The organism is Pseudonocardia lacus (assembly GCF_018531445.1).
GTDB classification, from domain to species: domain Bacteria; phylum Actinomycetota; class Actinomycetes; order Mycobacteriales; family Pseudonocardiaceae; genus Pseudonocardia; species Pseudonocardia lacus.
In genome coordinates, this window is the sequence record NZ_JAHDTH010000035.1 from 1 (window position 1) to 48215 (window position 48215).

Annotated in this window: 50 protein-coding genes and 1 pseudogene; 22 read left to right on the plus strand and 29 right to left on the minus strand. The window is 75.1% G+C overall.

Annotation, left to right across the window (positions count from 1 at the left end):
• From KIK08_RS10315 to KIK08_RS10340, 7 genes and pseudogenes are all read right to left on the minus strand, one after another.
• Positions 1 to 1100 (minus strand): annotated as a pseudogene (locus KIK08_RS10315) (hypothetical protein); the annotation flags it as partial.
• A complete protein-coding gene (locus tag KIK08_RS10320; protein WP_214402829.1) occupies positions 1101 to 1541 on the minus strand; it encodes a hypothetical protein in 441 nt (146 codons plus the stop codon).
• Positions 1542 to 1543: 2 nt separating this feature from the next.
• Entirely contained in the window at positions 1544 to 3121 is a 1578-nt protein-coding gene (locus KIK08_RS10325; protein WP_214402830.1) for an FAD/NAD(P)-binding protein, read from the minus strand.
• Positions 3122 to 3179: 58 nt separating this feature from the next.
• On the minus strand, positions 3180 to 4928 hold the full coding sequence (locus KIK08_RS10330) for a proline--tRNA ligase (RefSeq protein ID WP_214402831.1): 1749 nt from the start codon (positions 4926 to 4928) through the stop codon (positions 3180 to 3182).
• Positions 4929 to 4970: 42 nt separating this feature from the next.
• A complete protein-coding gene (locus KIK08_RS39785) occupies positions 4971 to 5486 on the minus strand; it encodes a cytidine/deoxycytidylate deaminase family protein (protein WP_308257551.1) in 516 nt (171 codons plus the stop codon).
• Positions 5483 to 6157, minus strand: a complete 675-nt coding sequence (locus tag KIK08_RS39790) for a RibD family protein (RefSeq protein ID WP_308257553.1) — start codon at positions 6155 to 6157, stop codon at positions 5483 to 5485. Before KIK08_RS39790 ends, KIK08_RS39785 begins: the two co-directional genes overlap by 4 nt.
• Positions 6158 to 6227: 70 nt before the next feature.
• Positions 6228 to 6656, minus strand: a complete 429-nt coding sequence (locus tag KIK08_RS10340) for a MerR family DNA-binding transcriptional regulator (RefSeq protein ID WP_214402832.1) — start codon at positions 6654 to 6656, stop codon at positions 6228 to 6230.
• 39 nt (positions 6657 to 6695) lie between these two features.
• On the opposite strand from KIK08_RS10340, the gene KIK08_RS10345 reads away from it, so the two are divergent.
• On the plus strand, positions 6696 to 7382 hold the full coding sequence (locus KIK08_RS10345; protein WP_214402833.1) for a class I SAM-dependent methyltransferase: 687 nt from the start codon (positions 6696 to 6698) through the stop codon (positions 7380 to 7382).
• Here the strand turns inward: KIK08_RS10345 and KIK08_RS10350 are convergent.
• On the minus strand, positions 7318 to 8067 hold the full coding sequence (locus KIK08_RS10350; protein WP_308257554.1) for a CDP-alcohol phosphatidyltransferase family protein: 750 nt from the start codon (positions 8065 to 8067) through the stop codon (positions 7318 to 7320). The genes KIK08_RS10345 and KIK08_RS10350 overlap by 65 nt on opposite strands.
• 115 nt (positions 8068 to 8182) lie before the next feature.
• Between KIK08_RS10350 and KIK08_RS10355 the strand changes: the two genes are divergently transcribed.
• From KIK08_RS10355 to KIK08_RS10375, 5 genes are read left to right on the plus strand one after another with little or no spacing between them, the layout of a single operon-like run.
• Positions 8183 to 9157, plus strand: coding sequence for a zinc-dependent alcohol dehydrogenase (locus KIK08_RS10355; protein ID WP_214402834.1), 975 nt, complete (start codon positions 8183 to 8185; stop codon positions 9155 to 9157).
• A 43-nt stretch (positions 9158 to 9200) separates the two neighbouring features.
• Positions 9201 to 9599 (plus strand): 6-pyruvoyl trahydropterin synthase family protein, encoded by a 399-nt coding sequence (locus KIK08_RS10360; protein WP_214402835.1) that lies wholly within the window; start codon positions 9201 to 9203, stop codon positions 9597 to 9599.
• Positions 9596 to 10681 carry a glycosyltransferase family 4 protein gene (locus KIK08_RS10365; protein WP_308257555.1) on the plus strand — a complete coding sequence of 362 codons (1086 nt, stop codon included), beginning with the start codon at positions 9596 to 9598 and terminating at the stop codon, positions 10679 to 10681. Before KIK08_RS10360 ends, KIK08_RS10365 begins: the two co-directional genes overlap by 4 nt.
• On the plus strand, positions 10678 to 11532 hold the full coding sequence (locus KIK08_RS10370; RefSeq protein ID WP_308257556.1) for a methyltransferase domain-containing protein: 855 nt from the start codon (positions 10678 to 10680) through the stop codon (positions 11530 to 11532). Before KIK08_RS10365 ends, KIK08_RS10370 begins: the two co-directional genes overlap by 4 nt.
• On the plus strand, positions 11529 to 12596 hold the full coding sequence (locus KIK08_RS10375; protein WP_214402836.1) for a lysylphosphatidylglycerol synthase transmembrane domain-containing protein: 1068 nt from the start codon (positions 11529 to 11531) through the stop codon (positions 12594 to 12596). The genes KIK08_RS10370 and KIK08_RS10375 overlap by 4 nt, the downstream gene beginning before the upstream one ends.
• 444 nt (positions 12597 to 13040) lie before the next feature.
• Here the strand turns inward: KIK08_RS10375 and ribA are convergent, their stop codons facing one another.
• Positions 13041 to 13760 (minus strand): GTP cyclohydrolase II, encoded by a 720-nt coding sequence (gene ribA, locus KIK08_RS10380; protein ID WP_214402837.1) that lies wholly within the window; start codon positions 13758 to 13760, stop codon positions 13041 to 13043.
• Between the two features lie 42 nt (positions 13761 to 13802).
• Between ribA and KIK08_RS10385 the strand changes: the two genes are divergently transcribed.
• The gene (locus tag KIK08_RS10385) at positions 13803 to 14306 is read left to right on the plus strand and encodes a DUF2231 domain-containing protein (protein WP_214402838.1); all 504 of its coding nucleotides are present in this window, start codon (positions 13803 to 13805) and stop codon (positions 14304 to 14306) included.
• Here the strand turns inward: KIK08_RS10385 and metX are convergent.
• Complete coding sequence (metX, locus tag KIK08_RS10390) at positions 14293 to 15450, minus strand: homoserine O-acetyltransferase MetX (protein WP_214402839.1); 1158 nt, start codon at positions 15448 to 15450, stop codon at positions 14293 to 14295. The genes KIK08_RS10385 and metX overlap by 14 nt on opposite strands.
• A 19-nt stretch (positions 15451 to 15469) precedes the next feature.
• Positions 15470 to 16765: a bifunctional o-acetylhomoserine/o-acetylserine sulfhydrylase gene (locus tag KIK08_RS10395; protein ID WP_214402840.1), complete on the minus strand. Its 1296-nt coding sequence runs from the start codon at positions 16763 to 16765 to the stop codon at positions 15470 to 15472.
• A gap of 217 nt (positions 16766 to 16982) precedes the next feature.
• Here KIK08_RS10395 and yaaA point away from each other — a divergent pair, with 217 nt between their 5' ends.
• The 3 genes from yaaA (at position 16983) to KIK08_RS10410 (ending at position 20721) form a co-directional block, all read left to right on the plus strand.
• Entirely contained in the window at positions 16983 to 17735 is a 753-nt protein-coding gene (gene yaaA / locus KIK08_RS10400; RefSeq protein ID WP_214402841.1) for a peroxide stress protein YaaA, read from the plus strand.
• A 229-nt stretch (positions 17736 to 17964) separates the two neighbouring features.
• Entirely contained in the window at positions 17965 to 18939 is a 975-nt protein-coding gene (locus KIK08_RS10405; protein WP_250556713.1) for a serine protein kinase RIO, read from the plus strand.
• A 387-nt stretch (positions 18940 to 19326) separates the two neighbouring features.
• Complete coding sequence (locus tag KIK08_RS10410; protein ID WP_214402870.1) at positions 19327 to 20721, plus strand: DEAD/DEAH box helicase; 1395 nt, start codon at positions 19327 to 19329, stop codon at positions 20719 to 20721.
• 140 nt (positions 20722 to 20861) lie between these two features.
• Here the strand turns inward: KIK08_RS10410 and KIK08_RS10415 are convergent, their stop codons facing one another.
• The 3 genes from KIK08_RS10415 to KIK08_RS10425 form a co-directional block, all read right to left on the minus strand.
• A complete protein-coding gene (locus KIK08_RS10415) occupies positions 20862 to 21962 on the minus strand; it encodes a cysteine--tRNA ligase (protein ID WP_308257557.1) in 1101 nt (366 codons plus the stop codon).
• A 1-nt stretch (position 21963) separates the two neighbouring features.
• Positions 21964 to 22488, minus strand: coding sequence for a LapA family protein (locus KIK08_RS10420; protein ID WP_308257558.1), 525 nt, complete (start codon positions 22486 to 22488; stop codon positions 21964 to 21966).
• 167 nt (positions 22489 to 22655) lie between these two features.
• On the minus strand, positions 22656 to 23117 hold the full coding sequence (locus KIK08_RS10425) for a GNAT family N-acetyltransferase (protein WP_214402842.1): 462 nt from the start codon (positions 23115 to 23117) through the stop codon (positions 22656 to 22658).
• Positions 23118 to 23201: 84 nt separating this feature from the next.
• Here KIK08_RS10425 and KIK08_RS10430 point away from each other — a divergent pair, with 84 nt between their 5' ends.
• Entirely contained in the window at positions 23202 to 24623 is a 1422-nt protein-coding gene (locus KIK08_RS10430) for a mycothione reductase (protein WP_214402843.1), read from the plus strand.
• A 79-nt stretch (positions 24624 to 24702) separates the two neighbouring features.
• Here KIK08_RS10430 and KIK08_RS10435 read toward each other — a convergent pair whose 3' ends face one another.
• The gene (locus KIK08_RS10435) at positions 24703 to 25527 is read right to left on the minus strand and encodes a lysophospholipid acyltransferase family protein (protein WP_214402844.1); all 825 of its coding nucleotides are present in this window, start codon (positions 25525 to 25527) and stop codon (positions 24703 to 24705) included.
• Between the two features lie 261 nt (positions 25528 to 25788).
• Here KIK08_RS10435 and KIK08_RS10440 point away from each other — a divergent pair, with 261 nt between their 5' ends.
• Positions 25789 to 26532, plus strand: coding sequence for an alpha/beta hydrolase (locus KIK08_RS10440; protein WP_214402845.1), 744 nt, complete (start codon positions 25789 to 25791; stop codon positions 26530 to 26532).
• 57 nt (positions 26533 to 26589) lie between these two features.
• Positions 26590 to 27039, plus strand: a complete 450-nt coding sequence (locus tag KIK08_RS10445) for an SRPBCC family protein (RefSeq protein ID WP_250556714.1) — start codon at positions 26590 to 26592, stop codon at positions 27037 to 27039.
• A 17-nt stretch (positions 27040 to 27056) separates the two neighbouring features.
• Here the strand turns inward: KIK08_RS10445 and KIK08_RS10450 are convergent, their stop codons facing one another.
• From KIK08_RS10450 to KIK08_RS10470, 5 genes are all read right to left on the minus strand, one after another.
• Entirely contained in the window at positions 27057 to 27632 is a 576-nt protein-coding gene (locus tag KIK08_RS10450) for a pyridoxamine 5'-phosphate oxidase family protein (RefSeq protein WP_214402846.1), read from the minus strand.
• Between the two features lie 42 nt (positions 27633 to 27674).
• Positions 27675 to 28532, minus strand: a complete 858-nt coding sequence (map, locus tag KIK08_RS10455) for a type I methionyl aminopeptidase (protein WP_214402847.1) — start codon at positions 28530 to 28532, stop codon at positions 27675 to 27677.
• 64 nt (positions 28533 to 28596) lie between these two features.
• The gene (locus KIK08_RS10460; protein ID WP_214402848.1) at positions 28597 to 28974 is read right to left on the minus strand and encodes a DUF3054 domain-containing protein; all 378 of its coding nucleotides are present in this window, start codon (positions 28972 to 28974) and stop codon (positions 28597 to 28599) included.
• An 81-nt stretch (positions 28975 to 29055) separates the two neighbouring features.
• Positions 29056 to 30879, minus strand: coding sequence for a penicillin-binding transpeptidase domain-containing protein (locus KIK08_RS10465; protein WP_308257559.1), 1824 nt, complete (start codon positions 30877 to 30879; stop codon positions 29056 to 29058).
• Between the two features lie 67 nt (positions 30880 to 30946).
• On the minus strand, positions 30947 to 31711 hold the full coding sequence (locus KIK08_RS10470) for a TetR/AcrR family transcriptional regulator (protein WP_214402849.1): 765 nt from the start codon (positions 31709 to 31711) through the stop codon (positions 30947 to 30949).
• Positions 31712 to 31783: 72 nt separating this feature from the next.
• Here KIK08_RS10470 and KIK08_RS10475 point away from each other — a divergent pair, with 72 nt between their 5' ends.
• Positions 31784 to 32758 (plus strand): ATP-binding cassette domain-containing protein, encoded by a 975-nt coding sequence (locus KIK08_RS10475; RefSeq protein WP_214402850.1) that lies wholly within the window; start codon positions 31784 to 31786, stop codon positions 32756 to 32758.
• Entirely contained in the window at positions 32755 to 33582 is an 828-nt protein-coding gene (locus KIK08_RS10480; RefSeq protein ID WP_250556715.1) for an ABC transporter permease, read from the plus strand. The genes KIK08_RS10475 and KIK08_RS10480 overlap by 4 nt, the downstream gene beginning before the upstream one ends.
• 82 nt (positions 33583 to 33664) lie before the next feature.
• Here KIK08_RS10480 and KIK08_RS10485 read toward each other — a convergent pair whose 3' ends face one another.
• From KIK08_RS10485 to dxr, 4 genes are all read right to left on the minus strand, one after another.
• The gene (locus tag KIK08_RS10485) at positions 33665 to 34498 is read right to left on the minus strand and encodes a GNAT family N-acetyltransferase (RefSeq protein ID WP_214402851.1); all 834 of its coding nucleotides are present in this window, start codon (positions 34496 to 34498) and stop codon (positions 33665 to 33667) included.
• Between the two features lie 145 nt (positions 34499 to 34643).
• Positions 34644 to 35789 carry a flavodoxin-dependent (E)-4-hydroxy-3-methylbut-2-enyl-diphosphate synthase gene (ispG, locus tag KIK08_RS10490; protein WP_214402852.1) on the minus strand — a complete coding sequence of 382 codons (1146 nt, stop codon included), beginning with the start codon at positions 35787 to 35789 and terminating at the stop codon, positions 34644 to 34646.
• A 109-nt stretch (positions 35790 to 35898) separates the two neighbouring features.
• The gene (locus tag KIK08_RS10495) at positions 35899 to 37191 is read right to left on the minus strand and encodes a M50 family metallopeptidase (protein WP_250556716.1); all 1293 of its coding nucleotides are present in this window, start codon (positions 37189 to 37191) and stop codon (positions 35899 to 35901) included.
• Positions 37192 to 37209: 18 nt separating this feature from the next.
• Positions 37210 to 38391 (minus strand): 1-deoxy-D-xylulose-5-phosphate reductoisomerase, encoded by a 1182-nt coding sequence (gene dxr, locus KIK08_RS10500; protein WP_214402854.1) that lies wholly within the window; start codon positions 38389 to 38391, stop codon positions 37210 to 37212.
• Positions 38392 to 38463: 72 nt separating this feature from the next.
• Between dxr and KIK08_RS10505 the strand changes: the two genes are divergently transcribed.
• From KIK08_RS10505 to srmL, 3 genes are all read left to right on the plus strand, one after another.
• A complete protein-coding gene (locus tag KIK08_RS10505) occupies positions 38464 to 38724 on the plus strand; it encodes a DUF2631 domain-containing protein (protein WP_308257560.1) in 261 nt (86 codons plus the stop codon).
• A 7-nt stretch (positions 38725 to 38731) separates the two neighbouring features.
• On the plus strand, positions 38732 to 39703 hold the full coding sequence (ligD, locus tag KIK08_RS10510) for a non-homologous end-joining DNA ligase (protein WP_214402855.1): 972 nt from the start codon (positions 38732 to 38734) through the stop codon (positions 39701 to 39703).
• Between the two features lie 202 nt (positions 39704 to 39905).
• Positions 39906 to 41048 carry a PheS-related mystery ligase SrmL gene (srmL, locus tag KIK08_RS10515; protein ID WP_214402856.1) on the plus strand — a complete coding sequence of 381 codons (1143 nt, stop codon included), beginning with the start codon at positions 39906 to 39908 and terminating at the stop codon, positions 41046 to 41048.
• 18 nt (positions 41049 to 41066) lie between these two features.
• Here srmL and KIK08_RS10520 read toward each other — a convergent pair whose 3' ends face one another.
• The 3 genes from KIK08_RS10520 to KIK08_RS10530 are packed head-to-tail and all read right to left on the minus strand — an operon-like array spanning position 41067 to position 42540.
• Positions 41067 to 41510 carry a hypothetical protein gene (locus KIK08_RS10520; protein WP_214402857.1) on the minus strand — a complete coding sequence of 148 codons (444 nt, stop codon included), beginning with the start codon at positions 41508 to 41510 and terminating at the stop codon, positions 41067 to 41069.
• A 55-nt stretch (positions 41511 to 41565) separates the two neighbouring features.
• Complete coding sequence (gene mug / locus KIK08_RS10525) at positions 41566 to 42120, minus strand: G/U mismatch-specific DNA glycosylase (RefSeq protein WP_214402858.1); 555 nt, start codon at positions 42118 to 42120, stop codon at positions 41566 to 41568.
• A gap of 18 nt (positions 42121 to 42138) precedes the next feature.
• Positions 42139 to 42540, minus strand: coding sequence for a MarR family winged helix-turn-helix transcriptional regulator (locus tag KIK08_RS10530; RefSeq protein WP_214402859.1), 402 nt, complete (start codon positions 42538 to 42540; stop codon positions 42139 to 42141).
• Between the two features lie 28 nt (positions 42541 to 42568).
• Between KIK08_RS10530 and KIK08_RS10535 the strand changes: the two genes are divergently transcribed.
• The 4 genes from KIK08_RS10535 (at position 42569) to KIK08_RS10550 (ending at position 46102) form a co-directional block, all read left to right on the plus strand.
• Positions 42569 to 43024, plus strand: coding sequence for a MarR family winged helix-turn-helix transcriptional regulator (locus KIK08_RS10535; RefSeq protein ID WP_214402860.1), 456 nt, complete (start codon positions 42569 to 42571; stop codon positions 43022 to 43024).
• 71 nt (positions 43025 to 43095) lie between these two features.
• Positions 43096 to 44169 carry an ATP-dependent DNA ligase gene (locus KIK08_RS10540; RefSeq protein ID WP_214402861.1) on the plus strand — a complete coding sequence of 358 codons (1074 nt, stop codon included), beginning with the start codon at positions 43096 to 43098 and terminating at the stop codon, positions 44167 to 44169.
• 77 nt (positions 44170 to 44246) lie between these two features.
• Positions 44247 to 44816 carry a TetR/AcrR family transcriptional regulator gene (locus KIK08_RS10545; RefSeq protein ID WP_214402862.1) on the plus strand — a complete coding sequence of 190 codons (570 nt, stop codon included), beginning with the start codon at positions 44247 to 44249 and terminating at the stop codon, positions 44814 to 44816.
• A complete protein-coding gene (locus KIK08_RS10550) occupies positions 44813 to 46102 on the plus strand; it encodes an FAD-dependent oxidoreductase (RefSeq protein ID WP_214402863.1) in 1290 nt (429 codons plus the stop codon). The genes KIK08_RS10545 and KIK08_RS10550 overlap by 4 nt, the downstream gene beginning before the upstream one ends.
• Before the next feature lie 9 nt (positions 46103 to 46111).
• On the opposite strand, the gene rlmN is transcribed toward KIK08_RS10550, so the two are convergent.
• Both rlmN and KIK08_RS10560 read right to left on the minus strand, forming a co-directional pair.
• A complete protein-coding gene (gene rlmN, locus KIK08_RS10555; protein ID WP_214402864.1) occupies positions 46112 to 47227 on the minus strand; it encodes a dual-specificity RNA methyltransferase RlmN in 1116 nt (371 codons plus the stop codon).
• Positions 47224 to 48215: hypothetical protein (locus KIK08_RS10560; RefSeq protein WP_214402865.1), on the minus strand; the 992-nt coding region annotated here is incomplete at its 5' end. The genes rlmN and KIK08_RS10560, both read right to left, overlap by 4 nt.

The window sequence follows — 48215 nt, forward strand, 5'->3', positions numbered from 1 at the left end:
GGGGTGCTCGGCGCGAGCGGCGGCGCGACCGTCGTCGGGTCCTCGCCGATGTCGCGGCCGATGTCGCGGCCGATGTCGCGGCCGATGTCGCGGCCGATGTCACGGCCGATGACCCGGGCGGGCGCCGGCGCGCCGGCCGGGACCCGCTCGGGCTCCTCCGGTTGCTCGGGTTCCGCCGGCTCCGCGGCGGGTTCGCCGGCGGGCGGGCCGTCGTCGAACCGCGGGCGCTCCGGGAAGTCGCCGTCGCCCGCGTACGCCCCGGTGGCCGGCATCGGCTCCGGCGCGGGCTCGTGGGTGGGCTCGGGCTCCGCGCTCGAACCGCCCCAGTCGGCGGCCTCGTGGACGCCGGGGTGCCCGGTGGGCAGCGGCTCCGGCTCGGGGTCGGGTTTCACGTACCGGGGGCCGGCGTGCGCAGGTTCGAGCGGCTCGGGCGGCGCGAACCCCTCCTCGAACGCCACGACCGGCTGTGCGACCGGCTCGGGGGTCGGCCGGTGCCGCGGCGTCCCGTCGAGCGGGGGCCAGTCGTCGAACGGGCCCTCGTCCGGCGGCGCGATCACCGGTGCCGGCACCGCCGGACCGGGCGCCGCGCCGGGCGCGCCCTCGACGGCCGCCCCGTCCGGGACGAGCACGACACCGCTGCCCGGGACGACGCCCAGCCGCAGGTCGTGCACGCCGCCGACCATGTCCGGGGGCAGCGCCACGCCGGCCAGGGTCAGCGCGACCGGTCGCTCCGGCACCGGCAGCAGCCGGTCGGTCCAGGCGGCGGACTGCACGCCCGACAGTTCGAGGTCCTGCTCCGGGACGACGAGCTCGACCTCCCCGGACAGGAACGTCGCCCACTGGTCGCCGGCCACGGCGAGGGTGCCGAAGCGCAGGTCGCCGCCGGCGTCGCCGCTGAGCCACATGGCCAGCCGGCGGGCCAGCGTGCGCCCCGCCGCCGCGCCGGGCTCGGCGGCCACCCCTTCGCACAGGTCGAGCAGGCGGGCCAGCGCGGCGGCGTCGCCGCTCTGCGCGACGCAGACGATGCCGGGCCAGCGGGCGACGACCGCGTCGGGCGGCCCGGCCGCGACGACCGCGGCCCTACCGGAGTCGAAGTCCACTCAGACCAGCCTCCCGCCGCGGAAGCGCCAGTGGATGAACGGCACCCGCATCGGGCCGACGATCATCAGCCAGACCACCAGCCACGTGGTCCCGAACAGCAGCAGGAACGCCCCGAGCGGCACCGCCGCGCCGTCGATGCCGGGCACCGCGTCCAGCGAGAGCAGCAGCCACACCAGCGCGCCCTCGTTGACGACGGTGATCAGGGCGAGCCCGGTGGGCCAGTCCTTCTCCCAGCGGAACTGCATGATCAGGTGGTAGACGAACTCCCAGAGCACGCCCAGCACGACGGTCGTCAGCAGGATGGTGAACGTCACCGTGTAGCGGTCGCCGAGCGAGCCCGGGAGCGACAGCAGCGGGGTGAGCAGGAGAGTCCACAGCCCGCCGATCACCACCAGCGTGGCGATGCGGGTCTGGATCCGCCCGTTCAGGGTGGGGAGCACGGTCAGATCCTCTTCCCGCGGGCCCACTTCCACCACTGGGACGTGGAGCGCAGCGGCCCCAGCCCCGAGCAGAAGCCGAGCGTCTGAAGGTCGTCGGCGATCTCCTGGGCGGCGATCTGCAGCCCGAGGAAGGTGTCCACGCCGGGGAAGTAGCCGCCGTTGGCCGCGCTGCCCGACAGGTACATCCGCCCGGGCTCGCTGCGGGTGCCGCGCAGCTCGAAGCTGCGCTCGACGTCCATGCGGCCCAGCGGGTTGCGCCCGGCGCCGCCGTGGTCGAGCAGGTCGGCCAGCACGCGGTGCTCGCGGACGTCGGCCTCCAGGCCGGTGCAGTCGATGACCGCGATCACCTGGACCTGGCGCGGGCCCTGGTCGGTCTTGAGCTCCACGTGCACGGTGCCGGACGGGCCGGGGCGCAGGTTGGCGATCTCGCCCTGGAAGGCCTGGTACCAGCCCTGCTGGCGGCCGCGGCGCATCTGCTCCTGCCAATTGCGCCGCTTCGGGGTGTTGGTGCCGCCGAACTGCTTGTACAGATCGGCGCGGTCCTGGCCCTCCAGCCTGCGCACGCGGGCCTTGAGCTGGCCGCCCCACACCGACTTCGGGTAGTTGAAGCCCTGGTAGGCCCACCCGTCGCCGCCGCGGCGGCGCATCCAGATGTGCGGGCCGTGCGAGCCGGTGACGAAGGTGCGGAAGCTGTGCAGGATCTGGGTCTGCAGGCCCAGCCGGTCGCGGTCGTCGATGAGCCGCTGCAGCACCCGGGAGGCCACGATCCCGCCGCCGCGCACGAGCACGGTGCCCGGGGCCGCCTGCAGCCGCTGGTAGATCTGCTCGTGCGGCTCGTAGGCGTTGACGACCGAGCCGTAGTCGCGGGTCTTCTCCCGGTACTCCTGCAGGTCGGGCAGGAACTTCAGGCCCGGGTAGCCGACCGCGATGTGCACGTAGCGGCTGCGGTAGGCGATCCGCCGGGTGTGCGTGGCACCCTCGGGCGGGGTCAGGATCGTGAAGTAGCCCCCGCCGATGCGCCGGCGCACCATCCGGACCTGGCCCTTGACCACGGTCTCCGGGTAGCCGATGCGGTGGTACTCGCGCTCCATCGACTCGAAGGCGTGGCCGGCCTTGGGCGTCCAGTAGTCGTTGAGGAACGGCTCGGTCAGCAGGTGCCACAGCGGCTTGAGCGACTTGGTGGCCCACGCCTCGCGGATGCCGTAGCTGGGGAAGCCCCAGATGTTGTCCGGGCAGGACGCCGAGTCGCTGCGCAGCCGCTCCGTGCGCGGGATCTGCGAGACCCGCGTCAGGTACTCGTAGCTCTCCCACGGGGTGTTCAGCTGGGTGAACACCTTGATCGCCGACGTCGGCACCCCGCAGATGCGCAGGTAGTCGACGGTGACGAACGACCCGATCCCGCCCCCGACGCTCACGAACGGCACGTCGTGCACGGGGATCCCCGCCCGCACGAGCATGTCGTCGGTCCACCAGTCGGTGTCCAGCAGTTCCTGCGTCAGGTCGCCCGGCTGTCCCCCCGACGCCGGAGCCCTGTCGGCCACCGGGCCCCGCCCCGGTAGCTCGATGGTGTCATCGCGCATGATCGTCCTTCCCCCGGCTCACGCCGCGCTCATCCGACCATGCCCGGTCGGGTGACCGCTACCGACCCCCCACGAGTGCGACGAGCTCCCCGACGACGGCGTCGACGGCGACCTCGGTCCGCTCCCCCGAACGGCGGTCCTTGACTTCCACCACGCCGCCGGCCAGCCCCCGGCCGACCACGACGATGGTGGGCACCCCGATCAGCTCCGCGTCGGCGAACTTCACCCCCGGCGAGGCCTTGCGGTCGTCGAGCAGCGTGCGCAGCCCGGCCGCGGACAGCTCGGCGGCGAGCCGCTCGCCGCCCGCCGCGATCTCCTCGGACTTGCCCGCGATGACCACGTGCACGTCGGCGGGGGCCACCTCGCGCGGCCACACCAGGCCCGACGCGTCGTGGTTCTGCTCGGCGATCACCGCGACCAGCCGGGACACCCCGATGCCGTAGGAGCCCATGGTGATCCGCACGGGCTTGCCGTCCGGGCCGAGCGCGTCCAGGCCCATGGCGTCGGCGTACTTGCGCCCGAGCTGGAAGACGTGCCCGATCTCGATGCCGCGGGCGGCCTCCAGGGGGCCGCTGCCGTCGGGGGCGGGGTCGCCCTCGCGGACCTCGGCGGCCTCGATGGTGCCGTCGGGGGTGAAGTCGCGCCCGGCGACCAGGTCGACGACGTGGTGGTCGGGCTTGTCCGCGCCGGTGACCCACGCCGTACCGGTGACGACGCGCGGGTCGACCAGGTAGCGCACGCCGTTGGCGGCCAGCGCCGCCGGCCCGATGTAGCCCTTGACCAGGAACGGGTGGCGGGTGAAGTCGCCCTCGTCGAGCAGCGCGACCTCGGCCGGGTCGAGCGCGGCCTCCAGCCGCTTCATGTCGACCTCGCGGTCGCCCGGGATGCCGATGCCCAGCAGCGTCCACTCGTCCGTGCCCGGCCGGCGGGTCTTGACCAGCACGTTCTTCAGGGTGTCGGCGGCGGTGAAGGTGCGCCCGTCGAGGTTGGCGTTGAGGAAGTCGACCAGGGTGGCGATGGTCGGCGTGTCCGGGGTGTGGTGCGCCTGGGCCTCGGGCAGGCCGTCGAGCGGGCGGGCCTCGGGCGCCGGGGTGGTGACGGCCTCGACGTTGGCCGCGTAGCCACCGGGGCTGCGCACGAACGTGTCCTCACCGGTCTCGGCGATGGCCAGGAACTCCTCCGACGCCGAGCCGCCCATCGCCCCGGAGGTGGCCGCGACGATCACGTACCGCAGCGAGAGCCGGTCGAAGACCTTCACGTAGGCGTCGCGGTGGCGGCGGTAGGACTCGGCCAGCCCCTCGTCGCTGAGGTCGAAGGAGTAGGAGTCCTTCATCACGAACTCGCGCCCGCGCAGGATCCCCGCGCGGGGCCGCGCCTCGTCGCGGTACTTGGTCTGGATCTGGTAGAGCGCGACCGGGTAGTCCTTGTAGGAGCTGTACTCGCCCTTGACCGCGAGGGTGAACAGCTCCTCGTGGGTCGGGCCGAGCAGGTAGTCGTTCTCGCGGCGGTCCTTGAGCCGGAAGATGTTGGGCCCGTACTCCGTCCAGCGCCCGGTGGCCTCGTAGGGCTCGCGCGGCAGCAGCGCCGGGAAGTGGATCTCCTGGGCGCCGATGGCGTCCATCTCCTCGCGCACGACCCGCTCGATCGCCCGCAGCACCTTGAGCCCCAGCGGCAGCCACGAGTAGATCCCCGGGGCGACGCGGCGGACGTAGCCGGCGCGGACCAGCAGCTTGTGGCTGGGTACCTCCGCGTCGGCCGGGTCCTCGCGAAGGGTGCGGAGGAACAGCGACGACATCCGGGTCAACACCCGGGAAAGGGTAGCGACGCACCCGGGCGCCGGTCGCGGCGGTTACCCGCCGCCGCCCTCGTCGCGGACGCGTTCGGTCACCCGGGCCAGCAGGTGGCGGTTCACCTCGCGGACCTGGGCGGCCAGCTCGGGCAGCTCCACCACCTCGACGCCCGCGGCGCGCAGCAGCTCCGCGCCCCGGCCCTCGACGAAGATGGTCGGCTCCCGCCAGGCGAACACCACCCGCCCGATCTGCGCGCCGAGGATGAGGTCGGTGCAGGTCCGCGGCCGGGAGGCGCGCGCGCTGCACGGCTCCAGCGAGCTGTAGATCGTCGTGCCCGCCGGCGCCCGCCACCCCTCGCCCAGCGCGGCCAGCGCGATCTCCTCGGCGTGGTCGTGCGGGTCGTAGGGGCGGGAGTAGCCCTCGGCCAGCACCGCGCCGTCGGCGTCGACGACCAGCGCGCCGACCGAGAACGCCGTGCGCGAGGGGGGCGAGCGGCGCGACAGCGCGACGGTCGCCTCCAGCCACTCGCGGTCGGTGAGCCGCCCGCCCGCGCCGGCCGGGCCCGCGGCGCTCACCGGGTGCCTCCGAGCAGGTAGCGGGCGACGACGACGTCGTCGACGCGGTGGACGTCGGCCAACCTCATCCGGTGGTCGGGACCGTGCGGGAACACACCGGCACCGACGAACCGCGGGGCCCCGGCATTCCCGACGAAGATCGGCGCGACGGCCAACTGCAGCTCGTCGACGAGGTCCGCGGTGAGGAACAGGGTGTGCATCGCCGTGCCGCCCTCCACGAGCAGCGAGCGCACGCCCCGCTCGTGCAGGTCGGCGAGCACGAGCGCGGGGTCGAGCGGGTCGCCCGCCGGCACGGTCGTGGCCACCTCCCGCACACCGTGCGGCGCCTCGACGCCGGCGGGGAGATAGACCAGCTTGGGCTGGTCGCCGGTGGTGAAGAAGCGCGCCGAGGGGTCGAGGTCGCCGGTGGAGCTGATCGTCGCCTTCAGCGGCTGCGCCGGCAGACCCCGCGCCACCCGCTGCGCGACCCGGTCGGGCGAGCGGACGAGCAGCCGCGGGTCGTCGTGGCGGATCGTGCTGGCGCCCACCAGGATCGCGTCGGCCGCGGCGCGCTCGCCGTCGACGCGGTCGAGGTCGGCCGGTCCGGACAGGACCAGCCGCCGCGGCGAGGTGTCGTCGATGCAGCCGTCGACGGACGTCGCGACGGACAGGACGACACGGGGACGGGCCACTCCCCCATCCTTCCCCCCGCGCCGGTCGGTGAGCAGCCCACCGCCCCGGCGCGCCGGTCTGAACGGGGGGTCAGTGCCGGTGGGCCTCGGCCAGGGGAACCCCGGCGAGGCGGGCGTCGACGATCCCGGCGTGGGTGGGGCACTCGCCGAGCTCCTCGTGGGGGCAGGCGAGCGCGTGGGCGAGGGCCGTGCGGGCGGTCCGGGCGCGGGCGATCTGCTCGTCGAGCTCGCCGAGCTTGGCCGCGGCCAGCTCGCGCCACGCGCCGGGCTCGTCGGGCCGGCTGGCCAGGAACGCCGCGATCTCGCGGAGCGTGAAGCCGCAGTCGCGCAGCAGCAGGACCCGACCGACCAGTGGCGCGGCGGACGCCGGGTAGCGCCGCTGCCCGGAGCTGCGGGCCGGGGCGGGCAGCAGCCCGAGCCCCTCCCAGTAGCGCAGCGCGGACGCGGCCACGCCGGTGGCGTGGGCCAGCTCGCCGATGGTCATGAGCTTCTCGGACATCTTGACTTCGAGCGTACGTGAGGTCGTTGGGTAGACGGCATGGTTCCCACGACACTCCGCCGCCGCCTGATCACCGCACTCGTCCGCCAGGCCGGCCACCCGCGCGGCCCCCTCGGCCGCGCCGTCGGGCTGCTCTTCGCCCACCGCGGCTCCAACCGCGAGCGCAACAGGTGGGTGGTGACGCTGCTCGACGTGCGGCCGACCGACCGGGTGCTGGAGGTGGGGTTCGGCCCCGGGATCGCGATCGCCGAGCTGGCCCGCCGCGTCGACCGCGGCCAGGTGCTCGGGGTCGACCACTCGGCGGTGATGGTCCGCCAGGCCACCCGGCGCAACTCCGCCGCCGTCCGGGACGGGCGGGTGGTGCTGCGGCAGGCCGCGGTGGACCGGCTGCCCGATCTCGGCGGGCCCGTCGACGCCGCGCTCGCGGTGAACTCGATCGGCTTCTGGCCCGACCCGGTCCGGCGGCTGGTCGAGCTGCGCGGACTGCTGCGCGAGGGCGGGCGCATCGCGCTGGTCGCCCAACCGCGCCAACCGGGCTCGGACGCGTCCACGACCGCCCGGGCGGGCCGGGAGCTGCGGGAGATGCTGGCCGCGGCCGGCTTCACCGGGTTCCGCACCGAGACGCTGCCGCTCACCCCACCGGTGGCCTGCGTGCTGGCCGTCAACCCGGCGGCGGGCCAGGCCTGCGCAGCAGGTAGACCGTGTCGCGGCCGAACGACCAGATGAGCGTGACGAGCGCGACCGCGGCCGCCGCGGCGGCCACCGGGCGGGGCACGAACGGGGCCGCCACCCCGATCATCACCACGCCCTGGGTGGCGGCGACGACCTTGCGGGCCCGGCTGAACGGCAGCTCGCCCTTGAGCTGGGGCCAGATCGCCATCGCCGCGATGAACACGTAACGGGCCAGCCCGATGGCGAGCACCCACAGCCCCAGCGACCGGCTGGCCAGCACGCTGAGCACCAGCACGAGCAGCGAGTCGAGCTCCATGTCGAAGCGGGCGCCCAGCTCGGAGACCGAGTCGGTGCGCCGGGCCACGTACCCGTCGGCCAGGTCGAGCGCGAGCGCCACCGAGGCGATGACCAGCATCACGATCGTGCGGGTGGGGCGGTCGGGCAGGCCGGCGATCTCGTCGGCGATCTGGTCGGCCACCAGCGCCGTCACCCCGCCGACCAGCGTGGCCCGGGCGAGCGTGACGCGGTTGGCCGACCCCGCCGCCGCGGCGCGACGCGCGGGCGCGCCGATGGCCAGCAGGAAGCCGACGACCGCGGCGAACACGCAGCAGGCCAGCCAGCCCGCGCTGCCCACGCCGACGGTCGCGGTCAGCACGAGCAGCACCACGACCTGCCCGGCCAGCGCGACCAGCAGCTCGGTGTCGAACGCGCGGGTGTCCCGGCGTGGGCGCGTGGCCACAGCGATCTCCCTGTCGTAGCGTGCCGGTCGAGGGAGCAGCCGACCGTGTCGGGTGCCGGTGTTGGTATCAGGGTGATTGTGTCAGGAGGTGGGGGTGGCGCACGACCGCGCTCCGGTGCCCACTCGCGCGTTCTGGGTGGCCGAGCCGGGTGTCGGCGAGATCCGGTCCGCGGAGATCCCCCCACCGGGCGAGGGCGAGGTGCTGGTCAGGACCCTGTACTCGGCGGTGAGCCGGGGCACCGAGGCCACCGTGTTCCGCGGCGGCGTCCCGGAGAGCCAGCGCGCCGGCATGCGCGCCCCGTTCCAGGACGGGGATTTCCCCGCACCCGTGAAGTACGGCTACCTCAACGTCGGTGTCGTCGAGGAGGGGCCGGGCGGGCTGCGGGGGCGCACCGTCTTCTGCCTGCACCCCCACCAGGACCGCTACGTCGTGCCGGCCACCGCCGTGGTGCCGGTCCCCGAGGGCGTGCCCGCCGCCCGCGCCGTGCTCACCGGCACCGTGGAGACCGCCGTGAACGCGCTGTGGGACGCCGCGCCGCGCGTCGGCGACCGGATCGCCGTGGTCGGGGCCGGGATGGTCGGCTGCTGCGTCGCCCGCCTGCTCGCCGCGCTGCCCGGCGCCCGCGTCCAGCTCGTCGACGTCGACACCGGCCGCGCCGACACCGCCGCGGCGCTCGGTGTGGGCTTCCGCACGCCCGACGAGGCCGACGGCGACTGCGACCTCGTGTTGCACACCAGCGGCAGCTCGGCCGGGCTGACCCGGTCGCTGGAGCTGCTGGGTGAGGAAGGCGAAGTCGTCGAACTCAGCTGGTACGGCGACCGTGTGGTCAACGTGCCCCTCGGTGAGTGGTTCCACCCGCGCCGGCTGACCATCCGCAGCAGCCAGGTGGGCACCGTCGCGCCCGCCCGCGCCCGCCGCCGCGACTACGCCGACCGGGTCGCGCTGGCCGCCGGGCTGCTCGCCGACCCCGCCTTCGACGCGCTGATCACCGGCGAGAGCCCGTTCGACGAGCTGCCCGACGTGATGCCCCGGCTCGCGGCCGGGGAGCTCGGGGCACTGTGCCACCGCATCGCCTACCCCGCCGCCTGACCGCCCGCCCGACGCCCCACCCCTACCCAGGAGGCCCGACCCGGTGTTCCGCGTGACCGTCCGCGACCACATCATGATCGCCCACAGCTTCCGCGGCGCCGTCTTCGGACCGGCCCAGCAGTTGCACGGCGCGACCTTCGTGGTCGACGCCACCTTCCACCGCCCGGACCTGGACGACGACAACATCGTCGTCGACATCGGGCTGGCGACCGAGCAGCTCAAGGCCGCGCTGGCCGACCTGAACTACCGCAACCTCGACGACGTCGAGGAGTTCACCGGGACCAACACCTCCACCGAGTTCCTGGCCAAGGTGATCGCCGACCGGCTGGCCGCGGCCGTGGCGGCCGGCTCGCTCGGCCCGGGCGCGAGCGGCCTGACCTCGATCGAGGTCACCCTGCACGAGTCGCACGTGGCGTCGGCGAGCTACCAGCGCGACCTGTGACGGCCGAGGGCCCCGACCTGCACGTCGTCCTGCCCGGCGGCGTGGACGACCCCCGCGCGCCCAGCGGCGGCAACGCCTACGACCGGCGCGTGTGCGAGGAGCTGCCCGCGCACGGCTGGCGGCTGCACCGCCACGTCCTCGCCGGTGCCTGGCCGCGGCCGGGCAGCACCGCCACGGCGGCGCTGGAGCGGGTGCTGGCCGGCCTGCCGGACGGCGCCGTCGTGCTGGTCGACGGCCTGGTCGGGTGCGGGGTCCCGGAGGTCGTGGTGCCCGCGGCGCGGCGGCTGCGCCTCGCCGTGCTCGTCCACCTGCCGCTCGCCGACGAGACCGGGCTGGACGCCGTCGAGGCCGCGGAGCTGGACCGCCGCGAGCGGGAGGTGCTCGACGCCGCGGCCGCGGTCGTGGTGACCGGGCCGTGGGCCGCGCGGCGGCTGGCCGGGCGTGCGGCCGTGCACGTCGTGGAGCCCGGCGTCGACGCCGCCCCCCTCTCCCCGGGCCGCGGCGACGGCTCGGGGCTGCTGTGCCTGGCCTCGGTGACCCGGCGCAAGGCCCAGGACGTGCTGGTGCGGGCGCTCGCCGAGGTGGCCGACCGGACGTTCGACTGTGTGCTGGCCGGCCCCCGGCCCGACCCCGCGTTCGACGCCGAGCTCACCGCGCTGATCGAGCGCGTCGGGCTGACCGGGCGGGTCCGCCTCGTCGGCCCGCTGGCCGGCGCCGAGCTCGACGCCGCCTGGGCGGCCACCGACCTGGCCGTGCTGGTGTCCTGGGCCGAGACCTACGGGATGGTGGTCACCGAGGCGCTCGCCCGCGGCGTGCCGGTGCTGGTCAGCGACGCCGGTGCGCTGCCCGAGACCCTCGGCCGCGCCCCCGACGGCAGCCTGCCCGGTGTCGTCGTCCCGGCCGGGGAGGTGGGCCCGCTCGCCGCGGCGCTGGCGCGCTGGTTCGACCGCGCGGGCTTCCGTGCACAAGTACACGGATCGGCCCGGGAGCGGCGCTGCATACTGAGCGGATGGGCGGACACGGCGCGGCACCTGCACGCGGTGCTGGACGGGATGCGGCGCCGGCCGGTGGCGATCCCGTGACCGACCTGTTCGTCCCCGAGTTCGACCCGGGCTGGCTGGCCGCCAGGGAACCGGCCGACCACGCCGCCCGCGCCACCGCCCTGGCCGAGCGCCTCGCCGCGGCGCTGCCCACCGGCGGCGAGGTCGTCGTCCACGACCTCGGTTCGGGCACCGGCTCGCTGACCCGCTGGCTCGCCCCTCGGCTGCCCGGCCCGCAGCGCTGGGTGCTGCACGACCGCGACCCCCGGCTGCTGGAGCTGGCCCGGCGGCGCTGCGTCGGCATCACCGACGCCGCCGGCACCCCGATCTCCGTGCGCACCACTACCGGCGACCTCGCCGACCTGAGTGCCACCGATCTGGCCGGCGCCTCCGCGATCACAGCCTCCGCGCTGCTCGACGTCCTCACCGCGGCCGAGGTCGAGGCGCTGGCCGCCACCTGCGCCGCGGCCGGCTGCCCCGTCCTGTGGACGCTCTCGGTCACCGGCGAGGTCCGGATCGACCCCGCCGACCCCCTCGACGACGCCGTGACCGCCGCGTTCAACGCCCACCAGCGCCGCCCCGGACCGGGCGGCGCCCTGCTGGGCCCCGACGCCGTCGAGGTCACCGCGCGGGCGCTGCGCCGCCACGGCATGGCCGTCCGCGTCGCCGACACCCCGTGGCGGCTCGACCCGACCGACCACGCCGGCCTGCTCGACGAGTGGCTGCGCGGGCGCGCCGCGGCCGCCGTCGAACAGGAACCCGCGCTCACCGCCGACGCCGGGCGCTGGCTGGCCGACCGGCTCGCCGCCGTCCGCGACGGCCGCCTCACCGCCGTGGTCGCGCACCACGACCTGCTCGCCGAACCGGACCGCTCACCGGAGGTGGCGCCATGAAGCACTCGGTCCCGACCCGACCCACGCCGTGGCTGCGCCTGCTCGTCGGCGTGGGCATCATCGTCGGGCTCATCGCCGTGCTCGGGAAGGACGCCTTCGCCAAGGGGCTGAGCGTGATCGGTCCGGTGTCCATCGCGGCCGCCCTGGGCATCGGGCTGCTCACCACCGTGCTGAGCGCGCTGCGCTGGCAACTGGTGGCCCGCCGCGTCGGGCTGCGGCTGCGGATCCGCGACGCGATCGCCGAGACCTACCGGGCCAGCTTCCTCAACGCCGTGCTGCCCAGCGGCGTGCTCGGCGACGTCGACCGCGCCGTCCGCCACGGCCGCGACTCCGGCGACATGGCCCGCGGCGCCCGCGCGGTGGTCCTGGAGCGCACCGCCGGGCAGGTCGTGCTGATCGCCGTGGCCTGCGTCGTGCTCCCCACCCAGCCCGCGCTCGTCGCCGCCGTGCTCAGCGGCCCCGGCTACCCCCCGGTCGCGGTGGCCCTCGGCGCGGTCGCCGTGCTGATCGCCACCACCGGCGTCGCCGTCGTCATCGCCCGCCACCGCCCCGGCGCCAGCAAGTGGCGCCGCGTCCTGGGCGCCGCCATGGCCGACGCCCGCAAGGGCCTGCTGGCCCGCGACACCTGGCCGGCCCTGTTCGCCCTGTCCCTGGCCTCCCTGGCCGGCTTCCTGATGCTCTTCCTGGTCGCCGCCTACGCCGCCGGCACCACCGCCCCGCTCTGGCAGCTCATCCCGCTGCTGCTGATGGCGCTGCTGGCGATGGCCCTGCCGGTCAACGTCGGCGGCTGGGGCCCCCGCGAAGGCATCGCCGCACTCGGCTTCTGGATGGCCGGCCTGGGCGCTCCCCTCGGCATCACCACCTCGGTCGCCTACGGCGTGCTGGCCCTCATCGCCAGCCTGCCCGGCGGCGTGGTCCTGCTGCTGCGGCGGGCCGCGCGGGCGCGCGCGGAGCGCGAGCTGGAACTGGCCGAGCACCACGGCGGGCCGGCCGTGCCGGTGACGGCGCCGATCCCGGTCGTCCAGCCGGCCCCGCCGGCCCGGCCGGAGTCGCTGCCGCGCTGAGGCCTTGCCTCTTGAGGGGCCTCCGGCGGCGCCTCCGCGGCGGGCGACCTCAGCAGGGGGTGGAGTGGCCGCTCCGCGGCCACCTTCACGCCGAGTGGGGCGTCCTCGCAGCGCCCGGTGGGGCGTCCTCGCAGCGCCCGGTGGGTGCCGCAGCCCGGGCTGGGTCGTCGCAGCCGGCCGGCGGGCTGCGAGCACACCGCTAGGTCTGCGAGGACCCCGAATCACCTGACCAACCGGGCCGGGGAGCCGACGAAGAAGGAAGACGAGGAAGAGGGAGCCGACCCGGCGACCCGAGATGGGTCGCCGGGGGTGCCGGACCGCAGCATCGGAGCTTCACGGGGGAGCGGATGCCGCTGCGGTCGCACCGGGATGGCGCGATCCCCGGAGACGGGGACCGGCCACGAGCACGGGACGCCGCGCGTCGCCGGGTCGGCTCGGGGGTGGCTAGTCGGAGGCCGGGTCGAGTTGGGGCAGCAGGTGGCGCATGCGGTCGCGCTTGGTGCGCAGGTAGTCGAGGTTGACCGGGTCCGCCGGGACGGTCAGCGGGATCCTCTCGGACACTTCGACGCCGTGCCCGCGCAGGGCGGCGACCTTGTCGGGGTTGTTGGTCAGCAGGCGTACCGCGGGGACCCCGAGGTCGGCCAGGATCGCCGCCCCCGCGCCGTACTCGCGGGCGTCGGCGGGGTGGCCGAGGGAGAGGTTGGCGTCCAGGGTGTCCTGGCCGCGGTCCTGCAGGGCGTAGGCCGCGATCTTGGCGCCGAGCCCGATCCCGCGGCCCTCGTGTCCACGCAGGTAGACCAGGACGCCCCGGCCCTCCTCGGTGATCATGTCGAGGGAGCGGCTGAGCTGGGCGCCGCAGTCGCACCGGCGCGAGGCGAAGGCCTCACCGGTCAGGCACTCGGAGTGCAGGCGGGCAAGCGGCGGCTGCTGCTCGTCCGGCCGGCGCTGACCGTTGGTTGAGGGTTCATGGATAACAGTTGAGTGCTCATTTAAATCTCCCAGGACGAGAGCGACGTGGTCGACGTCGAGCACGTCGTCGCGGTAGGCGACGGCGCGGAAGTCGCCGTGAGCTGTGGGGAGCGCGCTGTCGGCGATCCGGGTGATCCGATTTTCGGGTTCGTCCCGGTTACCGACGGTGCGAGCCGTTGGACTGATCGACACCATGTGTGTCTACCCGTCCCTCCGTCGTGTCGCCACAATGCAGCGGTGCTGATCACTGTCGGCGGCCTACCGGCCCACCCCCTGCTCGTGCACGCCGTGGTCGTGCTGCTCCCGCTCGCCGCACTGGGTGCCCTCGCCGTCGCGGTGCGCCCGAAGTGGCGGCGGGGCGGCGGGACCGTGGTCGCCCTCCTCGCGCTCGGCGGCGCCGTCTCGGCCGTCCTCGCCTGGATCGCCGGCAACCAGCTCGCCGAATACCTGCAGGCCCAGGGGCAGGACCCGGGCCCCATCAGCGCGCACGGCGCCCTCGGCCTCAACACGGTCATCGCGGCGTGGCCGTTCGCGGTGCTGGCGATCATCACCGCGGTGGTCGCCCGCCGCGACCCGCGGCCCGGCCGGGGCGCCGCGACGGTGGCGACGGCGACGACGTCCACCGCCACCACCGTGGCCGCCTGGCTGACCGTCCTCGCCGGGATCGCCGCCTGCTACTTCGCCGTGCTGGCCGGCGACTCCGGGTCACGGATGGTGTGGGGCTTCATCACCCAGAGCTGACGGGCTCGGCGAGCAGCTCACCCAGCAGCGCCCCCACCGTCGCGGCCTCGACCAGGAACCCGTCGTGGCCGTACGGCGACTCGACCAGCCGCACCGGGCCGGAGCCGGGGATCCCGTCGGCCAGCTCGGCCTGCTGCTCCACCGGGTACAGCCGGTCGGAGCTGATGCCGGCGACCAGCGTGCGCGCCCGCACCCGGGCCAGCCCGCCGGGCACGCCGCCGCGGCCGCGGCCGACGTCGTGGGAGTTCATCATCTCGGTCAGCCGCACGTAGGACCCGGCGTCGAAGCGGCGCACCAGCTTCGCGGCGTGGTGGTCGAGGTAGGACTCGACGGCGAAGCGCCCGCCCGACCACGGGTCCTCCCCCGGCTGGGCCTTGCGGCCGAACCGGGTCTCCAGCTCGAACGCGCTGCGGTAGCTCAGGTGGGCCATCCGCCGGGCGACGCCCAGCCCCAGGTGCGGACCCTGGCCCGCCGGTGCGTCGTAGTAGTCGCCGCCGCGCCACCCCGCGTCGCCGCGGATCGCCGCCAGCTGCGGGGCCACCCAGCCGATCTGGTCGGCCGTCGTGGCCGCCGGGCAGGCCAGCAGGAACAGCCGGTCCACCCGGTCGGGCTCGGTGGCCGCCCACTCCAGCGCGCGCATCCCGCCCATGGAGCCGCCCACCACGCAGGCCCAGCGCCGCACGCCGAGCTCGTCGGCGAGCGCCGTCTCGGCCGCCACCGAGTCGCGCACGGTGAGGAACGGGAACCGGCTGCCCCACGGGCGGCCGTCCGGCCCGGGTGAGGACGGCCCCGTGCTGCCCTGGCAGCCGCCGACCACGTTCGGGGCGACGACGAACCAGTGGGCCGGGTCGAGCGCGCGCCCGGGGCCGACCAGCGTGTCCCACCAGCCCGCGGTGGCGTGCCCGTCGCCCGCGGGACCGCTGACGTGGCTGTCGCCGGTGAGCGCGTGCAGCACGAGGACCGCGTTCGACGCGTCGGCGTTCAGCTCGCCCCACGTCTCGTAGGCGATCCGGACGTCGGGCAGCTCGCCGCCCGCCTCCAGGCGCAGGGGGCCGGGCAGCCGCAGGAAGCGGCGCCGGCCGGGGTCGTCCCCCTCCCGCCAGGCGCCGCTGGCGGGAGGGAGCTCGGTACCGACTGTGGTCACCTCAGGATCATGTCCCGCGTCAGGCGCCCTTCGCCGCCCGGAACCCGGCGTCCAGGTCGGCCTTGAGGTCCTCGATGCCCTCCAGACCGACGGAGAGCCGGATCAGCCCCGGGCTCACCCCCGTGGCCAGCTGCTCCTCGCCGGAGAGCTGGCTGTGCGTCGTGCTGGCGGGGTGGATCACCAGGCTGCGCACGTCGCCGATGTTGGCCAGGTGGCTGTGCAGCTCCAGCGCGTCGACGAACTTCTTGCCCGCCTCGACGCCACCGGTGATCTCGAAGGCGACCACGGCGCCCGCGCCGCGCGGCAGGTACTTCTGCCCGGCCTCGTACCACTGGCTCGACGGCAGCCCGGCGTAGTGGACCTTCTCCACCTCGTCGCGCTGCTCCAGCCACTCCGCGATGCCCTGGGCGTTCTGCACGTGCCGCTCGATGCGCAGCGACAGCGTCTCGATGCCCTGGATCAGCAGGAAGCTGTTCTGCGGGGAGATCGCCGGGCCGAGGTCGCGCAGCAGCTGCACCCGGATCTTGATCAGGTACGCCAGGTTGCCCAGCGCGTCCCAGTAGTTCAGGCCGTGGTAGCTGGGGTCGGGGGTGGTCAGGCCGGGGAAGCGCTCGGCGTGCTCGCCCCAGTTGAAGTTGCCGGAGTCGACGACGACGCCGCCGATGGCGGTGCCGTGCCCGCCGAGGAACTTCGTCGCCGAGTGCACGACGATGTCGGCGCCGTGCTCGATCGGGCGCAGCAGGTACGGCGTGGGCACCGTGTTGTCCACGACCAGCGGCAGGCCCGCCTCGTGCGCCACGTCGGCGACGGCGCGCAGGTCGAGCACGTTGCCGCGCGGGTTGCCCAGCGTCTCGGCGTAGAACAGCTTGGTGTTGGGCCGGACGGCGGCCCGCCAGGCGTCGAGGTCGTCGGGGTCGTCGACGAACGAGACCTCGATGCCCATCTTCGGGAACGTGTAGTGGAACAGGTTGTACGTGCCGCCGTAGAGCGAGGCGCTGGACACGAAGTGGTCGCCGGCCTCGGCGATGTTGAGGATCGCCAGGGTCTGCGCGGCCTGCCCGGACGCGAACGCCACCGCCCCGATCCCGCCCTCCAGGGCGGCGACGCGCTGCTCGAGCACGTCCTGGGTCGGGTTCATGATCCGCGTGTAGATGTTGCCCAGCTCGGTGAGCCCGAACAGCGCCGCCGCGTGGTCGGTGTCGCGGAACGTGTAGGACGTCGTCTGGTAGATCGGGGTGGCGCGGGCCCCGGTGGTCGGGTCGGCCGTGGCGCCGGCGTGGACCTGCTTGGTCTCGAAGGACCAGGATTCGGACACAGTTGTCTCCTGAAGACGAAGTGGGACGGGGTCAGCGGCCGGGTCGACAGGCCGCGCTCACGACCCTCATGTTGTCCACGTGCAGGCGCCCCACCAGCGGGATCACGCGCAGGGCCACGAGGCGGATCACGTCGGCGACCGTATCCCGCTGGCCCGTCCGGCACAACGGCCCTCGCCCGGGAGGGTCCGTGATCCGCGCGGCTCCTACCCTGGTCCGGTGCTCGTGCTGCTCCCGCCCTCGGAGACCAAGCGGGACGGCGGCGACGGCCCCCCGCTGCGGTTGGAGGCGCTGTCGCACCCCACCCTCGACCCGGTGCGCATGCAGCTCGTCGACGAGCTGGTGGAGCTGGCCGCCGACCCCGTGACGTGCCGGGCGGCGCTCGGCATCACCGAGGCCCAGCACGCCGAGGTCGCCCGCAACGCCGCCCTGTGGACCTCCCCCACCGCGCCGGCCCTGCACCGCTACTCGGGCGTGCTCTACGACGCCCTCGACGCCGGCTCGCTGCGCGGCACCGCGGCGGCGCGGGCCCGCGCCCGGCTCGCCGTCGGCTCGGCGCTGTTCGGCCTGGTGCGCGCGGACGACCCGGTGCCGGCCTACCGCCTCTCCGCCGGCGCCAAGCTGCCCGGCGGCGGCACCCTGGCCAGTCGCTGGCGCCCGCTGCTGGAGCCGGTGCTGGCCGCGATCGCGGTCGACGAGCTGGTCGTGGACCTGCGCTCGGGCTCGTACGCGGCGCTGGGCCGGGTGCCCGGCGCGGTCACCGTCGACGCGATCGCCGAACTGCCCGACGGCTCCCGCAAGGTGATCAGCCACTTCAACAAGGCGCACAAGGGCCGGCTGGCCCGGCTGCTGGCCGGCACCCGCGCCGAGCCGTCGGACGCCGGCGCCGTCGCCACCCTGGCCCGCCGGGCCGGCATGCGCGTCGAGCGCCCCGGCCCCACCGCCCTGCACCTGATCATCCCCTCCCCCTGACGCCGCGCCAGGGGCGCGGTGGGGCGGGGCGTAATTCGGTTGCGGGCGGGGTTCGCGGGGCGGGAAGGTGCTGCGACGCGCCGGAGGAGCCGGCGGATCGAGGAGGTGTGCGACATGTCCATCGCTGTCCTGGACGTGCCCCGCGCCCGTCCGATCCCCGCCCCGCGCTGACGGCCGGCCTCTCGCGCTCGGCCCTCCGCGGGGCGTCACTCCGGTAGGAGACCCCGCGTTGCCCCGTCACGACCTGACCGAGTTCGACAACGTCAACAACAACGACATCCACACGTCCCGCCGCCGCGGCAAGCGCCGCTTCGACGACGAGGACGATCCCCGCCCCCGCCGCGGGGCCCGCCCCGGTTCCGCCGCGCTCGACGAGCTCGACGAGCGCGCCGGGATCGACATCGACGGGCCGCCCGAGGGCGACCGCTGGTCCACGTGGGACGGCGCCGAGCACGGCCCGCTCCCGCGGCCCGGCTGGGTGCTGACCGAGCACGCCGCCGTCGACACCGAGCTCGGCGTGCTCAAGACCGGGAAGGAGGCCGACGTCCACCTGGTCGAACGGTCGGTGCCCGGGACCGACCGCCGGGTCGTCATGGCGGCCAAGCGCTACCGCACGGCCGAGCACCGGATGTTCCACCGCGATGCCGGCTACCTGGAGGGCAGGCGGGTGCGCCGGTCCCGGGAGACGCGCGCCATGTCCGGGCGCACCTCCTTCGGCCGCGAGCTGCTGGCGGGCCAGTGGGCGGGCGCCGAGTTCGCGGCGCTGGGTTCGCTGTGGGCGTCCGGGGTGTCGGTGCCCTACCCGGTGCAGCTGTCGGGCACCGAGCTGCTGCTGGAGTTCGTCGGCGACGGGGAGGGCAACGCGGCGCCGCGGCTGGCCCAGCTGCGCCCGGACCCCGACGAGCTCGCCGACCTGTGGGAGCAACTGGGCGAGGCCCTGCTCGGGCTGGCCCGCCTCGGCTACACCCACGGCGACCTGTCGGCCTACAACATCCTCGTGCACGACGGCCGGCTGGTCCTGATCGACCTGCCGCAGGTCGTGGACGTGGTGGGCAACCCGCAGGGCCCGGAGTTCCTGGCCCGCGACGTGCGGCGGGTCGCGGAGTGGTTCGCCGCCCGTGGACCCGTGGGGGGTGTCGACGGCGCGAGCGCGCTGCTCGACTCGCTGCACGTCGCGCTGGGGATCCCCGTCGATTCCCGCTGACGGCGACGGATCGGCGGGGAAAGGTCACAGCCGGTGGCTGCACGGGTCGACCGGGCGCTCGGATAAGCTGGATCACGAGCGCCCGGCCGGTCCGGCCCCTAGCAGGCGCACCCGCAGTACCCAGTTGGGCGCGCGTCTCGCGCCCGGGCTCGTCTTCGAGGTCCCAGCCGCCGCTCCCCGGCCGCTGCGCTCCGTGCGACGTGCCACGTCCCGGAGGTTCTTTTCCCCGTGTCTTCCCCGACCACCCGTCGTGCCCGTCCCGTGGGCGGCTCCCGGCCGCGCCGGTCCGACGGCCGCGGCCGCTCCGGCCGCCCGCAGGCCGAGCAGCGCTTCGCCCCCACCCGTCCCGCCGTGGAGGAGGCGCTGTGGACGGCGCCCGCCGCCGGCATGCCCACCTTCGCCGAGCTCGGCCTCCCGACCCCGGTGGTCGACGCGCTCGCCGCCCGCGGTTTCACCGAGCCGTTCGCCATCCAGGCCGCGACCCTGCCCGACGCGCTGGCCGGGCGCGACCTGCTCGGTCGCGCCCAGACCGGCTCCGGCAAGACGCTGGCCTTCGGGTTGGCGCTGCTGTCCCGCATGGCGGGCTCGCGCTCGCGACCCTCGCAGCCGCGCGGCCTGGTCCTGGTGCCCACCCGCGAGCTGGCCCAGCAGGTCGTCGACGCGCTCGACCCGTACGCGAAGGCTCTCGGCCTGACCACCGCGGTCGTCGTCGGCGGCCTGTCGTTCAACCGGCAGGTCAGCGAGCTGCGCGGGGGCGTCGACCTGCTGGTCGCCACCCCCGGCCGGCTCGCCGACCACCTGCAGCAGCGCACCTGCGACCTGTCCGAGGTCACGGTCACCGCGCTCGACGAGGCCGACCGGATGGCCGACATGGGCTTCCTGCCCCAGGTCAGGGCCATCCTGGACCGCACCCCGGCCGACGGGCAGCGGCTGCTGTTCTCGGCCACCCTCGACGGTGAGGTCGCCACTCTCGTCCGGCGTTACCTGACCGACCCGGTGACCCGTTCCATCGCCTCGGCCACCGGCCAGGTGTCCACGATGGAGCACCACCTGCTGCACGTCGACGTGGCGAGCAAGCCGCGCGTGGCCACCGAGATCGCCGCCCGCGACGGCCGCACGATCATGTTCGTGCGCACCAAGCACGGCGTCGACCGGCTGGTGAAGCAGCTGCGCCGCAGCGGCATCGACGCCGGCGCGCTGCACGGCGGCAAGGCGCAGAACAACCGCAACCGGGCGATCGCGGCGTTCAAGGAGGGCCGCACCCCGGTGCTGGTGGCCACCGACGTCGCCGCCCGCGGCATCCACATCGACGACGTCAGCCTGGTCGTGCACGTCGACCCGCCGGCCGACCCGAAGGACTACCTGCACCGCGCGGGCCGCACGGCCCGGGCCGGCGACAGCGGCGTCGTGGTCACCCTGGTCACCGCGGTGGAGCGGTCGGACGTCGACAAGCTGGCCCGCCAGGCCGGCATCCGTCCCACCCAGACGACCGTCGCACCCGGCGACGCGGCGCTGTCCACGATCACCGGGGCGCGCGAGCCGTCCGGTGTGCCGATCGCCGAGCCGCCGAAGCCGGCGCCGACGCCCCGCGGTCCGGGGCGTGGCCGCAGCCGCAGCGGCCGTGGCCGCGCCCAGCCGGCCGGTCAGGAGCAGTCCCGCCAGGACGCGCCCCGCCAGGGCGGCGCGGGTGAGAACCGCGCGGCACGCCGCGTCGGCACCACCCGGGCGACGTTCTCCGCGGCCCAGCCGGGTCGCCGGCCCCGCCGGCGCGGGGCCGTCTGACCCGTCGGGCCACGACGTGCGCGGGTGAGGGGCGGTCGGCGATGCCGACCGCCCCTCACTCGTCCCGGTGCGGAAGCGACAGGAGTCGGGCCCGGTTCAGCCCAGGTTCAGCCCAGGTTCAGCCCAGGTTCAGCCCAGGTTCAGCCCAGGTTCAGCACCGAGAGCGCGAGCCGCGCGGCATCGCCCCCGGCCTCCCCGGCCACGTCCAGCGCGGCCGGCACGTCGAGGTCGGTCAGCAGGGCCGCGGTGACCGCGCCGGTCGCGGCGCTGCCGCCGACCGCACCGCCCCGGGCGCCCGCGGCGTAGAGCCGGTCGAGGCGCGCGGCCGCGGCGTCCAGGTCGGCGGGGCGGAAGTCCCACGCCCGGGCCCACGGCCGGTCGACCAGCAGCAGGCGCAGCACCGCGGCCGGGTGCTTGGCCAGCACGTCGGAGACGAGCACCAGGTTGCCGGTGGACTTGGCCATCCGGGCGCCGTCCAGCCGGACCGCGCCCACGTGCATCCAGGCCCGGGCGAAGGGCCGCACGCCGGTGAGCGCCTCGGCCATCTCGGCCTCGTAGGCGTGGTGGGGGAACCGCAGGTCCTCCCCGCCGACGTGCAGGTCGAGCGCGGGGCCCAGGGTCGTCAGGGCCATGGCCGCGCACTCGGCGTGCCAGCCGGGCCTGCCCTCGCCCCACGGGCTGGGCCACGCCGCCTCACCGAGCCGGGCCGCCCGCCACACCGGGACGTCGGCGGGGTGCTCGGCGTCGGGGTGGCCGAACTCCTGGCCGAACTCGGCGGCCAACGCGGCCGCCGCGGCCTCGCCGATCCCGGAGCGGGTTAGCGCCCCCTGCCCGCGGAACCAGACCGTGCCGCCGCGCAGGTAGGCCGCTCCCGACTCGAGCAGCGCCGCGGCCAGCGTCACCACCTGGCCGACGTGGGTGTGCGCGCGGGGTTCGTGCGCGGGACTGCGCACCCCGAGCGCGGTCATGTCGCGGTCGAACCGGAACTGCTGCACGGCCGCGAAGCTGTCCGGCTCGGCGCCGCGCTCGGCGGCCGCGGCGTCCAGGACGTCGTCGACGTCGGTGACGTTGCGGCACACCTCGGCGTCGACGCCGAGGTGGCGCAGCACCCGGGCGGCGACGTCGGCCCAGACGAACGTGGCCGCGTGGCCGAGGTGGGTGGTGTCGTACGGGGTGATCCCGCAGACGTACATCCTGGCCCGCCCGACGACCGGGAGCGGACTACCGCCGACGTGCAGCACGTCAGTCGGGGTGGCGCGCGGCGCGGCGGGCGGCCTTGCGCAGTTGCAGGATGCGCAGACCGCCCGGGATGGCCACCAGCAGCAGCCCCGCGATCGCGGCGAACAGCAGCGCCACGCCCGTCGGCAGGGAACCCGACAGCCCGAGGAAGGTGATCTGCACCGGGGTGCTGTTCTGCAGGATGAAGACCAGCAGCAGGATCAGCACGATCGCGGACAGGATCAGCCCGGTCCACAGGCCGCTGGTCCGCGTGTGCGCGAGGGCGGCGCCGCCCCGCGGCGCGGCCACGGTCGGCGCGTCGTGGTCGGGCAGCGGCGTGCGCACCGTCGGGCGCTCGGAGTCGCGCAGGAGGTCGTCGCCCATGTCGACGCCGTGCGGGTTGGACGTGGTGGGGCCGTCCCAGGCGGACAGGTCGGCCGGGCGCATGGCCGGCTGCGTGGCCGGGTCCTCCCGCGGGTCGACCGGGCCGACCCGGCCGTAGCGGGGCACGTCCGGACGCGCGCTGGCCCGGGTCGGGTCCTCGCTCACGGTGCAACCTCCTCAGGGACCCGCGGTGCCGGCCGGCCTGCCGGCGCGGTCGACGACCTGACCGGGCGGACGGGCGGGTCGGCGCCCAGTATCGCGCACCTCCCCCGGCGTCGTCTCGCCTCGGGCGGGTGTCCCCGGCCGAACGGGTGCGGCGGGGCGGGTCGTGGTCAGCGCGGTCCGCGGCGCATCGGGACGTGCGCGACGCCGTCCCAGTCGTAGGCCGGGCCGGTGACCTCGAAGCCGTGGGCGCGGTAGAAGTCGGCCAGGTGTTCCTGGGAGTCGAGCACGCAGGGCCGGTCGCCCACCTCGGCCAGCGCGGCCTCCATCAGCTGCCGCCCGAGGCCGCGGCCGCGCGCCGACCGGGCCGAGCACAGCCGCCCGATCCGCAGGTCGCCGCCGGGCTCGTCGAGCAGCCGCAGGCAGCCCAGCACCGGTTCGGGGTCGCCGTGCCCGCCGAGCCAGAAGTGCCGCGCGCCGGGTTCGAGGTCGCGCCCGTCGAGCTCGTCGTAGGGGCACTTCTGCTCGACGACGAAGACCTCGACCCGCAGCCGCAGGATGTCGTAGAGGGTGCGGGGGTCGAGGTCCGCCGCCCATGACCGGTGCAACGTCGCCGCCAGGACCTCACTCATCCCCTCTACCTACCAGATGGTCCGGCGGGTCGCCGGGCCGGCCGATCCCCGACCACGGACACACGGCGGAGCTAGCCTCGTCGCGTGCGGCACCACGATCTGGTCGTCATCGGCAGCGGCTCGGGCAACTCCTTCATCGACGACCGGTTCGCCGAGCTGGACGTCGCGCTCGTCGAGCACGGCGTCTTCGGCGGCACCTGCCTGAACGTCGGGTGCATCCCCACCAAGATGTACGTGCACCCCGCCGACGTCGCCCAGCACGTCCGGCGCGCGTCGCGGTTCGGCATCGACGCCGCTGTCGAGCGCGTGCGCTGGACCGACATCCGCGACCGGATCTTCGGCCGGATCGACCCCATCTCGGCCTCCGGGCGCGACTACCGGCTCAACCGCGTCCCCAACGTGACGCTGTACGAGGGCCACGCCCGCTTCACCGCGCCCCACCAGCTGGAGGTCGACCGGACCGACGGCGCGGGCACGGTCGCCCTCGGCGCCGAGCGGATCGTCATCGCCGCGGGCGGGCGGCCCGTCGTCCCCGAGGTCATCGCGGCTTCCGGCGTGCCGTTCGAGACGTCGGACACCGTGATGCGCCTGGACACGCTGCCCGAGCACCTGGTGATCGTGGGGGCCGGCTACATCGCCGCGGAGTTCGCGCACGTGTTCTCCGCGCTCGGCAGCACCGTGTCGGTCATCGGGCGCAGCGGGGCGATGCTGCGCGAGCTCGACGAGACGGTCACCGAGCGCTACACGGCGCTGGCCCGCCGGCGCTGGGACCTGCACCTCGACGCCGAGGTCGTCGGTGTGCGCGGCGCGCCCGGCGACGTGGTCGTCGAGCTGGCCGGCGGCGGTTCCGTGCACGGCGACGTGCTGCTGGTCGCGACCGGTCGCCGGTCCAACGGCGACCGCCTCGACCTGGAGAAGGCCGGCGTCCCCACCCACGACGACGGCCGCGTCGTCGTCGACGACCAGCAGCGCACCCCGGTGGAGGGGATCTTCGCCCTGGGCGACGTCAGCTCCCCCTTCCAGCTCAAGCACGTGGCCAACCACGAGGCCAAGGTCGTGGCGCACAACCTGCTGCACCCCGACGCGCCCCGGCGCACCGACCACCGGTTCGTCCCGGCCGCGGTGTTCACCCAGCCCCAGATCGCCACGGTCGGGCGCACCGAGCGGGCATGTCGGGAGGCCGGGCTGGACTACGCGGTGAAGGTCCAGGAGTACGCCGACATCGCCTACGGCTGGGCGCTGGAGGACGACACCGGCTTCTGCAAGGTGATCGCGGAGCGGTCCACCGGCCGGCTGCTGGGGGCGCACCTGATGGGCCCGCACGCCTCCTCGGTGATCCAGCCGCTGATCCAGGCGATGTCGTTCGGGCTGCGCGCCGGGGAGATGGCGACCGGGCAGTACTGGATCCACCCCGCGGTCCCGGAGGTCGTGGAGAACGCGCTGCTCGGGCTCGAACTGGACGGGCAGGAGCGGCCGGGCAGCGGCCCGCCGGGCCGCGACCTCTGACGGCGGCCCGCCGGTCGTGTGGTGGTGCGCTCCGCCCGCTTCCCCGGCGGGCGGAACGCACCGTTCCCCGTCGGCGGGCTCAGCCTGCCGGGCGGGGGGCCTGCGGGTCGGCCGGCTCCTCGATGGGGTCGGTCGCCGGGGGCGGGGCCACGGGGGCGTCCGGGTCGAACGGCACGGCGGGCGGGGCCTCGCCGCGGATGTCGGCGACCAGCGTCGTGATGTCGGCCATGATGGCGGCGGTCACGCCGTCGAGCGCCTTGCGGGTGCGCGGGCCGCCCAGCCACTCCGACAGGTCGACCGGCGGACCGGCCACGACGGTCACCCGCTTGCGGGGGAACGGCCGCGGCCCCTTGCCCGGGGGCACCAGGTCCTGGGTGCCCCAGTTGGCGACCGGGATCACCGGGGCCCGGGTGACCAGCGCGATCCGGCCGATGCCGTTCTTGCCCTTCATCGGCCAGCCGTCCGGGTCGGCGGTGTAGGTCGACTCGGGGTAGAAGACGACGACCTCGCCGCGGTTGATCGCCTCGATGGCGCCGCGGAAGGCGTCCGCGGCGCGGGCGGACTGGCGGTAGACGGGGACGTGGCGGCCGCCGCTCATCACCGACCGGACCCCGGGGACCTTCCACAGCTCGGACTTGGCCAGGAACCGCGGCACGCGCCCGTGCGCGGTGGCGAAGGCGACGTTGTAGATCGGGTCGGCGAACGAGACGTGGTTGGCCGCCAGCAGCACGCCGCCCTCGCGCGGGATGTGCTCGCCGCCGCGCCACGACAACCGGGGGCCGTACACCGTCGGCGGCCACAGCAGCGCGATGGCCAGGCCGTACCAGAACCCGGTACCGCGCCGGCGCCGGGTGAAGCTCAGCTTCAGCTTCTGCCCGACCGTCAGCGGCGTGTCCGCCGGCATCGATACCTCCTCGCTCCGCTCGCCCCCGATGGTGCCCGGTGACCGGTGGCCGTGGGCGACCGGCCACCCTGTGCTGCCGGTCACCCTTCCCCGGGAGGGGAACGGCTCGGACCGATCATTCCAGTGTGCCGCCGTCGGTGGCGAGGCCCGATCGGCCGGACGGCCAGGATGTGATATCGGTCGCACGTGCTGACCGGCCGCCGTCGAGGTGTGGAAGACCTCCATGGCGTTGCCCATCCCGTCCCACCCACGAGGTAGCCCGTGCCCGTACGACCCACCCCCGGCGTCCTGCCCCGGATCGAACCCGTGGGAGCCGTCCCCGACGCGCCACCGGCTGCCGTGCTGGTGCTGCACGGCGGGCGCACGACCAGCTACGAGAGTGGTGAGCGCAAGCGGACGACGTACTGGCGGATGCTGCCGTTCGCCCGCTCCCTCGCCCGCGGGGGGCTCGCCGTCCACATGCAGCGCTACCGCTACCGGGGCTGGAACGGGTCGGCCCGCGACGCCGCCCGCGACGCCGGGGCGGGCGTGGACGCCGTCGCCGCACTGCACCCCGGCGTCCCGGTGGTCCTGCTGGGCCACTCGATGGGCGGGCGGGCGGCGCTGGCCGCCGCCGGGGCCGACCCGGTGGTGGCGGTGTGCGCGCTGGCCCCGTGGGTCGACGCGGCCGACCCCGTCGACCAGCTCGCCGGGCGCACCGTGCTGATCGCGCACGGCGACCGCGACAGTTGGACCAGACCGGCCGCCTCCTTCGACTACGCGGTCCGGGCGAAGCGGGTGACCGACCGGGTCGCCCGCTTCGACGTGCCCGGGGCCGGTCACTTCATGCTGTCCCGGGCCGGCGCGTGGCAGCGCCTGGTGCGCCGGTTCGTGCTGGGTGTCGCGGGCGTGCAACCGCTCGACCCGGTCATCGCGAGCGCCCTGGCCGAGCCCACCCCGGCCGGCCTGCGCGCCGCGCCGCCCCCGCCGCGGGCGCGCGCGATCGCCGGGGAGCCGACAGGATGATCCGGTGACCCGGGCGGGGCGACCCCGGCTGTCCGGTACCGATCCCCAGGAGGTGCGATGAGACCCGGCGTGAGCGACCGCACGGTCTCGGCGTCGACCGTGGTGGCCGCGGACCCGGCCGCGGTCTTCGACCTGCTCGCCGACCCGCGCCGGCACGCCGAGTTCGACGGCTCGGGCACGGTCCGCCGAGCCGTCGCCGGGCCCGCGCGGCTCGGCCCCGGCGCCCGGTTCGGGATCGCGATGCGCTGGGGCGTGCCCTACCGCATCCGCAACACCGTCGTCGAGTTCGAGGAGGGCCGCCGGATCGCCTGGCGGCACTTCGGCCGGCACGTGTGGCGCTACCAGCTGGACGCGGTCGAGGAGGGCACCCGGATCACCGAGACCTTCGACTGGGGGCCCGCCCTGTCGCCGTGGGCGCTGGAGAAGTGGGGCGCCCCGGCGCGGAACCTGCGCTCGATCCGGGCGACCCTGCGCCGGCTCACCGACCTGTTCGGCGAGCCCGGCTGATCCCCGGGGAGTCGCGCTCAGGCCGGTGAGGCGATCGGCAGCCCGGGCAACCCGTCGAGGCTGGCCGCGTTGCGCTCCACCTTGTAGCGGGCGATGTACTCGTCGTCGCGGCTCTGCAGCACCTTGTCCAGCGTCTCCCGCTCCTCGACCAGTGCCATCCTCGGCACCGCGTAGCCGCAGGAGTCCGACACCCGCGCGACGTCGACGACGATCACCCCGCGCAGGTAGCGGCGCCGCTCCCGGCCGGCCTCGCCGAACCGCTCCAGCAGTTCGTCGAAGCCCGGCTCGTCGACGAGCACCGAGCGCCCGGTGCCGTGCAGGCGCACGATGTTCGGCTTGCCGTCGAAGGCGCACAGCATCACGCACACGCGCCCGTTCTCGCGGATGTGGGCCTGGGTCTCCACGCCGCTGCCGAGCACGTCGAGGTAGGCGAAGGTGTGCTCGTCGAGCACGCGGAAGGTGCCGACCGTGCCCTTCGGCGACAGGTTGACCAGCCCGTCGGCGGCCAGCGGCGCGGTGGCCACGAAGAACACCGGCTGGGCCTCGATCCAGCCCGCCAGTGCCGCGCCGATGCCGTCGTAGACGTTGCCCATGGTCGCGACGGTACGTGCCGGGCGCGCCGCGGAGAACCCGTTTCAGGGCAGGGTGAGGATCTCCGCGCCGTCCGCGGTGACCAGAACCGTGTGCTCGAACTGGGCGGTGCGGGCGCGGTCCTTGGTGACCACCGTCCAGCCGTCGTCCCAGATGTCGTAGTCGATGGTGCCCAGGGTGATCATCGGCTCGATGGTGAAGGTCATGCCGGCTTCGAGCACCGTGTCCACGCTCGGCTCGTCGTAGTGCAGCACCACGAGGCCGCTGTGGAAGCTGCGCCCGATGCCGTGGCCGGTGAAGTCGCGGACGACGCCGTAGCCGAAGCGGCGGGCGTAGGACTCGATGACCCGCCCGACGACGTTGAGCTCGCGGCCGGGCCGCACCGCCTTGATGGCCCGCGCGGTGGCCTCGCGGGTGCGCTCGACGAGGAGCCTGTCCTCCTCGGCGACGTCGCCGGCCAGGAAGGTGGCGTTGGTATCGCCGTGCACGCCGCCGATGTAGGCGGTGACGTCGATGTTGACGATGTCGCCGTCGCGGATGACGGTGGAGTCCGGGATGCCGTGGCAGATGACCTCGTTGAGGCTGGTGCAGCAGGACTTGGGGAAGCCCTTGTAGCCCAGCGTCGAGGGGTAGGCGTCGTGCTCGACGAGGAACTCGTGGACGACGCGGTCGACCTCGTCGGTGGTGACGCCCGGCGCGACGGCCGCGCCGCCCGCGGCCAGCGCCTGCGCGGCGATCCGGCCGGCGAACCGCATCGCCTCGATCACCTCGGGCGTCTGCACCCAGGGCTCGGTGCTGCGCGTGGGGCCCTTCTTGCCGACGTACTCCGGCCGCGGGATGTGCGCGGGGACGGGTCGGATCGGCGAGACCGTACCGGGGGTGAGCAGGGTGCGGGCGGGCATGGCGCCAGTGTAGGTCGCGCGCCGCGGGGGCCGGCCGGGGCCGAACGGGGCGCCGGCCGGCAGCTCAGCGCACGCGTTGACCGGCTCGGTGCGCCACCGCGATCGACAGCCCGCGCCACCCGATCAGCAGCACGGCTAGCGCGATCGTGGCGACCACCGCGAAGCTCAGCGGGAGCCGCTCGGTGAACGCGAAGCGCAGCGCCAGTCCGATCACGACGGTGCCGAGGACCACGGCCGCGCCGGCGCGCAGCCCCGCGGGACGGGCCCGCACGATCGGCGTCGCCCACGACGCCACGAGGCCGACGACGAACGGCGCCATCGTGCCGAGCAGGCCGAGGACGTCGCTCGCCTCGTCGTGGCCGGCCCGGCCCACCGCCGCGAACACGATCACAGCGACGACGTCGGCGGCGAACGCGAGCGCCGGGATGCGGCTGTGCGACATCCCACGAGGGTAAGTGCCGTGGCAAGCCCCTGGTTCTCCGGTAGCCCGACCGGAGGACGGGGCGCTGCCCGGCTGACCCGATCAGCCCAGCGCGGAGAGGAACCGCGCCGCCGTGTCCACGGCCGCGGTGGAGCTGCCGCCGTCGACGACGAGCACGGCGAAGGCCAGGTCTCCCCGGTAGCCGACGAACCAGCCGTGCGCCTGTCCGGCCCCGGTGAACTCGGCGGTCCCGGTCTTGCCGTGGACCTCGCCGAACGGGGCGAGCTGGGTGGCGGTGCCCTCCGTGACGACCGCCCGCATCATGTCCCGCACCTGGGCGATCCGGGCCGGGTCGGGCCGGTCGGCGGGTGCGGTGACCTCGGTGGGCCGACCGCGGACCAGTTCGGGCACGACCGGCTCGCCGCGGGCCACCGTCGCCGCGACCAGCGCCATGCCCAGCGGGCTGGCCAGCACCTGGCCCTGGCCGATGCCGTCCTCGGCGCGCTGCACGGGGTCGTCCGACGGGGGGACCGAGCCGGTGATCGTCTTGACCCCGGGCACGATGAAGTCGGCGCCGAGGCCGAAGCGCAGCGCGGCGGCGGGCAGCGCGTCGGCGGGAAGGTCCGCGCCCAGCTGGCCGAACGTGGTGTTGCACGACTTCGCGAAGGCCGTGCGCAGCGGCACCGTGCCCAGGTCGAAGCCGCCCTTGTTGGGCAGCGGCCGGCCACCGATCAGCACCGAGCCGGGGCAGGCCACCGGGCTCTGCGCGTCGAGGCCGCCGCCGGCGAGCGCGGCGTCCGCCGTCACGATCTTGAAGGTGGACCCCGGCGGGTAGCGGCCGGTCAGCGAGAGTGCGCCCTCGACGTCGGCGGGGGCGTTCTGGGCGACGGCCAGCACCTCGCCGCTGGACGGCGCGACCGCCACGATCATCGCCTGCTCGGCCACCGGCTCGACGGCGTCCTCGGCGGCCGTCTGGATCGCGCGGTCGAGCGACACCCCGACGGTGGCCCCGGCCTTGGGCTCGCCCTCGGCGAGGGTGGTGATGGCGGTCCCCCCGGGGTCGGTGACCAGCACCGACCAGCCGGGGGTCCCGTCGAGCTGCTCGGCCATCTCGGCGCGCACGGCCGGCAGGACCTGGCGGGCGAAGCCCGCGTCCGGCGCGAGCATCCGCTCCCCGCTGGTGAACCGGACGCCGGGCAGGTCGTGGATGGCGTTCTTCACGACCTGGTAGTCGCGCTCGCGCAGGACGGCCACCGGGTAGGCCTGCCGGTCGGGGGTGCGGGCGGCGCCGTCGGTGATGGACGCGGCGGTGATGGCGGGGTCCAGCGGCGAGAGCGCCGCGGCCAGCGCCCCGGTGACCGCGGGCAGGTCGCCCGCGGCGAGCCGGTCGAGCAGGACGGTCACCACCGGGGTGGGCTCCAGCAGCGGGGCGCCCTCGCGGTCGACCACCGGCGCCTGCTGCGGCTCCTCGGTGCGCACCGCGAGCCGCTGGCCGGTGGCCAGTTGCGGGTGCACGACCGTGGGCGCCCAGTGCACCACCCAGCCGCGCTCGGTGTCCGGGGTCTCGACGAGCTCGAGTTCGGTGAGGTAGTTCCAGGTGCGCCCGGGGCCGAGGTCCCAGCGCACGTCGACCGAGGCGGTGGCGCGCTCGGTGGCCTCGCGGACCTGCCCCGCCGACGCGACCAGCCCGACCGGCCGCAGCGCCGAGCGCGCCTCGCCCAGCGCCTCCGCCGCGGCGGGCGGGGCGTCGGTGAGCGCCGCGGCGCCCGCGTCGTCGCCTGCGCTCCAGGCGGCGAGGAAGTCGGTCAGGGTCTTCTCCGGCCCGTCGCCGCCGAACAGGCCGCAGCCGCCGACCCCGGCGAGCACGCAGAGCGCGGCGAGCAGGGCGGCGGCCCGGCGCGGCGCGCGGGAGCGGGTCAGCGGCACGCGCCGAGTATGCCCAGCGGTCGCCGCGGGCCGCGGGGCCACCCGGACGGGTCGTGATCGTGGCCGGTCAGCCCGCGTCGGGATGCTCGCCCGCCCGGCGGGCCGCGATGAGCACCTCCAGGCCGTCCAGCACGCGGCGCAGGCCGAACTCGAACGAGCGGTCGGTGGGGCCGTCGAAGCCGCCGCTCTCGGCGACCCGGCCGAGCATCGGGTAGCGCTCCCCCATCGCGTCGGACAGGTAGGGCTCCTGGGCCGCCCACCACTCGTCGTCGCTGACGCCGGTCTCCGTGGCGGCCCGCGACGCCTCGACCGACGTGCGGGCCAGCCCCGCGACCCACGAGCTCGTGGTGACGATGGCGTCGATCATCTCGCGGCCGTCGAGGCCGGTGCCGTCGAGGATGCGCAGCGCGGCCTCGGTGGACAGCAGGGCGTTGGGGCCCATCAGCGGGCGCCCCTGCTGGACGTGCAGCAGCCACGGATGGCGGTGGTAGTGCGCCCACTCACCCCGGCACACGGCCTCCAGGCGCTCGCGCCAGCCGCCGGTCTCGTCGAGGGCGGGGCCCTCGCCGTAGGAGTGGTCGACCATCAGGTCGATCAGCTCGTCCTTGCCCGGCACGTACCGGTAGAGCGACATGGCCCCGACGTTGAGCGCCGCGGCGATGCGGCGCATCGACAGCGCGCCCACGCCCTCCTGGTCGGCGATCGCGATGGCCGTCTCGACGATGCGCTCGCGCGTGAGCGCGGGCTTGGGCCCGCGGGTGGGCTCGTCTGCCTTGCCCCACAGCAGCGCGAGGCTGCGCTTGAGGGACTCGGCGCGTTCCGAGGAAGTCATTTGACCGGATCCTAAAACTGGGTACAGTGTACGCGTGCTCACGTACACTGTACCCAGTTCGGAGGTGTCGGCATGGCGGACGCGGTGCTGACCGAGGGGCTCGGCAAGGGGTTCCGGGGCAAGCGGGCCCTCGACGGGCTCGACCTGGCCGTGGCGGAGGGCTCGGTGCTCGGGCTCCTCGGCCCCAACGGGGCCGGCAAGACGACCGCCGTGCGGGTGCTCACCACCCTGCTGCGCCCCGACACCGGCCGGGCCGAGGTCGCCGGCCACGACATCGTCCGCGAGCCGGCCGCGGTGCGCCGGGCCGTCGGGCTGACCGGCCAGCACACCACGGTCGACGACATCCTCACCGGGCGGGAGAACCTGGTGATGTGGGGCCGGCTCTACCACCTCCCGGCCCGCGCGGCCGCCCGCCGCGCCGACGAGCTGCTCGAGCAGTTCGGGCTGACCGACGCCGCCGACCGGCGGGCCAAGACCTACTCCGGCGGCATGCGCAGGCGCCTCGACGTGGCCAGCAGCCTGGTGCTGGCGCCGCGGGTGTTCTTCCTCGACGAGCCCACCACCGGGCTCGACCCGCGCAACCGCGGCGAGGTGTGGGCGGCGCTGCGCGGCCTGGTCGCCGGCGGCACGACGGTCGTGCTGACCACCCAGTACCTCGACGAGGCCGACCAGCTCGCCGACCGCATCGCCGTGCTCGACGGGGGCCGCAAGGTCGCCGAGGGCACGCCGTCGGAGCTCAAGTCGCGCATCGGCGGCGACCGGGTCGACGTCCTGGTGCGCGACGCCGCGGACCTGCCCGCCGCGGCCGACCTGCTGGCCAGGGCGGCCAGCGGGCCCGTCGAGGTCGACGCCGCGCTGCGCAGGCTCTCCGCGCCGGTGCGCGACCGGGTGAGCGCGCTGACCGGGGTCGTGCGTGCCCTGGACGACGCCGGACTGCCCGTCGAGGACATCGGCCTGCGCCGCCCGACCCTGGACGAGGTGTTCCTGCACCTCACCGGCAAGCAGGCCGCCCCGGCCACCACCGAGGAGATCGGAGTCCCGGCATGACCACGGTGATCACCACCGCGCCCGCCGACGGCGGCGCGCTGCGCTGGACGCTGTCCGACTCGTGGGTGGTCGCCCGCCGCGACCTCCTGCACTGGGTGCGCAACCCGAGCGTGATCATCGCCAGCGTCGCGTTCCCGGCCATGTTCGTGCTGCTGTTCGGGTTCGTCTTCGGCAGCGCGATCGTGGTGCCCGGCGGTGGCGACTACCGCGAGTTCCTGATGCCGGGCATGTTCGCCCAGGCCATGGTCAACGGTGCCGCGGCGACGGTGGCCACGGTCGCAGCCGACAAGGCCCGCGGCGTCACCGACCGGTTCCGCTCGATGCCGATGGCCCCCGCCGCGCCCGTCATCGGGCGCAGCGTGGCCGACGTCGTCAACTCGGTGCTCGACCTGGTGGTGCTGGTGGGCCTGGGGCTGCTGGTCGGGTGGCGGGCGCACGGCGGCGTGGCCGGCGCGCTGACCGCCGTCGGACTGCTGCTCCTGCTGCGGTTCGCGATGATCTGGGTGGGCATCTGGCTCGGGCTCGTGGTCAGCCAGGAGGCCGCCGGCCTGGCCTGGGCCCCGCTGTTCCCGCTCACGATGATCGCCAACACCTTCGTGCACCCGTCGCAGCTGCCGGGCTGGCTCGGCCCGCTGGCCGACTGGAACCCGATCTCGGCCACGGTGACCGCGGTCCGCGAGCTGTTCGGCAACATCGGCCCGGTCGCCGCGCAGGCGTCCTGGGCGGAGCGGAACGCGATGCTGCTGGCCGTGGCCTGGCCGCTGGTGATCGTCGCGGTCTTCCTGCCGCTGGCGGTGCGCCGCTACCGCCGCGCGGCCGCCTGACCCCGTCGAGAACGAAGTTGTCGTGATCGTTCGGCCCTGTTGATCACGATAACTTCGTTCTCGACGGAGCCCCGGGACAGGCTCAGAACAGGATGGTGGCGAAGCTGGCGATCTGGGTGAAGCCGATCCGCTTGTAGGCGGCCTTGGCGACGTGGTTGAAGTCGTTGACGTAGAGGCTGGAGATCCGGCCCATCGCGGCGAGGCGCTCGACCACGGCCGCGGTGCCGGCCGTGCCCAGGCCGTGGCCGCGGCGCTCGGGGTGCACCCACACGCCCTGGATCTGGCCCACCTGCGAGGACAGCGCGCCGATCTCGGCCTTGAACACGACCTGGTCGCCCTCGAAGCGGGCGAACGCCCGGCCCGCCGCCAGCAGCTCGGCCACCCGGGACCGGTAGCCGGCACCGCCGTCGCCGAGGCGGGGGTCGACCCCGACCTCCTCGGTGAACATCGCGATCGCCGCCGGGAGGTAGCGGTCGAGCTCGTCGGGGCGCACCGGCCGGACGTAGGGGTCGCCGGCGATGGCCGGCAGGCCCGCCAGCGCCATCAGCGGCTGGTCGGCGCGGACCTCCCGGGCGGGGGTCCAGTGGCCGGCCAGGTCGTCCCACAGCGGCAGCACCAGCTCCGCCCGGCCGACCAACGACGAGCAGCCGCGGCCGTGGCGGCGGGCCCGGTCGGCGAAGGCGCGCAGCGCGGGGCGCTCGCCCCGCAGCGGCACCAGGTTGGCCCCGGAGAAGCACAGCCCGTCGAGCCTGGACCCGACGGCCCACAGCTCGCCACCGAGGCGCCACGGGTCGAGCCCGGCGACCTCGACACGGGCCGCGACCATGCAGGCGGCCACCGGATCGTTCTCCAGCACCGCGCGCACCCCGGCGCGGTCCCGGTCGTCCAGCAGCCGCGCCCCGGCAGTACGAAGCACCCTCTCACGATGCCAGACGGCCACGGATGTTCCTACGACGGGATCCGACCGGAATCCGGCCGTGATCGGGCGATCCGGGCACTCGGGACGATCATCGCAGGACTCCCGAGGTCGATCACGAGGGCGGTCGGGAACGCGACCCGGCTCACCCGACCACGACCGTCGGCTCGCCCTCGACGGGCGGCATCGACTCGGCGATCTTGAGCGCCTCCTCGATCAGGGTCTCCACGATCTGGTGCTCGGGCACGGTCTTGATGACCTCGCCCCTGACGAAGATCTGGCCCTTGCCGTTGCCGGAGGCGACGCCGAGGTCGGCCTCGCGGGCCTCGCCCGGGCCGTTGACGACGCAGCCCATGACCGCGACCCGCAGCGGCACCTCCATGCCGGTCAGGCCGGCGGTGACCTCGTCGGCGAGCTTGTAGACGTCGACCTGGGCGCGCCCGCAGGACGGGCAGGACACGATCTCCAGCTTGCGCGGGCGCAGGTTGAGCGACTGCAGGATCTGGGTGCCGACCTTGATCTCCTCGACCGGCGGGGCGGACAGCGAGACGCGGATCGTGTCGCCGATGCCCTGGCGCAGCAGCGCGCCGAACGCCACGGCCGACTTGATGGTGCCCTGGAAGGCCGGCCCGGCCTCGGTGACGCCCAGGTGCAGCGGGTAGTCGCACTGCTCGGCGAGCAGCTCGTAGGCGCGCACCATGACGACCGGGTCGTTGTGCTTGACCGAGATCTTGATGTCGTGGAAGTCGTGCTCGGCGAACAGGCTCGCCTCCCACATCGCCGACTCGGCCAGCGCCTCCGGGGTGGCCTTGCCGTACTTGGCCAGCAGTCGCTTGTCCAGCGAGCCGGCGTTGACCCCGATCCGGATCGGCGTGCCGTGGTCCTTCGCGGCGGCGGCGATCTGCTTGACCTGGTCGTCGAACTTGCGGATGTTGCCCGGGTTGACCCGGACCGCGGCGCAGCCCGCCTCGATCGCGGCGAAGACGTACTTGGGCTGGAAGTGGATGTCGGCGACGACCGGGATCTGCGACTTGCGCGCGATCGCGGGCAGCGCGTCGGCGTCGTCCTGGCTCGGGCAGGCGACCCGGACGATGTCGCAGCCGGCCGCGGTGAGCTCGGCGATCTGCTGCAGGGTCGCGTTGACGTCGGCGGTCAGCGTGGTGGTCATGGACTGCACCGAGATCGGGAAGTCCGATCCGACCCCGACCGGTCCGACCATCAGCTGGCGGGTCTTGCGTCGCTCGGCGAGGGTGGGAGCGGGCGGCACGGGCATGCCCAGTGAGACGGTCACCCCTCCAGTATCCAGGCCCGTGATCGGGCCCGCCGCCGGCCGTGGCCAGCACCACCACCCGGCGTGACGGATACCCTCCGACCAGGGGATCCTCCCCCGGGGCTACCGGCTACTGGAACAGCCGCACGGGGTTGATGACGTCGGCCACCAGCAGCAGCCCGCTCCAGGCGATGAACACCAGCGCCACCACGTAGGCCACCGGCAGCAGCTTGGCCACGTCCACCGGCCCGGGGTCGGGGCGCCCGCGCAGCCGCGCGATCCGCTTCTTCACCGCCTCCCAGAGCGCCGGGAAGATCTGCCCGCCGTCCAGCGGCGGGATCGGCAGCAGGTTGAACAGGAACAGCGAGATGTTCACCGCGGCCAGCAGCTGCAGGAAGAACGCGATCTCCTGGCCGACCGGGATGTCCTGGGCCAGGATCTCGCCGCCGATCCGGGACACGCCGACCACGCCGATGGGGCCGTCCATGTCGCGCTCCTCGCCCAGGAACACCGCCCCGAACAGCGCCGGGACGCGGGCGGGCAGCGCGACGATGGCCTGGCCGGTGCGGCTGATGATCTCGCCGATCTCCCCGGCGACGGCCGGCAGGTCCTTGCGCTGGACCTCGTTGAGCGGCGACAGGCCCAGGAAGCTGGCGTCGACGATCTTCTCGTTGTCGTCCAGGTCGCGCAGCTGGGTCGTGATCAGCGTGGGCGTCAGGTCCAGCCGGCGCCCGTCGCGCTCCACGGTGACCGTCACGGTGCCCGAGCTGGCCCGGATGGCCTCCTGCAGCGCGCGCCAGTCGTCCTGCTCGTAGGGGCGGCCGTTGAAGGCGATGATCTGGTCACCGGCCCGGAACCCGGCCGCGGCCGCCGGGGTGAGCGGTGCGCCCGGCGGGCACTCCGTCGTCGTGGCGGTGGCCGGCACGACGCACTCGCTGACGGCGCTCACGGTGGTCGTGTACGTGGGCACCCCGAACCCCATGAGCACGATCGCGAACAGCACGACCGCCAGCACCAGGTTCATGAACGGCCCGGCGAACATCACCACCACGCGCTTCCACGGGGCGCGCAGGTAGAACTGCCGGTCGGCGTCCTCGGGGCGCACGTCCATCGCGGACTGGCGGCGGGCGTCGTCCATCAGGCCCTGGAACGGGCCGGTCCGCCGGGTGCGGCCGAGCGTGCTGCCCGAGCCGGGGGCCGGTGGGATCATCCCGATCATGCGGATGTAGCCGCCCAGCGGGATGGCCTTGAGCCCGAACTCGGTCTCGCCGCGCTTGCGCGACCAGATCGTCCGGCCGAAGCCGACCATGAACTCGGGAACCTTGATGCCGAACCAGCGGGCCGTCGTGAAGTGCCCCAGCTCGTGCCAGGCGACCGAGAGCAGGATCCCCACGAAGAAGATCACGATTCCCAGCACGGTCATCATCGAAGGCACTCCAGGTCAGGTCGAGCGGATGCCCGCCGCGGCGGCGGTGCGCGCGGCCGTGCGGGCGTAGGCCCGGGCCCACTCCTCGGCGGCGAGCACGTCGGAGACCGTAGCGGGGTCGGTGGTCCACGCTCCCGCCGCGTCCAGCACCTGCGCGAGCACGTCGGTGATGGCGGTGAAGGAGAGCCTGCCGGCCACGAAGGCGGCCACGACCTCCTCGTTGGCCGCGTTGAGCACGGCCGGCATGCAGCCGCCCGCGGCACCCGCCCGGCGGGCCAGCCGCACGCCGGGCAGCGCGTCGTCGTCGAGCGGTTCGAACGTCCAGCTCTGCGGCTCGTCCCAGCGGTTGGGCCGGGCCGCCCCCGGCACCCGCTCGGGCCAGCCCAGCGCCAGCGAGATGGGCAGGCCCATGTCCGGCGGGCTGGCCTGGGCCAGCGTGCTGCCGTCCACGAACGTGACCATCGAGTGGATCATCGACTGGGGGTGCACCACGACGTCGATGCGGTCGTAGGGGATGTCGAACAGCAGGTGCGCCTCGATCACCTCGAGGCCCTTGTTGATCAGCGTCGCCGAGTTGATCGTGATGACCGGGCCCATGTTCCAGGTGGGGTGGGCCAGCGCCTCGTCGACGGTGACGCCGGTGAGGTCGGCGCGTTTGCGCCCGCGGAACGGCCCGCCGGAAGCGGTCAGCACGAGCCGGTCGACCTCGCTCGCCCGCCCGCCGCGCAGGCACTGGGCCAGCGCGGAGTGCTCGGAGTCGACCGGCACGATCTGGCCGGGCGCGGCCGCCCCGGTGACCAGCGCGCCGCCCGCGACCAGCGACTCCTTGTTGGCCAGCGCGAGCACCGCGCCGGCGTCGAGCGCGGCCAGCGTGGGGCCCAGCCCGACCGAACCGGTGATCGCGTTGAGCACGGTGTGGGCCCCGGAGGTGCCGGCCAGCTCGGTGGCGGCGTCGGGCCCGGCCAGCACCGAGACGCCGGGCAGCAGCTCGCGCAGCCGCTCGGCGGCCTCCGCGCGCGCCACGGCGACGCGCGGCACGCGGTGCTCGCGGACCTGGCGGGCGAGCAGGTCGAGATCGCCCCCGCCGGCGGCCAGCCCGGCGACGGTGAAGCGGTCCGGGTTGGCGGAGATGAGGTCGAGGGCCTGGGTGCCGACCGAACCGGTTGACCCGAGCACGACCACGGAGCGACTGGACATCCTCACCATCATCCTCCGCCGCGTGTTGTGCGACGATGAGCCCCGGCACTCGCATGATCAGGAGGACTACCGGTGGCGAGGAACTCCAAGGAGCTGGCCAAGCGCTCCGCGGTCGACCCGCGGGACGAGCCGTCGGCCGAGTGGGGCTGGCACGGCAGCTTCCCCAGGGGGAAGGTCGCCGGCGGTGTCGTCTCGATCATCTTCCTGCTGCTGTTCAGCCTCGGCCCGTACCAGAGCAGGACCCAGGACCTCTGGCTCTACGGCACCGCGCTGGTCCTGGTCGGGCTGATCGCGCTCCAGGTCGTCTCGCGCCGCAACTCCTGGCGGCGCTGAGGCCGCCGTGGCCGGGCCCGCTGTCGAGCTGGAGGTCGGCGACCGCACCGTCCGGCTGAGCAACCCGGACCGGGTGTACTTCCCGGCCCGCGGCGAGACCAAGCTCGACCTGGCGCGCTACTACCTGGCGGTCGCCGACGGCGTCGTGCGCGCCCTGCGCGACCGGCCCTGCATGCTGCACCGCTTCCCGACCGGCGTCACCGGGGAGAAGGTCCACCAGAAGCGGCTGCCGCGCGGCGCGCCCGACTGGATCCAGACCGTGCGGGTGGACTTCCCGCGCTGGGGCCGCCACGCCGACGAGCTGTGCGTGCAGCACCCGGCCGACGTCGTGTGGGCCGTCCAGATGTCGACGGTCGAGTTCCACCCGTGGAACTCCCGGCGCGCCGACACCGAGAAGCCCGACGAGTGGCGCATCGACCTCGACCCGATGCCCGGGGCCACCTACGCCGATGTGCGGCGGGTGGCGCACGTCGCCCACGAGGTGCTCGACGAGCTGGGCGCCACCGGCTGGCCGAAGACCTCCGGTGGCAAGGGCATGCACGTCTACGTGCGGATCCCGCCCGAGCACGGCTTCGCCGACGTCCGCCGGGCCGCGCACGCGTTCGCCCGCGAGGTCGGCCGCCGCTGCGACCTCGTCGACCTGACCTGGTGGCGCAAGGACCGCGACCCGGCGTCGGTGTTCGTGGACTACAACCAGAACACCCGCGACCACACGATCCGCTGCGCGTACTCGGTGCGCGGCGTCGCCGAGGGCCTGGTCTCGACGCCGATCCGCTGGGACGAGGTCGACGACGCCGTCCCGGACGATTTCACCATCGCCACCGTGCCCGCGCGCTTCGCCGAGCTGGGCGACCTGCACGCCGGCATCGACGACGCCGTGTTCCGGATCGACGAGCTGCTGGAGTGGGCCGACCGCGACGCCCGCGACGGCGCCGAGGAGCCACCGGAGGACGACGTGCAGGACCTCGACGCCCGCTGACGCCCCGCCGGGCCCGCTGGGCCCGGGGTTTACCCGTGGTCCGGGCGCGGTCGGCCGCGATACCCTGGTCACGTGCGTGAGCAGCGATTTCCCCGCCCCCGGCCGCAGCGCGGCCGCGAGGGCCGGCCACCGCGCGCCTGAGTCCTCGCGCCGCCGCGGTCGGGGTGTGCCGCCGCCCGCCACCGCACCGCGAGGACCAGCCATGACCGCCACGCTCACCCCGTCCCGCATTTCCGCCGCCCAACTCGTCGCCGCGCTGTCCGTGCGCGACCTGACCGACCCCGCCGCCGGCCCGCACGCCCTGCAGGCCCTGCTCGGCGCCGCCGTCGACGCCCTCGCCGCGCGCTGGGGCTGCGCGGTCGAGGTGCACCGGCCGTCGCCGCTCGTCGCCGTCGAGGACAACTACGACCGGCTGGGCTACGCCCCGGCCGCGGCCACCCGGGCCGGGCGCTACTCCCGCTACGTCAGCGACACCGTGATGCTGCGCAGCCACACCTCCGCCGGGGTCCCGCCCGCGCTGCGCGGCCTCGCGGCCCGGCCCGGGCCGCCCGCCGACGTCCTGCTCGTGCTGCCCGGGCTCACCCACCGCCGCGACGTGGTCGACCGGCTGCACGTCGGCACGCCGCACCAGCTCGACCTGTGGCGCATCACCCGCGACGCGCCGGTGCGGGTGCCCGACCTGCTCGACATGGTCGATGCGCTGGTCACCGCCGTGCTGCCGGGCGCGCGGTGGCGCGCGGAACCGGCCGAGCACCCGTACACCACCGACGGCCTGCAGGTCGACGTCCGCACCGCCGACGGGTGGGTCGAGCTGGCCGAGTGCGGGCTGGCCGCCCCGCACGTGCTGCGCCGGGCCGGTCTCGACCCCGCCCGGCACACCGGCCTCGCCCTGGGCATGGGCCTGGACCGCGCCCTCATGCTGCGCAAGGGCGTGCCCGACATCCGGCTGCTGCGCGCCGAGGACCCGCGCATCGCCGGGCAGATGCTCGACCTCGCGCCGTGGCGGCCGGTGTCGGCGCTGCCGCCCGTGCGTCGCGACCTGTCCATCGTGCTCGACGGCCCGGTGGTCGACCCCGAACTGCTCGGCGACCGGGTCCGCACCGCCCTCGGCGCGCGGGCGGACGCGCTGGAGAGCCTCGACGTGCTGGCCGCGACCCCGCACGAGGACCTGCCCACGCCGGCGCGGACCCGCCTGGGCACCCGCCCCGGCCAGCTGAACGTGCTGCTGCGCCTGGTGCTGCGCCCGGTCGACCGGACCCTCACCGACGCCGAGGCGAACGCGGTGCGCGACCGGGTCTACGCCGCGGTGCACGAGGGGCCGCACCACGAGTGGGCGGCCTGCTGACCGGCCGCGGCCGGGCCGTCAGCCGCGGGCCCTCGCGATGATCTTCGCCTGGTTCGTGAGCACGGTGGACAGGAACGTGCCCGTCCGGCGGTGCAGGGCCGTGGTCACGAGCCTGATCGGACAGGCCGGCGTGTCCCGCTCCGGCAGGAACGTGAGCTCGGGCAGGCCCGCGTAGACGTAGGAGGGGTCGTCGTCGCGCATGCGCCACGTCCCGCCGATGTGCCGGCGGTAGACCTCGCCGACGTAGCGGGCCGCGCCGTCGAGGTTCGGTTCGGGATCGGCCCGGATGGCCGCGGGGTCCGGGTAGCGCTCGAGCAGGAACGCCTCGAGGGCGTCCAGCGACGACGGGGTACGGTCGAGCGCGCCCCGCACCTCCGACGGCAACCGCGCGGAGAACTCTTCGAGCGCGTCGTCCATGTGCGCGATCCAGTACTCGAACAGCTCCCGTTCCTCGGCCGTCATCCGTGTCCCCCGCGTCGTCGAGTGGAGGCCCGATCCTCCTCCGGGCCGGCGGGGCTCAGCCGGCGGCCTCCCGCAGCCGGGCGAACTCCTCGCCCAGCGTCGCCGGCGTCCAGTGCGCGTTGAGGCCGCTCGGGTTGGGCAGCACCCAGATCCGCGTCGCGCCCCAGCGCTCGTCCCGCGGGCCGACGCCGGCCTTCGGCAGGCCGAACGCCGTGCGGTACGCGGTGATGCCGACGACGGCCAGCCACACCGGGCGCACCTGCTCGACCAGCTGCCGCAGCCGCCGCCCGCCGGCCACCAGTTCCTCGGTGGAGAGCTCGTCGGCGCGGGCGGTGGCCCGCGGGGCCATGTTGGTGATGCCCAGGCCCAGGCCGGCCAGCTCGCCCTGCTCGGCGGGCAGCAGCCGGCGCGGGGTGAACCCGGAGGCGTGCAGGGCGGGCCAGAAGCGGTTGCCCGGCCGGGCGAAGTGCAGGCCGGTCGCGGCGGAGACGAGCCCGGGGTTGATGCCGCAGAACAGCACGCGCAGGGGCGGGTCGCCGGGGCCGGGCAGGACGTCGTCGACGGTCCGGTCGCGGGCGGCGGCGAGGTCGGCCGGGGTCAGCGCGGGCACCCGGGCATCGTGCCCGGTTCAGCTCGCCGCCGCGTTCGCGGCCATCCGGCGCAGGACGTCGACGGTGGCGGCGTACTCGGCGGGCGCGATGCCGGCCATCACCCGCTCGCGCTGGGCCCGCACGGCCACCAGGAGCCGGTCGCGGGCGGCGGCGCCCTCGGCGGTGAGGGTGATGCGGTCGCGCTCGGTGCGCACCCACCCGCGCTCGGCCAGCGCGCGCACCGGTGCGTCCGCCTCGGCGGGGTCGGCGAAGAACGGCGCGAGCGCCCGCGCGGTCCCCTCCCCCGCGGCCACGTTGAGCAGCTGCCACTGGCGGCGGTCGACGCCCTCGCCGGCCAGCGCCCGGGGCAGCGCCTCCTCCAGGGCGCGGTCGAGCTGCTTGACCCACCACCCGATAGGCTTGTCTTCTGACATGTACATGTCAAAGAGTATGCATCGGGGTGGTGCGATGGTCCAGGACGGGACCGACCGGTCGGTGGCCGCGGTGGCGGCGGCGATGGTCGCCGTGCGCCGCCAGCAGTCGCGGCGGGCGCTGGGCCGCGCCGCCGGGGCCTCCGACGTCGACATCGCCGTGCAGGAGGTGCTCGACGCCGTCGACGTCGCCGACGCGGCCGGGGCGCCGGTCGGGGTCACCGGGGTCGCCGGGGCGCTGGCCGTCGACCAGCCGCGGGCCAGCAAGCTGGTCGCCGCGGCCGTGGCGGCCGGTCTCGTGCGCCGCGAGGCCGACCAGGCCGACGGGCGCCGCTCGCGGCTGGTGCTCACCGCGGACGGCCGCGAGCGCCTGGCCCACGTCCACGCGCACCGCGAGGCGCGCTTCGCCGCGGCGATGGCCGACTGGAGCGAGGCCGAGCGGGCCGCCTTCGCCGCTCTGCTGACCCGGTTCGTCGCCGGCCTGGGCCGCTGACCGGGCGCACGACCAGCCCCGATCGGGTGCCCGCCGGTCGCCTGCTTGCCGCGGGGGGCAGGATGACCTGCGTGGACCTCCCCGTGATGCCCCCGGTGAAGCCGATGCTGGCCAAGCCGATCGCGAAGATCCCGACGGGCCGGCTCTACGAGCCCAAGTGGGACGGCTTCCGCTCGATCATCTTCCGCGACGGCGACGAGGTGGAGATCGGCAGCCGGAACGAGCGGCCGATGACCCGCTACTTCCCCGAGGTCGTGGCGGCGGTCAGGGCCAACTTCCCGGACCGGGCGGTGATCGACGGCGAGATCGTCGTCGCCGACACCGACCGCAACACCCTCGACTTCGAGGCCCTGCAGCAGCGCATCCACCCGGCGGCGTCGCGGGTGAACCTGCTGGCCGAGCAGACCCCGGCCAGCTTCATCGCCTTCGACCTGCTGGCCGTGGGCGACGAGGACCTCACCCAGCGCCCGTTCGCCGAGCGCCGGGCACGGCTGGAGGAGGCGCTCGCCCAGGCCGGGTCGCCCGTGCACATCACCCCGCTCACCGACGACCACGAGCGCGCGCAGCGGTGGTTCGAGCAGTTCGAGGGAGCGGGCCTGGACGGCCTGATCGCCAAGCAGCCCGACGAGGTCTACCAGCCCGACAAGCGGGTGATGGCCAAGATCAAGCACGAGCGCACCTGCGACTGCGTCGTGGCCGGCTACCGGGTCCACAAGTCCGGCCCGGACGCCATCGGCTCGCTGCTGCTGGGCCTGTTCGACGAGCGCGGCGTGCTGGCCTCGGTCGGCGTGATCGGGGCGTTCCCGATGGCCTTGCGGCGCGAACTGTTCGCCGAGATGCAACCGCTGGTCACCGGGTTCGAGGGCCACCCGTGGAACTGGGCGGCGCACGAGCAGGGCGAGCGGACCCCCCGCAAGAACGAGGTGAGCCGGTGGAACGCCGGCAAGGACCTGTCGTTCGTGCCGCTGCGCCCGGAACGGGTGGTCGAGGTGCGCTACGACTACATGGAGGGCGTGCGGTTCCGGCACACCGCGCAGTTCGTGCGCTGGCGCCCCGACCGCGACCCCGAGTCGTGCACCTACGAGCAGCTCGAACGGCCGGTCTCGTTCGACCTGGCCGACGTGCTGGGCGTCCAGGGGGCCTGAGCGCGGCCCACCCGGGTCCCGGCACGTCCTGAAACACCCCCTTGCACGGGCCATCGTGCGTCCCTAGGCTCAACCAAGTGGTTGGTGGAGATGCGGCGGGACGCCGGGAGCAACTCGTGCTGGCGGCGTTCGGTCGCGTCGCCGAGGTGGGGTTCGAGGGCCTGCGGCTGCGCCAGGTCGCCGAGGACGTCGGCATCGACCACTCGACGCTGCACCACCACTTCGCGACCAAGCAGGACCTGGTGCTGGCCGTCGCGGAGTACGCCACCCGGCAGTTCTGGGTGCTGGGCGAGGGCCCGGCGGACCCGGTGCGGGCGCTGCGCGCGCACCTGGCCGGCCTGCTCCGCATGCTCGACGAGCGCCCCGAGCTGTTCGCGGTGACCGTCGAGCTCGACCTGCGCGCCCGCCGCGACCCCGCGGTCGCCGAGGCGATGGCCCGCCACCAGGCCGGCTGGCGTGAGGTCCTGTCCGCGGTGCTCGCCGCCGGCAACGCCGCCGGGGCGTGGCGGGCCCCGCTGGACGTGGCGGTCACCACCGAGCTGGTGATCGCGGTGGTCAAGGGCGTGCGGCTGGCGCCGGAGACGGCCGGGGCGGTGTTCGCGCAGCTGGAGGACGCACTGATCGGTACACGGGGGGAGCAGTCATGAAGGTGGTTGTCATCGGCGGCGGGATCGGCGGGCTCGCTCTCGCCCAGGCACTGCGTCGAGCGGGGGTGGACGTCGCCGTGCACGAACGCGACGAGGGGCCGGGCACCCGGTGGGAGGGCTACCGCATCCACATCAACCCGGCCGGTGCGCGCGCCCTGAGCGCCTGCCTGCCGGCGGCCCGGTGGCAGGAGTTCCGCGACACGGCCGGGCCCGGCGGCGACTTCGGCTTCCTCACCGAGCGGCTGCGCGAGCTGCTGGTCGTCGAGGAATCGATCATGTACCCGGACGGGGCGGCCGACCCGGCCGAGGACCACTACGCCGCCGACCGGGCGACCCTGCGCCGCCTGCTCGCCGAGGGCCTCGACGACGTCGTCCACTACGGCGCCGAGTTCGTCGGGTACGAGGTGCTGCCCGACGGCCGGGTGCGCGCCGACTTCGCCGACGGCCGGTCCGCGGTCGCCGACCTGCTCGTCGGCGCGGACGGCGCCGCATCGCGGGTGCGCCGCCGGCTCCTGCCCGGCGTGCGCACGCTCGACGCCGGCGCCGTCGGTGTGGCGCACAAGATCTGGCTGACCGACGAGATCCGGGCCGCGCTGCCTGCGCGGCTGTGCACGGGCATGAACGCGGTGCTCACCAGCGGCCCGTGCTTCCTGTTCACCTCGGTGTTCGAGCCGCCGCAGCCCGACGCGCGCCCCTACCTGCTGGCCGCGCTGGTCGCCCGACCCGATGTGCTGCCCCCCGACGTCACCGAATTGGACGGCGACGCCCTGCGCGTGGCGGTGGACGTGCTGGTCTCGGGCTGGGATCCGCGGCTGCGGCGCGCACTGGCCGCCGCCGACCCGCGCAGCCGGACCGCCGTCGCCTTCCGAGCCACCGGCCCGCTCTCGCCGTGGCCCGCCGGCCCGGTGACCGTGCTCGGCGACGCCATCCACGTCATGCCGCCGATCGGCGGCCTGGGCGGCAACACCGCCCTGCGCGATGCGCACCTGCTCGGCCGGCTGCTGCCGGCGGTCGCCCGCGGCGAGCGCGACCTGCTGGGCGCGGTCGGCGAGTACGAGGCCGAGATGCGCGAGTACGGACCGGCGGCCGTGCGGTACGCGATGGACCAGAAGGAGCAGACCCTCGCCGGCTCCGACGGCCCGATCGCCGCGGTCACCGCGCGGCTCTTCTTCGGGCTGTGCGCGTCGGTGCCCGCCGTGCGCCGGTGGGCGTTCGGGCGGGAGTGGAGCCGGGTCGCGGCGGCCCGGGCGTGGGAGCGGGCGGAGCGGCCCGCGCTCGCCGGCTGACCGGCCGGGTCAGACCTGGGCCGCGAGCTGGCCGCAGGCGGCGGCGATCTCCCGGCCCCGGGTGTCGCGCACGGTGCAGGCGACGCCGGCGTCGCGCACGATCCGGACGAACTCGTCCTGCACCGGGCGCGGCGAGGCGTCCCACTCGCTGCCCGGCGTCGGGTTGAGCGGGATGAGGTTGACGTGCACGCGCTTGGCCCCGACGCGCTGGCGCAGCAGCTTGGCCAGCAGCTCCGCGCGCCATGGGTGGTCGTTGACGTCGCGGATCAGCGCGTACTCGATGGAGACCCGGCGGCCGGTGGCCTGGGCGTAGCGACGGGTGGCGTCGAGCACCTCGGCGACCTTCCACCGGTTGTTCACCGGCACCAGGGTGTCGCGCAGCTCGTCGTCGGGGGTGTGCAGGGAGACGGCGAGGGTGACCGGGAGGCCCTCGGCGGCGAGCTTGTCGATCGCCGGGACCAGGCCCACCGTGGAGACGGTGACACCGCGGGCGGAGATGCCCAGACCGTCCGGGGTGGGCTCGGTGATCCGCCGCACGGCCGCGACCACGCGCTTGTAGTTGGCCAGCGGCTCGCCCATCCCCATGAACACCACGTTGGACAGCCGGGCGGGGGCGCCGAGTGCGCCGTCGCGGGCGGCCGCGGCCGCCTGCCGGACCTGCTCGACGATCTCGGCGGTGGACAGGTTGCGCTGCAGGCCGCCCTGGCCGGTGGCGCAGAACGGGCAGGCCATGCCGCAGCCGGCCTGGCTGGAGATGCAGACGGTGGCGCGGTCGGGGTAGCCCATCAGCACCGACTCGGCGCGGGCCCCGTCGTGGCCCTTCCAGAGGGTCTTGCGGGTGGTCCCGTCGTCGCAGGCCTGTTCCAGGACGGGGACGACCAGCGGCGGCAGGAGCTCGCCGAGCTTCTCGCGGGCGCCGGCCGGCAGGTCGGTCATCGCGTCGAGGTCGGCGGTCAGCCGGCCGAAGTAGTGGCGGGCGAGCTGGTCGGCACGGAAGCCGGGCAGGCCCAGCGCGCCGACCTCGGCCCGGCGCTGGGCCGGGTCGAGGTCGGCGAGGTGACGCGGGGTCGGCGTGCGCCGGGGCGCGTCGAAGACGAGGGGGAGGGTGCTGGGCTGCGCAGTCATGACCCCCCGATTGTGCCAGGTCGCCCCGGCTCGCCCCCGCGGCGCAGCGCGTAGGCCAGGGTGGCCGCGCCCAGCGCCGGTCCCCAGACCGGCAGCGGGAACACCAGCTGCATCCACGGCTCGCCCCCCGCGACCGTCATCATCGCCATCGGCACCGCGGCCGAGCAGATCACCAGCGCGACGAGCGCACCCGGCACCACGGCGGCGGCCACCGGGACCGGGCGCCCGCGCAGCCCCGGCACCCACCGCGGCCACACCTCGCCCCAGCGCGCGACCAGCCCGGCCGTGAGCACCGCTCCGGCCACCGCGGCGCCGCCCAGGAGCAGCCCCTGCAGCCGCATCTCGCCCACCACCTGCAGCTCGGTCCCCTCCGGCACGCCCAGCGGCCACGGGGTCAGCCAGGTGGCCCGCAGCAGCGCGTACGGCAGCGGGCACAGCACGGCGATGACCGTGGCGACGCGGCCCCAGCGCGCGGCCGCCTCCGGACGGGTCCACGCGACGGGCGCGCCGCCGGCAGCCTCCCGCCCGGCCGTCCACCCCAGCGCGAGCCACAGCACCCCACCCGCGGCCAGGAGGAGCAGGACGAGCGAACGCGGCGCCGTGCGCGCCAGACCGCCGGCGAAGGCGGACGCCCACGTGCCCAGCACGTCGCCGTCGGCCACCCCGCTCACCCACGCCGCCACCAGGACGAGCACCAGGACCGCGGCCACCGCCGCCGCCAGCCGGGAGCGCAGCGCGCCGGCCAGCAGCGTGCCCAGCAGCACCACCGGACCGAACGCGGCCATCAGGTAGCCGAGCAGCACCAGCAGGCTCAGCCCGGGGGCCAGCAGCAGGAACGCGACCCCGTACAGCACCGCCGCCGACACGACGACGGCCGTGGCGGCGCCCGGGCGGTGCCCGGCCGCGACCCGCCGCGCGCGCACCGCGGCGACGAGCGCGACCAGGACGCCCAGCGCGCCCGCCCCCACCAGCAGCGGTGGGCCGACCG

Excerpts from the sequence above, each read along its gene's own strand:
- KIK08_RS10550 (WP_214402863.1), top strand. The coding sequence starts at position 44,813 with ATGAAGGTGGTTGTCATCGGCGGCGGGATCGGCGGGCTCGCTCTCGCC.
- KIK08_RS10325 (WP_214402830.1), bottom strand. The coding sequence starts at position 3,121 with ATGCGCGATGACACCATCGAGCTACCGGGGCGGGGCCCGGTGGCCGAC.
- srmL (WP_214402856.1), top strand. The coding sequence starts at position 39,906 with ATGACCGCCACGCTCACCCCGTCCCGCATTTCCGCCGCCCAACTCGTC.
- KIK08_RS10535 (WP_214402860.1), top strand. The coding sequence starts at position 42,569 with ATGGTCCAGGACGGGACCGACCGGTCGGTGGCCGCGGTGGCGGCGGCG.
- KIK08_RS10410 (WP_214402870.1), top strand. The coding sequence starts at position 19,327 with ATGCCCACCTTCGCCGAGCTCGGCCTCCCGACCCCGGTGGTCGACGCG.
- KIK08_RS10480 (WP_250556715.1), top strand. The coding sequence starts at position 32,755 with ATGACCACGGTGATCACCACCGCGCCCGCCGACGGCGGCGCGCTGCGC.
- rlmN (WP_214402864.1), bottom strand. The coding sequence starts at position 47,227 with ATGACTGCGCAGCCCAGCACCCTCCCCCTCGTCTTCGACGCGCCCCGG.
- KIK08_RS10475 (WP_214402850.1), top strand. The coding sequence starts at position 31,784 with ATGGCGGACGCGGTGCTGACCGAGGGGCTCGGCAAGGGGTTCCGGGGC.
- KIK08_RS10345 (WP_214402833.1), top strand. The coding sequence starts at position 6,696 with ATGGTTCCCACGACACTCCGCCGCCGCCTGATCACCGCACTCGTCCGC.
- KIK08_RS10530 (WP_214402859.1), bottom strand. The coding sequence starts at position 42,540 with ATGTACATGTCAGAAGACAAGCCTATCGGGTGGTGGGTCAAGCAGCTC.
- map (WP_214402847.1), bottom strand. The coding sequence starts at position 28,532 with ATGCCCGCCCGCACCCTGCTCACCCCCGGTACGGTCTCGCCGATCCGA.
- KIK08_RS10425 (WP_214402842.1), bottom strand. The coding sequence starts at position 23,117 with ATGAGTGAGGTCCTGGCGGCGACGTTGCACCGGTCATGGGCGGCGGAC.
- KIK08_RS10495 (WP_250556716.1), bottom strand. The coding sequence starts at position 37,191 with ATGACCGTGCTGGGAATCGTGATCTTCTTCGTGGGGATCCTGCTCTCG.
- KIK08_RS10460 (WP_214402848.1), bottom strand. The coding sequence starts at position 28,974 with ATGTCGCACAGCCGCATCCCGGCGCTCGCGTTCGCCGCCGACGTCGTC.
- KIK08_RS10340 (WP_214402832.1), bottom strand. The coding sequence starts at position 6,656 with ATGTCCGAGAAGCTCATGACCATCGGCGAGCTGGCCCACGCCACCGGC.
- dxr (WP_214402854.1), bottom strand. The coding sequence starts at position 38,391 with ATGTCCAGTCGCTCCGTGGTCGTGCTCGGGTCAACCGGTTCGGTCGGC.
- ribA (WP_214402837.1), bottom strand. The coding sequence starts at position 13,760 with ATGGTGTCGATCAGTCCAACGGCTCGCACCGTCGGTAACCGGGACGAA.
- KIK08_RS10450 (WP_214402846.1), bottom strand. The coding sequence starts at position 27,632 with ATGGGCAACGTCTACGACGGCATCGGCGCGGCACTGGCGGGCTGGATC.
- KIK08_RS10520 (WP_214402857.1), bottom strand. The coding sequence starts at position 41,510 with ATGACGGCCGAGGAACGGGAGCTGTTCGAGTACTGGATCGCGCACATG.
- KIK08_RS10445 (WP_250556714.1), top strand. The coding sequence starts at position 26,590 with ATGAGACCCGGCGTGAGCGACCGCACGGTCTCGGCGTCGACCGTGGTG.
- KIK08_RS10375 (WP_214402836.1), top strand. The coding sequence starts at position 11,529 with ATGAAGCACTCGGTCCCGACCCGACCCACGCCGTGGCTGCGCCTGCTC.
- KIK08_RS10470 (WP_214402849.1), bottom strand. The coding sequence starts at position 31,711 with ATGACTTCCTCGGAACGCGCCGAGTCCCTCAAGCGCAGCCTCGCGCTG.
- KIK08_RS10435 (WP_214402844.1), bottom strand. The coding sequence starts at position 25,527 with ATGCCGGCGGACACGCCGCTGACGGTCGGGCAGAAGCTGAAGCTGAGC.